Below are 55,236 nucleotides of genomic sequence, written 5' to 3'. Positions count from 1 at the left end.
GTGATACCTACACCACGACTGAAACCCGTTGCAGCACGGTAACCGATACCAGTGAGAAGTTGGTGGGTTACGACGTTAAGTACGAGTTGGATGGCAAAGTGAGTCAGGTGCGAATGGCCAGTGACCCGGGTCGTCAGATCCCGGTCAAAGATGGTCAGTTGGTGCTGGTTGATCAGTCCAACTGATCGAAGCATGTTTAGCAGGTACAAAAAAAAGCGCCCCGCGGGGCGCTTTTTTATTGCGGCTTAATCAGCGCTTCAAAGAAGCTGACAAGTGCGGCTGAATGGCTGTCAGGACAGCCTTGAAGCACTTGGTGTTGCCGGCAACGATCTGGCCTTTCTCCAAGAATTCGTGGCCGCCGCTGAAGTCGCTGATCAGACCGCCTGCTTCCTGAATCAGCAGTGCGCCGGCAGCCATATCCCACTCGGACAGGCCGAACTCCCAGAAGGCGTCGAAGCGACCAGCAGCCACGTAGGCCAGGTCCAGGCTGGCGGCACCCGCGCGGCGTACGCCAGCGGTTTGCCCAACCAAGCTGCGGAACATGCCGATGTAGTTTTCCAGGTTTTCCATCTGGCTGTCGCGGAACGGGAAACCGGTGCCGAGCAGGGCGCCTTCCAGGCTCTTGCGATTACCGACGCGCAGGCGGCGGCCGTTGAGGGCTGCGCCACGGCCACGGCTGGCGGTGAACTCCTCCTGGCGTACCGGGTCGATGATCACGGCGTGTTCAAGGCGACCGCGGTATTTACACGCAATGCTGACGGCGTAATGCGGAATGCCGCGGATAAAGTTGGTGGTGCCATCCAGCGGGTCGATGATCCACAGGTAATCGGCGCCGTCGCCGCTGCCTTCGCTTAGGCCGCTTTCCTCACCGAGGATGCCGTGGTTCGGGAAAGCCTTGCGCAATGCCTGAATGATCAGCTGCTCAGCGGAGCGATCAATTTCAGTGACATAGTCCTTGGCTTCTTTCTCGTCGACCGAGATGACGTCCAAGCGTTCGGTCGAGCGGAAGATCATTTCGCCGGCGCTACGGGCTGCGCGCAGCGCGATATTCAGCATGGGCTGCATGGATGTTCACCTGGGTCGTTAAAGAAAGCCGGCCATTCTAGCAGAAAAGCCCGGCGGTTGAAGTGCAACCTGCGTCTTGCGTGGCGTAAGGCAGGTGGGTTCTGTAAGATTTGCCCCTCAAAGCCTTGTCTGTGAGCGTTTGCGTTGCTGGAAAATATTCGCGTTGTGTTGGTCGGTACCAGTCACCCGGGCAATATCGGTGGGGCGGCACGGGCCATGAAAAACATGGGGTTGTCGCAGTTGGTACTGGTTGATCCGCGGGATTTTCCGAGCGAAGACGCGGTGGCCAGGGCCTCCGGCGCTACTGATATTCTCGATGCGGCGCAGGTTGTGGCCACGCTTGAGGAGGCGCTTGTCGGTTGTCGCCTAGTAATGGGTACCAGTGCGCGGGATCGGCATATTCCCTGGCCGATGCTGGAGCCGCGTGAGTGTGGTGGTGTTGCGTGCGAGCAGGCGCAGCAAGGTGCGCAAGTTGCCTTGGTGTTTGGGCGTGAGTATGCCGGCCTGACCAATGAGGAGCTGCAGCGCTGCCACTATCATGTGCACATTCCCTCCGATCCGGCGTTCAGTTCGTTGAATCTGGCGGCGGCGGTGCAGGTGCTGGCGTACGAAGTGCGTATGGCCTGGCTGACAACTGAGGGGCTGCCGGCCAAGCAGTCTGCAGTCGTCGATCCGGATGAAGAGCCGGTTGCTGCGGATGAGCTGGAATCGTTTTATCGTCACCTGGAGCAGGCGCTGGTTGAGATTAGGTTTCTTGATCCTGCCAAGCCGCGACATCTGATGAGTCGCCTGCGTCGCTTATACGGGCGTAGCGCAGTGAGCAGGCTGGAAATGAATATCTTGCGCGGTATCTTGACGGAAACCATCAAGGCGGCGCGTGGCGAGCACCCTAAGCAGGAGAAGGCAGATGTTTGAGCGCATGCAAGAGGATATCCAAAGCGTATTTCATCGCGACCCGGCGGCGCGTAATGCCTTTGAGGTTGTCACTTGCTATCCGGGATTGCATGCAGTCTGGTTGCATCGCGTAGCGCACGCGCTGTGGAGCAGTGGCTGGAAGTGGCTGGCGCGCGTGGTGTCGAACTTCGGTCGTTGGATGACTGGCATCGAAATTCATCCGGGCGCGAAGATCGGTCGGCGCTTCTTTATTGATCACGGCATGGGCATCGTCATCGGTGAGACCGCCGAAATCGGCAACGACGTCACCCTCTATCAGGGTGTGACCCTTGGCGGTACCAGCTGGAACAAAGGTAAGCGTCATCCGACGCTAGAAGATGGTGTGGTGGTTGGTGCTGGTGCCAAGGTGCTGGGGCCGTTCACGGTCGGCGCGGGCGCCAAAATTGGCTCCAATGCTGTGGTGACTAAAGAGGTGCCGGCGGGTGCCACTGCTGTCGGCATCCCTGGGCGAGTCATCGTCAAAACCGACGATGAGCAGGAGGCCAAGCGTCAGGCCATTGCCGAGAAGCTGGGTTTCGATGCCTATGGCGTGAGTCAGGACATGCCGGACCCGGTGGCGCGCGCCATTGGTCAGCTGCTTGACCACCTGCATGCGGTGGATGGGCGCCTGGAGGGTATGTGCGGCGCGCTCAAGTCCTTGGGCAGTGACTACTGCGCCAAGGATTTGCCGCAGCTGCGTGACGAGGACTTTGCTGGTGTGGTCAAGGACGCAGACAAGCCCGCGGCGTGATGGTGTGGTAGGGCGCATTTTGCTATGATGTGCGCCCTTCATTCCGGCTAATCCCGACTAAAGCGCTAGGTCTTATAGTTGACTTAAATGCTCGGGAATTGCATACTCGCTGCATATTGCGACTACGCGGTAATCCCTTATGCGACTCACCACCAAAGGCCGTTACGCTGTCACCGCCATGCTTGATCTGGCGTTGCACGCTCAGCGTGGGCCGGTGTCTTTGGCTGATATCTCCGAGCGGCAGGGTATTTCCCTTTCCTACCTGGAGCAGCTATTTGCCAAGCTGCGTCGTGGCAATCTGGTGTCCAGTGTGCGTGGGCCTGGCGGCGGTTACCAGTTGTCGCGCGATATGCAGGGTATTCAGGTGGCTGAGGTGATTGACGCAGTCAATGAGTCGGTTGATGCCACGCGCTGCCAAGGGCAGGGCGATTGCCACGCAGGTGATACCTGTCTGACCCACCATTTGTGGTGTGACCTCAGCCAGCAGATACACGAATTTCTGAGTGGCATCAGTCTGGCTGACTTGGTGACCCGCCGTGAAGTGCAGGAAGTTGCCCAGCGCCAGGATCAGCGCCGCTGCAATGGCAGGACGCCGTACCTGGATAAGATCGAAACGTCCGCCGTCGATTGAGCGCAAAGCGCTGGCTAGCTCGCCTGATACCTGATTAGGAGAAAGTTATGAAATTGCCGATTTACCTCGATTACTCCGCCACTACGCCGGTTGATCCGCGTGTCGCGCAAAAAATGAGCGATTGTCTGTTGGTCGACGGTAACTTCGGCAATCCGGCATCGCGCTCCCACGTATTTGGCTGGAAGGCTGAAGAGGCCGTAGAGCATGCTCGCCGCCAAGTGGCTGAGCTGGTCAATGCCGACCCGCGTGAGATTGTCTGGACCTCTGGTGCCACCGAGTCCAACAATCTGGCGATCAAGGGCATTGCCGATTTCTACAAGAGTAAAGGTAAGCACCTGATTACCTCGAAAATCGAGCATAAAGCCGTGCTGGACACTATGCGCCAGCTTGAGCGTGAAGGCTTCGAGGTGACCTACATCGAGCCAGGTGAAGATGGTCTGATTACCCCGGCCATGTTTGAGGCAGTGCTGCGTGAGGACACCATCCTGGTGTCGGTCATGCACGTGAATAACGAAATCGGCACCATCAACGACATCGCGGCGATTGGCGAGCTGACCCGTTCGCGCGGCGTGTTTCTGCATGTTGATGCGGCTCAGTCCACCGGCAAGGTGGCGATTGATCTGGAGTCGCTCAAGGTCGATCTGATGTCGTTCTCCGCGCACAAGACATATGGCCCGAAAGGCGTCGGTGCGCTGTTCGTGCGTCGCAAGCCACGTGTGCGTCTGGAAGCGCAGACCCATGGCGGCGGTCACGAGCGTGGTATGCGCTCCGGCACCCTGGCGACTCACCAGTGCGTCGGTATGGGTGAGGCGTTCCGTATTGCCAAAGAAGAAATGACCCAGGAAAACCAGCGCATCCAGGCCCTGCGTGATCGCTTCTTCAAACAGGTCGATGGTCTTGAAGAGCTGTACATCAATGGCAGCATGACCGCCCGCATACCGCACAATCTCAACCTCAGCTTCAACTATGTTGAGGGCGAGTCGCTGATCATGGCGCTCAAGGATCTGGCGGTGTCGTCCGGCTCGGCTTGCACCTCGGCTTCTCTGGAACCGTCCTACGTGTTGCGCGCCCTGGGCCGCAATGACGAGCTGGCGCACAGCTCCATTCGCTTTACCTTCGGCCGCTTCACCACTGATGAAGAAGTCGATTACGCCGCGCAGAAAGTATGCGAGGCGGTGACCAAGCTGCGCGAATTGTCGCCGCTGTGGGATATGTACAAAGACGGTGTCGACATCTCCAAGATCGAGTGGGCGGCGCACTAAGTAGTCGCCGAGCAAGAGCGACTCTCTGATGAGGAAGGAATACCAGCATGGCTTACAGTGAAAAGGTCATTGACCACTACGAGAACCCGCGCAACGTCGGCAAGATGGACGCGGAAGACCCAGACGTCGGCACTGGTATGGTCGGCGCGCCGGCTTGCGGTGACGTGATGCGTCTGCAAATCAAGGTCAACGAGCAGGGCGTAATTGAAGACGCCAAGTTCAAGACCTACGGTTGCGGTTCGGCAATTGCCTCCAGCTCCCTCGCTACTGAGTGGATGAAGGGCAAGACCCTAGACGAAGCTGAAACTATCAAGAACACCCAGCTGGCCGAGGAATTGGCTCTGCCACCGGTGAAAATCCACTGCTCGGTACTCGCCGAAGACGCCATCAAGGCTGCTGTTCGCGATTACAAGCAGAAGAAAGGCTTGCTCTAAGGAGGTTTGTCGATGGCTATCAGCATGACCGAAGCAGCCGCTCAGCACGTGCGTCGCTCTCTTGAGGGGCGCGGCAAGGGCGAAGGCATTCGCCTGGGTGTACGCACCACGGGCTGTTCCGGCTTGGCCTATGTGCTGGAGTTTGTCGATGAGGCCGCCAGCGAAGATCAGGTGTTCGAGAACCATGGCGTCAAGGTGATCATCGATCCCAAGAGCCTGGTTTACCTCGACGGTACTGAGCTTGATTTCGTCAAAGAGGGGTTGAACGAAGGTTTCAAGTTCAACAACCCAAACGTGCGCGGCGAATGTGGCTGCGGCGAAAGCTTCAATATCTGAGGCGCTTGTGGGCAGTCCTTGTCACTTTGCTTTATTCGACCTGCAGCCAGGTTTTCGGCTGGATCAGGAGCTGCTTGCCGCGCGTTACCGTGAGATGGCACGGCAGATTCATCCGGATCGCTTTGCTGACGCTTCCGAGCGTGAGCAGCGCTTAGCCCTCGAGCAATCTGCCAGTCTCAACGAGGCTTACAGCACGCTCAAGAGTGCGTCGCAGCGCGCTCGCTATTTGCTGGCACTGCGCGGGCCCGAGCTACCGCTGGAAGTGACGGTGCAGGATCCGGATTTCCTGCTGCAGCAAATGCAGCTGCGCGAAGAGCTGGAAGATCTGCACGACAGTGCCGACCTGGCCGGGGTGGCGCAGTTCAAGCGGCGTCTGAAAGTGGCTCAGGACGAGCTCAACGAAAGTTTTGCCGTTTGTTGGGATGATGCTTCGCGTCGCGAAGAGGCCGAGCGCCTGATGCGCCGCATGCAGTTTCTCGACAAGCTTTCTCACGAGGTCCGCCAGCTGGAAGAGCGCCTCGACGATTAACGCTGGCGCGCCTATTGCGGCGCGCCTGATATCTAAGCACTGATTAATCATGGCCTTACTGCAGATCGCTGAGCCCGGACAAAGCACCCAGCCACACCAGCGCCGTCTGGCCGTGGGGATTGATTTGGGTACCACCAATTCGCTGGTCGCCGCCGTGCGTAGCGGCCTTTCCGAGCCGCTGGCCGATGCCGCTGGGCAGGTCATTCTGCCGTCTGCAGTGCGTTATCACGCTGATCGGGTCGAGGTAGGCGAGGTCGCCAAGGCGGCCGCATCGGCTGATCCGCTGAATACTGTGCTGTCGGTCAAGCGCCTCATGGGGCGCGGTTTGGCTGACGTCAAGCAGCTCGGTGAGCAGCTGCCATACCGCTTTGTCGGTGGCGAATCGCATATGCCGTTTATCGAAACCGTGCAGGGGCCGAAAAGCCCGGTTGAAGTCTCGGCGGATATTCTCAAGGTGCTGCGTCAGCGCGCTGAAGCGACTCTGGGTGGTGAGCTGGTGGGCGCGGTCATCACCGTGCCAGCCTATTTTGATGACTCCCAGCGCCAGGCCACTAAGGATGCTGCGCGTCTGGCCGGGCTGAATGTGCTGCGTCTGCTCAACGAGCCGACCGCCGCCGCCGTGGCCTATGGCCTGGATCAGCATGCCGAGGGTGTGGTCGCCATCTATGATCTGGGCGGCGGCACCTTCGATATTTCCGTATTGCGCCTGACCGGTGGTGTGTTTGAAGTGCTCGCTACCGGCGGTGATAGTGCGCTGGGCGGCGATGACTTCGATCACGCGATTGCTGGCTGGATTGTGCAGCAGGCGGGTATTTCCTCTGATCTTGATCCCGCGCAGCAGCGCCTATTGCTGGAAGCTGCGTGTGCCGCTAAAGAAGCCCTGACCGACAGCGCTTCGGCAAGCCTCAGTTATGCCGGCTGGGCAGGGCAGTTGAGTCGTGAACAGTTCGATGCGCTGATCGAACCGATGCTCGCACGCAGCCTCAAGGCCTGCCGCCGCGCGGTGCGTGATGCCGGTATTGAGTTGGATGAGGTTGAAGCCGTGGTTATGGTTGGCGGCTCCACCCGAGTGCCGCGCGTACGTCAGGCTGTCGCCGAGTTGTTCGCCCGTGAGCCGCTGACCGACATCGATCCTGATCAGGTGGTGGCCATTGGTGCCGCTATCCAGGCTGATGCTCTGGCAGGCAACAAGCGCGGTGATGGCGAAGAGTTGCTGTTGCTGGATGTGATTCCGCTGTCGCTTGGCCTTGAAACCATGGGCGGGTTGATGGAAAAGGTGATTCCGCGCAATACCACCATTCCCGTGGCGCGCGCCCAAGACTTCACTACCTATAAAGATGGTCAGACGGCCATGATGGTGCATGTGCTGCAGGGTGAGCGTGAGCTGATCAGCGATTGTCGCTCCTTGGCACGCTTCGAATTGCGCGGTATTCCGCCGATGGTCGCCGGTGCGGCGAAGATTCGCGTGACCTTCCAGGTTGACGCCGATGGCCTGCTCAGCGTTGCTGCGCGTGAGCTGGCTTCGGGCGTTGAGGCGAGTATCCAGGTCAAGCCGTCTTATGGTCTGACCGATGGCGAAATTGCCCGCATGCTGCAGGATTCCTTCAAAAATGCCGGCGACGACAAAGTTGCCCGCGTACTGCGTGAGCAGCAGGTCGACGCCCAGCGTCTGCTGGAGGCGGTCGAGGCAGCTTTGCTGGCCGATGGTGAGCGTCTGCTGGATGCCGATGAGCGTATGGCCATCGATGCGCAGATCGAGCAATTGCGCGATTTGATGGCCGGCACGGATGGCTTGGCGATTGAGCAGCAAACCAAACGATTGACCCAGGTGACCGATGCTTTTGCTGCGCGTCGCCTGGATGCCACGGTCAAGGCTGCGCTGGCCGGCCGTAGTCTTGATGAGATTGAGGAATAAGCATGCCGCAGATCATTTTTCTGCCCCACGCGGTGCTGTGTCCGGAAGGTCTGGTGGTCGAGGTTGCGCCAGGTACGTCTGTGCTCGAAGTGGCGCATGAATACCATATCGAAATTGAAAGCGCTTGTGGCGGTGTCTGCGCCTGCACCACTTGCCACTGCATCATTCGTGAAGGTTTCGATTCGCTGGCAGAGGCCGATGAGCTGGAAGAGGACATGCTCGACAAGGCATGGGGGCTGGAGGCGCAGTCGCGGCTGTCCTGTCAGGCTATTGTGGGCGATGAAGATCTTACTGTGGAAATCCCCAAGTACTCGCTCAACCACGCTGCCGAAGCGCCGCACTGATTCAAGGAGTTGTTATGAGTCTGAAGTGGGTTGATGTTCTGGAAATCGCCATTCAGCTGGCGGAGTCCAAGCCTGAGGTAGACCCTCGCTACGTGAACTTTGTGGATCTGCATAAATGGATTCTGGCGTTGCCGGAGTTCAGTGACGACCCGCAGCGCGGCGGCGAGAAGGTGCTTGAAGCCGTTCAGGCAGCCTGGATCGACGAGGCGGATTAACTGGCCTGTTGGCCTGGCCTACGCATTTAACCGGAACCCGCGTATAATTCGCGGGTTTAATTTTTCGCTTTAATCATTGTTTCTGGAGTTTCACATGGCTGTTCAACGCACTTTCTCCATCATCAAGCCGGATGCCGTTGCTAAAAACGTTGTTGGCGAGATCACCACTCGTTTCGAAAAAGCCGGCCTGCGCGTCGTTGCTTCGAAAATGGTTCAACTGTCCGAACGCGAAGCTGCTGGCTTCTACGCTGAGCATAGCGAGCGTGGCTTCTTCAAGGACCTGGTTGCTTTCATGACCTCCGGTCCAGTTATCGTTCAGGTTCTGGAAGGCGAAAACGCTGTTCTGGCTAACCGCGAACTGATGGGTGCTACCAACCCTAAAGAAGCAGCTGCCGGCACCATTCGTGCTGATTTCGCTGTTTCCATCGACGAAAACGCTGTTCACGGTTCCGACTCTGAAGCCTCCGCTGCCCGCGAAATCGCTTACTTCTTCGCTGCCACCGAAGTTTGCGCACGTATTCGCTAAGCGAATCGGGTGAGGGTGAAGCCATGACTGAAGCTACCGGTAAAATCAATCTGCTGGGTCTGACCCAGGCAGAGATGGAACAATTCTTCGAAAGCATCGGGGAAAAGCGTTTCCGTGCCGGGCAGATGATGAAATGGATTCACCACTTTGGTATCGATGATTTCGATGCCATGAGTAACGTCAGCAAGGTCTTGCGCGAAAAGCTCAAGGCCTGCGCTGAAATCCGCGGCCCGGAAGTGGTCAGCGAAGATATTTCCACTGATGGCACGCGCAAGTGGGTTGTGCGGGTGGCGTCAGGTAGTTGCGTAGAAACCGTGTATATCCCCCAGGGCGCGCGTGGCACCTTGTGTGTGTCGTCGCAGGCCGGCTGTGCGCTGGATTGCAGTTTCTGCTCAACCGGTAAACAAGGTTTCAACAGCGATCTGAGTGCCGCCGAAGTTATCGGTCAGGTGTGGATCGCCAACAAGTCGTTCGGCAGCGTGCCGGCGAAGATCGACCGTGCCATCACCAACGTAGTGATGATGGGTATGGGCGAGCCGCTACTGAACTTCGACAACGTCGTCGCCGCCATGAAAATCATGATGGACGACCTCGGCTATGGCATTTCAAAGCGCAAGGTGACGCTGTCCACCTCGGGTGTGGTGCCGATGATCGACAAGTTGGGTGAAGTGATTGATGTCTCGCTTGCCCTCTCACTGCATGCGCCCAATGACGCGCTGCGCAACGTACTGGTACCGATCAACAAGAAGTACCCGCTGGAAATGCTGCTGGCGGCGTGCAAGCGTTATGTCTCGCGTCTCGGCGAGAAACGCGTGCTTACAATCGAATACACCCTGCTCAAGGATGTGAACGATAAGACCGAGCACGCTGAGGAAATGATCGCACTTCTCAAAGATGTGCCTTGCAAGATCAACCTGATTCCGTTTAATCCCTTCCCCCACTCCGGGTACGAGCGGCCTAGCAACAATGCTATTCGCCGTTTCCAGGACCTGCTGCATAAGGCCGGGCACAATGTCACTGTGCGCACCACGCGAGGCGAGGACATTGATGCGGCCTGTGGTCAGTTGGTCGGCCAGGTCATGGATCGTACCCGTCGTAGTGAGCGCTATATTGCTGTGCGTGAATTGAGTAGCGAGGCCGAAACGCCGAGTTCCGCCGCCAATCGAACCTGAGGGGAGGATACCCATGACCTTGCGTCCCGCGTCATTGCTGTTGGCCGCCAGTCTGTTAGTCGGTTGCGTTACAACTGGTAATGTCGATCCGATGAAAACGTCCAAAGGCCGTGATGAAGCCCGAGATGCTTACGTGCAGCTTGGTATCGGTTATCTACAGCAAGGCGAGACCGAACGCGCCAAGATTCCGTTGAAGAAAGCGTTAGAACTCGACTCATCGAATGCGGATGCACATGCTGCACTGGCGTTGGTGTTCCAGATTGAAATGGAGCCCAAGCTGGCTGACGATCACTACCGCAAGGCGCTCTCGCAAAACAGTGACGATGCTCGCTTGTTGAATAACTACGGCAGTTTTCTGTTTGAGCAGCAGCGTTACCAGGAGGCCTTCGAGCGCTATTCCCAAGCTGCTCAGGACACGCTTTATCCGGAGCGCTCACGGGTGTTTGAAAACCTTGGGCTGACCTCCTTGCAGCTCAAGCAGCGTGAGCAGGCCAAGGCCTATTTCGAGCGTTCGCTACGGTTGAATAGCCGCCGTCCCCGCGCCCTGATGGAAATGGCGCAGTTGTCCTTTGAGGACAAACAATATGTTCCCGCACGGAGCTATTACGATAGCTACATGGCGCTTGCTCAGCCAGATGCGCGCAGCCTGTTGCTGGGCGTACGGCTGGCGAAGATTTTCGAAGAGCGCGACAACGCGGCGAGCCTCGGTTTGCAGTTGAAGCGACTTTATCCGGGCACGCCGGAATATCAGCAATACCTGTTGGAGCAATGATGAAAGCGGCGCATCCAGAAGTGCTAACAGTTCCCCGTATCAACCCGGGTGAGACTTTGCGCAAGGCTCGTGAGGGGCGTGGTTGGACTATTGCCGAAGTTGCAGCGCAGCTTAATTTGACCCCTCAGCGTTTGAGTCAGGTCGAGCAAGGTGCCTTCGATAAGCTCCCTGGGCATACCTTTGCGCGTGGTTATGTCAGGGCCTACGCCAAGTTACTGGACATCGATCAGAATCGTCTGGTACTGGAGTTTGACCAATTCACTGGCAGCGATGCGGCGGGTAGCAGTGTTCACAGCTTGGGCCGTATCGAGGAGCCCGTGAGCTACTCGCAACGTATCTTGCGGATGGTCAGCTTTGTCCTCTTGCTGGCGCTAGCCGGTTTGAGCTTCTTTTGGTGGCAAGAGCAGGCTGAGCGTCGTGCCGCAGACTTGGCGTCAACCAGCCTTGAGCATGTTGAGGTGGACGGTGCTGATGGCACCACGCAGATCCATCCGTTGGATGAGCCGGAAGATCAAGCGGTAGAGGCTGCTCAGCTGGATGCAGGAGTGACGTTACCGCCACTTCCTGAGGGTGCTGCAGAGTTGCCCAGTGTAATCGGGGCCGAAGCTGCGGCCGTGGTCGCCCCTCAAGTTGAGCAGCCACAAAACCTTGCCGATACAGCAGGTACTCCTGCAGTGCCTGCTGCGTCTGCTGAGGTTCCGTCGGTAGTTGCTGACGCCCTGCCCGAGGTATCTTCTGCACCTGCACCTGCACCTGCACCTGAACCTGTATCTGTGCAGGCCGCTGCCGGTGAGGCGGTGGTTAGTCTGACCTTTATTGCTGATTGCTGGACGCAGCTGACAGATGCTAATGGCAAGGTGCTTTTCAGCGCCCTCAAGCGCAAAGGCGATAGCTTAGAGTTGGCCGGTAAGGCACCACTGGAGCTGCGTCTGGGCTTCGCTCGAGGCGCTCAGGTGAGCCTGAATGGCAGCCCAGTTGATGTGGCCCCGTTTATCTCCGGTGAAACCGCGCGTCTGAAGTTGGGTGGGCAGTAACATGCATTGCGAGTCACCGATCAAACGCCGTATTTCACGCAAAATCTGGGTTGGCTCTGTACCGGTGGGCGGTGACGCCCCCATCGCTGTGCAGAGCATGACCAACAGCGATACCAATGATGTAGCCGCTACCGTGGCGCAGATTCGTCGCCTGGAAGATGCCGGTGCCGATATCGTGCGAGTTTCCGTGCCGGATATGGACGCTGCTGAGGCGTTTGGCCGAATCAAGCAGCAGGTTCGCGTGCCGCTGGTGGCCGATATCCACTTCGACTACCAGATTGCCTTGCGCGTAGCCGAGCTTGGCGTCGATTGCCTGCGTATCAATCCGGGCAATATCGGTCGTGAAGACCGCGTGCGTGCAGTGGTTGAAGCGGCGCGGGACAAAGGCATACCAATCCGCATCGGCGTCAACGCTGGGTCGCTGGAAAAGGATCTACAGAAAAAATACGGCGAGCCGACGCCAGAGGCGCTGGTTGAATCTGCCTTGCGCCATGTCGAGCATTTGGATCGGCTGAATTTCCCGGACTTCAAAGTCAGCGTAAAAGCGTCTGACGTGTTTATGGCGGTCGAGGCTTATCGCTTACTGGCCAAGCAGATCGAGCAGCCACTGCATTTGGGTATCACCGAAGCTGGCGGTTTACGTTCTGGCACTGTGAAATCCGCTGTGGGGCTGGGCATGCTACTGGCCGAGGGGATTGGCGACACCATTCGCATTTCCCTCGCCGCTGACCCGGTGGAAGAGATCAAGGTCGGCTTCGACATCCTCAAGTCCTTGCGCCTGCGTTCCCGTGGCATCAACTTCATCGCCTGCCCAAGTTGCTCGCGGCAGAACTTCGATGTGGTGAAAACCATGAACGAGTTGGAGCAACGCGTCGAAGACTTGCTCGTCCCGTTGGATGTGGCGGTGATCGGTTGCGTGGTCAATGGTCCTGGTGAAGCCAAGGAAGCCCATATCGGCCTAACCGGTGGTTCACCCAACCTGATCTATATCGATGGCAAGCCGGCGTACAAGCTGGGTAATGACAACCTGGTTGATGAGCTGGAAAAGCTGATCCGCCAGAAAGCAGCCGACAAGGTTGCTGCTGACGCCGCGGTTATCGTGCGCAGCCAAGACAGCTAAGGAATTGAAGTGAGCAAGCCCCTGCAAGCCATTCGTGGCATGAACGATATCCTGCCCGAGCAGACCCCGCTTTGGCGTTATTTTGAAGGTACCGTCGCCAGCCTGCTGGATGGTTACGGCTATCGGCAGATTCGCATGCCGATCGTTGAGTTCACCGAGCTGTTCAAGCGCTCGATTGGTGAAGTGACCGATATCGTTGAAAAAGAGATGTACACCTTCGACGACCGTAATGGCGACTCGCTGACGCTGCGCCCGGAAGGCACTGCAGCCTGCGTGCGTGCCGTGCTTGAACATGGCTTGTCCGGTGGTGGGCAGACGCAGAAACTCTGGTACATCGGCCCGATGTTCCGTCACGAGCGTCCGCAGAAAGGCCGTTACCGCCAGTTCCATCAGATCGGTGTGGAAGTCTTCAACATCGACGGCCCGGATATCGACGCCGAGTTGATCGTGCTGACTTGGCGCCTGTGGGGCCTGCTGGGTATTCGCGATGCGGTGAAGCTTGAACTCAACAGCCTGGGCACCAGCGCCGCGCGTGCCGTTTACCGTGATGCATTGGTCGAGTTCCTGACGGCTCATGCCGATCAGCTGGACGAAGACAGCCGTCGCCGTATGAACACCAATCCGCTGCGCGTACTCGACAGCAAGGCCCCGGAAACGCAGGCGCTGTTGGTCAATGCGCCGAAGCTGGCGGATTACCTGGACGAAGAGTCGCGCGTGCATTTCGAGGGGCTTAAAGCCCGTCTGGATGCGGCCGGTGTGCCGTATGTGATCAACCCCAAGCTGGTGCGTGGCCTGGACTACTACAGCAAGACGGTGTTCGAGTGGGTGACTGATCAGCTCGGTTCCCAGGGCACAGTGTGCGCGGGTGGCCGTTACGATGGCCTGGTTGAGCAGATGGGTGGCAAACCGACGCCAGGCGTGGGTTTTGCCATGGGTATCGAACGTTTGGTGCTGTTGCTCGAAACTCTAGGTAAAGTACCGGCTGAAATCGCCCGTACGGTCGACGTTTACCTGTGTGCCTTTGGCGAGCCTGCTGAACTGGCGGCGCTGGCCTTGAGCGAGCGACTGCGTGACCAGCTGCCAAACCTGCGTCTGCAGGTGAATGCCGGGGCGGGTAGCTTCAAGAGTCAGTTCAAGAAAGCCGACAAGAGTGGCGCCTTGTACGCCTTGATCTTGGGTGAAGACGAATTGGCCCAGCAAGTGGTAGGTTGCAAACCGCTGCGCGGTCAGGGCGAGCAACAAAGTATTGCGTGGTCGGCATTGGCCGACCATTTGGCGACCAGCGCCGATCAGGCCTGAGCGCCTGTTGAGTGATTTAGCGAATAGGAGTGTTGGGGTGGTTTCGCGTACTGATGATGAAGAACTGGCGGTAATCAAGGACTGGTGGCAGCGCAATGGCATGCCATTACTGACCGGTGTTGCGCTGGCGTTGGTGGTGGTGTTCGGCTGGCAGGGCTGGCAGAAATATCAGACTAATCAGTCCCAGGGTGCCTCGCTGGTGTATCAGCAGTTGCTTGAAGCTGCGCTGGACCCGAGCGGCAAGCCCGATGCGAGCAAAGTTGCTGAGTTGGCGAACACGCTGAAAAAAGATTTTGCCGGTACCCATTACGCGCAGTACGGCAGACTATTTGTGGCCAAGGTTGCAGTTGAGGCCGGCAAACTGGACGACGCTGCTAGCGAGTTGCAGGCCATTGTCGACAAACCGGCCGATGACAGTCTGGCTGAGCTGGCCCGTCAGCGCCTGGCGCGCGTACTGGCTGCGCAGGACAAAGTTGAAGATGCCCTGAAACTGCTGGATGCCAAGGTTGCGCCGGCGTTTGTCGCCAGCCGTGAAGAACTCAAAGGTGACCTGCTGGTGCAACTCGGCCGTGCCGATGACGCGCATGCCGCCTACGAAAAAGCCAAGGCAGCGCTCTCTGAAGATGCCGCTGTCGGTGGTCTGCAAATGAAGCTGGATGATCTGGCAAAAGGGGATGCGTGACGTGATGCGCTGGAAGAATGCCGCACTGCTGGCCCTGGCCGTTCTGGCCGTAGGTTGCAGCAGCAATAGCAAGAAGGAACTGCCACCGGCCGATCTGCCCAAGTTTGAGGAAGAGGTTAGCCTGCAGAAAGAATGGAGTCGTTCGATTGGCGACGGCCAGGGCGAGTCCTTTAACATGCTGGTGCCGGCGATTGATGGTGAGCAGATTTATGCCGCCGATGTCGAAGGCTTGGTTGTAGCCATGGACCGCATGACCGGCAAGGTCATCTGGAAAGCCGACCTAGAGCTCCCGGTGTCCGGCGCAGTCGGTGCAGGCTATGGCCTGGTTGTGGTTGGTACGCTCAAAGGCGAGATCATCGCCCTCGATACTGCCAGCGGTGAAGAGAAATGGCGCGCTCGTGTAACCAGTGAAGTGTTGGCTCCGCCTGCGCTGAACGGCGACGTGGTGTTGGTACAGACCCAGGATGATCGCCTGATCGCCCTGGACATGAACACCGGTGAGCAGCGTTGGATCTTTGAAAACACCCCGGCAGTGCTGACCCTGCGTGGTACTGGCAGCCCAGTGCTGACCAACCGTCTGGCGATTGCTGGCCTGTCCACCGGTAAGGTGATTGCGCTGGATGCTCAGCGTGGTATTCCGGTTTGGGAACAGCGTGTGGCTGTGCCGCAGGGCCGTTCCGAACTGGATCGCGTAGTCGATATCGACGGTGGTCTGCTGCTCTCGGCTGGCACCCTTTACGCCGTCAGCTACCAGGGTCGTGTTGCGGCGCTGGATCTGGAAAGCGGTCGTATCCTCTGGCAGCGCGAAGCGTCCAGTTCGGTTGGTGTTGCTCAGGGTTACGGCAGTGTTTACGTAAGCCTGGCCAGCGGTACCGTTGAAGGTATCGACGAGCGTTCGGCTTCGGCACTCTGGAGCAACGATGCCCTGGCTCGTCGCCAGTTGTCGGCTCCAGAAGTGTTCTCCAGCTACATCGCGTTCGGTGACCTGGAAGGTTATCTGCACCTAGTCAGCCAGGTGGACGGTCGTTTTGTCGGCCGTACACGTATTGACAGCGACGGCCTGCGTGCCCGTCCGCTGGTCGTGGGTGATTGGCTATATGCCTACGGTAACGGCGGCAATCTGGTGGCTCTGACCATCAAGTGATCGCTCGCTGACGCGTTGGCTATGCTGCACAGCACCTAGGGTTGTGCAGCATAGCCAGCGTAATGAATTCCGGCCGCTGCCCCTGCAGCGGCTTTTGTATTTTCTGAAATAACGAAGTGGAGAGCCTAATGGTTCCCGTAATTGCCCTGGTGGGCCGTCCGAACGTCGGCAAGTCCACCCTGTTTAACCGCTTGACCAAGTCCCGTGACGCGATTGTCGGCGACCTGTCTGGTCTGACCCGTGATCGCCAGTACGGCGAGGCCAAGTGGCAGGGGCGAACCTATATCGTCATCGACACCGGTGGTATTTCCGGTGACGAGGAAGGCATTGACGCGAAGATGGCCGAGCAGTCGCTGCAAGCCATCGAAGAGGCGGATGCTGTGCTGTTTCTGGTGGATGCCCGTGCCGGGTTGTCCGCTTCCGATCAGATGATTGGTGAGCACCTGCGTCGCCGTAACAAGCGCAGCTTCCTGGTCATCAACAAGGTCGACAACATCGACGCCGACTTGGCCCGCGCTGAGTTCTCCAGCATGGGCATGGGCGAGTCCCTGGCGATTGCCGGTGCTCACGGTCGTGGCATCACCCAGATGCTTGAAGCCGTACTGGGCTCCTTCCCCAAGGATGCCACCGAGCCGGAAGAGGGCGAGGAAGAAGAGATCGTTCTCGAAGGTCAGGAAGCCAAGCGCATACCCGGCCCAAGCGAGAAGGACGGCATCAAGCTGGCGATCATCGGGCGGCCTAACGTTGGCAAGTCGACCCTGGTCAACCGCATGCTCGGTGAAGAGCGGGTTATCGTTTATGACCAGGCCGGTACCACCCGCGACAGCATCTACATCCCGTTCGAGCGCGATGACGAGAAGTACACCCTCATCGATACCGCTGGCGTGCGTCGCCGCGGCAAGATCTTCGAAGCGGTGGAAAAGTTCTCGGTAGTGAAAACCCTGCAGGCGATTCAGGACTCCAACGTCGTGGTTTTCGTTATGGATGCACGCGAAGGCGTGGTGGACCATGACCTCAACCTGCTTGGCTTCGTCCTGGAAAGCGGTCGTGCGCTGGTCATCGCCCTGAACAAATGGGACGGCATGGAGCCGAGTGAGCGCGATTATGTGAAGGTTGAGCTGCAACGCCGGTTGTTCTTCGTCGACTTTGCCGATATCCACTTTATCTCGGCGCTGCACGGCACTGGCGTAGGCAATCTGTACAAGTCGGTGCAGGCCTCGTTCAAGTCGGCGATCACCCGCTGGCCGACCAACCGTCTGACCACGATTCTTGAAGACGCCGTCAGCGATCACGCGCCGCCCATGGTCAACAATCGCCGCATCAAGTTGCGCTATGCCCACCTGGGTGGTGCCAACCCGCCGCTGATCGTGATCCACGGCAACCAGGTCGAGGCGGTACCCAAGTCCTATATCCGCTACCTGGAAAACACCTACCGCCGTGTGCTTAAGCTGGTCGGTACGCCGATCCGTATCGAGTTCAAGGGCGGCGATAACCCCTATGAGGGTAACAAGAACACCCTCACGGATCGTCAGGTGAACAAGAAGCGCCGCCTGATGAGCCACCACAAGAAGGCCGAGAAGAAGCGCAAAGACAAGCGCTAAGCTTGGATTTAAACGCTCTATAAAGGCACCTGCGGGTGCCTTTTGCGTCTCTGGGGGATCGGCTATCCTGCCGCATCACTCGCGCTCAAGCTCGGCGCTTGGCCCAGGAATATTGCTTCGATGATTATCAGCAAACTGCCGAACGTCGGCACCACCATCTTTACCCGCATGTCGCAGCTCGCCGTGGAAACCGGCGCGCTCAATCTGTCCCAGGGCTTCCCGGATTTCGATGGGCCGCAGGCCCTGCGTGATGCGGTCGGCCGACATATTGCTGCTGGGCATAACCAGTACGCGCCGATGACTGGCTTGCCAGCGCTGCGCGAGCAGGTGGCGGCGAAGATTGCCCGCAGTTATGGCCGTATGGTCAGCGCCGATACTGAAGTCACCATCGTTCCCGGCGCTACCCAAGGAATCTTCTGCGCTATCCAGGCGTTGATTCATCCGGGTGACGAAGTCATCGTCTTCGACCCCAGCTACGACAGCTATGAGCCCTCGGTCGAGCTTGCCGGCGGGCGCTGCGTGCATGTGCCGCTGGCCTTGCCGAATTTCGCCATCGACTGGCAGCGCCTGCAGGGCGCGCTGAGCGATAAGACGCGCCTGATCATCCTTAACAGCCCGCACAACCCCAGCGGGGCGCTGATTTCACGGGCTGAGCTGGACCAGTTGGCGGCCCTGATTCGCGCGCGCGATATCTACCTGATCAGCGACGAGGTCTATGAGCATCTGGTGTTTGATGGTGTTCAGCACGCCAGCGTTCTGGCCCATGAGGAGTTGTATCAGCGCGCCTTTGTGGTTAGCTCGTTCGGCAAAACCTATCACGTCACCGGCTGGAAAACCGGGTATGTGGTGGCGCCGCCAGCCTTGAGCGCCGAGCTGCGCAAGGTTCACCAATACGTCAGCTTCTGTGGCGTGACGCCGCTGCAGTGGGCCCTGGCCGACTATATGGCCGAGCAGCCTGAGCACGTCGAAGAGTTGCCAGCGTTCTATCAGGCCAAGCGCGATCTGTTTTGCGACCTGCTGGCCGGCTCGCGCTTTACCTTCACCCGCGCCGCCGGTACCTATTTCCAGTTGGCCGATTACTCGGCCATTCGCAGTGATCTGGATGATGTGACCATGGCCGAATGGCTGACCCGCGAACATGGCGTGGCGGCGATTCCGGTGTCGGTGTTCTATCAGAGCCCACCTGCGGGTTTGCGTCTGGTGCGTTTCTGCTTCGCTAAGCGTGAAGAAACCCTGCGCCAGGCGGCAGATAAATTATGCGCGATCTAAGCCTGTTGCCCGACCTCGAACTGGCGCTGATCCAGACTACCCTGGCCTGGCAGGACCCTGCGGCCAATCGCGCGCATTTTGCATCCCTGCTGGAGCAGGCACGCGGTGCCGATCTGGTCGTCCTGCCGGAGATGTTCAGCACCGGCTTTTCCATGGACTCCGCCGCCCTAGCCGAACCCGAGGATGGCCCGACCAGTCAGTGGCTGCGCGAGCAGGCTCAGGCGCTGCAGGCCGTGATCACCGGCAGTTTGATTATCCAGGCCGCTGATGGTTCCTACCGCAATCGCCTGCTCTGGGCGCGCCCGGATGGCTCTGTAGCGCACTACGACAAGCGTCATCTGTTTCGCATGGCCGGTGAGCACAAGCACTACAGCGCCGGCACTGAGCAGGTGCTGCTAAAGGTCAACGGCTGGCAGGTGCGCCCGCTGATCTGCTACGACCTGCGTTTCCCGGTGTGGAGCCGCGATCCACAGACCACCGACCTGCTGCTCTACACCGCTAACTGGCCAGCCGCACGGCGCAACCACTGGAATCGCCTATTGCCAGCGCGAGCGATCGAAAACTTCTGTTATGTGGCGGCGGTAAACCGCATTGGTGAGGACGGCAAGGGCCATGCCTACAGCGGCGACAGCCAGGTGCTGGATTTTCAGGGCGAGGCGCTGCTGGAGCCTGGGGCGGCGGATGGCGTATTCCGGGTAACCCTCAATGCTGCCGAGTTGGCCGCTTACCGTGAGCGTTTCCCGGCTTATCGCGATGCGGATGCTTTTACCCTGGCTGACTGATGGGCGGCTTCACTGCTTTAGGTAGTGGTCGTAGATCGCCTGGTAGCGCCCGCTGGCCTTGAGTTGGGCGAGGCCGGCGTTGAAGTCATCGCGGATCTGCGGGTCGCGAAATACCGGCCGGTAGTTCTGCGGGTCTTCCTCGACAAACTGGTGCATGGCGATGGTTTTGGCCTTGAACAGGGTGGTGCGTTCCAGCAACAGTTCGAAGTAGCGATAGATGCTGCGATCACTCAGTACCAGATCGTAACGGCCCTTGTTTAGGCCAAGCACCTGCAGCTCCTGATTGTTCTGCTCGAAGTACAGGCCATCTTTCTGGCTGGCGGCCAACCATTCGGGGTAGCGCTGGGCGGCGCCTTGAAAGGCCACGATGCTAAGGCCCTTGATGTCCTCGGGCTTCTGGATGTCGAAGCGCCGGCCTTTCAGGCTGACAAACACGTTGTAGTAGATCACCGCTGGGTTGCCGTAGTGGCCACCTACAGCGGCAAGGTCCTGACCCAGGTCAGTCATGGCCGCATCCACTTCACCTTTGCGAAACGCCAGTGGCACGCGGGCCAGAGGAAAGTAGCGGGGTTCGAGTGTGTGGCCGCGAAAGGCCAGGGCTTCGCCAATCACTTCCAGCTCGATACCGCTATCACTCTCTGGAAAGCAGAAGGGCGGAATCTTTTCACCGAAGGCCATGACTACAGTGGCCGCGAGGCCATTTGCGCTGCAGGCGAGCAGAAGTGGCAGGGTGAGGGTGCACATCCAGTGTGTCAGTGAACGCATGTTCAGGTGCTCCTCCGATCCATGACGTCAGTGTAGTGATCGCCTGTTCGCTCGCCGTGCACTTGGTCTGAATAGCCAGGTTGATTTAGCCAGCTGCAGTGGGCTTCTGTTCGGCGGCGCTGGCTTCCAGGCGCAGTTTTTCACTGCGCAGAAAATCGCGCAGCTGCTGCAGGTCGGTAAGTTTCTGCTCCACCTCAACCAGCTTACGGCTTACCAGCTCGGCGCCCTGGGCGCAGTCGAGCTGTTGCTCGCGCTGAGCTTTGAGGATTTCGCCGATCTCACCAAGGGAAAAGCCCATGCTCTGAGCCTGCTGGATAAAACCCAGGTCCTGTAGCGTCTGCAGGCTGTATTCGCGGTAGTTGTTATCGCGGCGCAAGGCGCTGATCAGCCCCAGGCTTTCGTAATAACGCAGGGTGTGGCGGCTGGCGCCGCTGCGTTTTTCCAGCTCGCCTATGCGCATGACAATCTCGCTTGACTGTAGAGTGTGCTCGACAGTTTAGCCTGCTTGGGTCATCAACGACTCAGGAGGATTGGCGATGAATCATCCATGTTTTGTCACCGGCGGCAGCGGTTTTATCGGTCAGCATCTGCTGGCGTTACTCACCCACAAGGGGCGCCCGGTCAGCGTGCTGATGCGTCGACCGCACAGCCTGCCAGCTTTGCGCGAGCAAATTGAGCAGTTGGGCGGGCGGGGCGATTTGCTCACGGCGGTTGGCGGTGATCTGGGCTTGCCGGGGCTGGGGTTGGATGCCGCTGCCCGTGAGCAGGTGCGTCAGGCTGCTGTGGTGTTTCACCTGGGCGCGCAGTTCGCCTGGGGGCTGGCTGCCGAGCAGGCGCGCCAGGTCAATGTCGAGGGCGCGTTGGCTGTGGCTGAGCTGGCGGCGCAGCAAGGCAGTCGCCTGTTGATGGTGGGCGGCTTTATGCTGGCCAATCATGGGCATCTACAGCGCATCGGCATTGAGCTGCAGCGGCCCGAGCGCACTGATTGGGACAAGGTCTATCAACGTACTGGCGCCTATGAGGGCAGTAAGCTTGAGGCGCATTTTCGCGTGCACGCGCGTATGGCTGAGCTGCAGGCGCCACTGACGGTGGTGCATCCGGCCACCGTGTGCGGCCATAGCCGCAGTGGGCATATTCTGCCGGCGCAGCCATTGGCTGGGCTGATCAGTAATCTGGCGGGCGGTTTGCTCGGGGCAATACCGGGTTCGACAGCGCATTGGCTGCCGTTGGTCAGTGTGGATTTTCTCGCCGGGCTAATAGTGGCCGCAGCCTTTGATGAGCAGCAGGCCGGGCAGGAGATTCTCGCCCTGGATGCCACGACGCCCAATCTGCAGGGCATGCTGCAGCAATTGGCCAACACACTAGGCGTCAGCGCGCCAAGTCGGCATGTGCCGATTCCCTTGCTGCGGGCGTTGCTAAAAATTCCGGTTGTGCCGCGGTTGCTGCGTACCGATGCCGAGTCGCTGGATTTTATCCAGACCACTCGTTTCGATACCGCTGCGACGGATGCGCTGGTTCAGCGCCACGGGCTGGTATGGCCCGATATAACTCAAGCCTTGCGGATGACCGCGCGTTACCTGGTGTCTACGCCATCAGCAGTTAGTGGCTGAGGGCTGCGCGATTTACCTGCCATCTAAACTGCTCAAGGGCCGAGCGCATCCAGGTGGCTGTCTGACACATGGCAACAAGCGCCGGGCAAGCACCGGCGTTTGTTGCGGCAGGGGAGTTAGCTCATGCTTGGGTAGTCGGTGTAACCCTCGGCCCCACCGCCATACAGGGTGTTGCCGTCCAGTGGGTTGAGTTCAGCCCCGGCTTTAAAGCGCGCCAGTAGGTCTGGGTTGGCGATATAGGGGCGGCCGTAGGCGACTAGGTCAGCCAGGTTGTTGGCGATAGCCTGCTCACCGCTTTCCGCTGTCTGCCCACCCGCAATAATCAGCGTGCCCTTATAAATGTTGCGAAGGGCGCGTAGCAGATCATCAAAGCCCTCGAAGGTGCCCCCCAGCCAATCCGGACGGTTGACGTGCAGGTAGGCCAGGTTGCGGCTATTGAGTTGGCTGACCAGGTAGCTGAAGGTCTCCAGTGGGTTGGCATCGTGCACATCGCCAAACGTACCCATAGGCGAAATACGGATGCCGACCTTGCGGCTGTCACCGACCGCAGTCACCGTAGCGTCCAGTACTTCAAGTACAAAGCGCGCGCGGTTTTCTACCGAGCCGCCATAGACATCGGTGCGCTGGTTGCTATTGGAACAGAGGAACTGATCCAGCAGGTAGCCGTTAGCGGCATGCACTTCAACACCATCGAAACCGGCCTTGATCGCGTTTTCACTGCCGTGGGCGTAAGCGCTTACAACACCTGGTAGCTCACTCACTTCCAGTGCGCGTGGCATGGCAGTGGCCGCCTTGTGGTGGCTACCGTCGGCTTCGACTACATAGCACTCGGCCTTAGCCTGGATAGCCGAAGGGGCTACCGGGTCGGCGCCGTTCGGTTGCAGCAGCGGATGTGAGATACGTCCCACATGCCACAGCTGCAGGAAAATGCGTCCGCCGGCTTGATGCACTGCCTGGGTGACTTGCTGCCAGCCGGCCACTTGCGCATCGCTGTGGATGCCCGGTGTCCATGCGTAGCCTTGGCCTTCAGGGCAGACCTGGCTAGCTTCACTGATGATCAGGCCGGCGTTGGCGCGCTGGGCGTAGTAGCTAGCATTCAGCTCGCCAGGGACGTTACCCGGCAGGCTGCGCTGGCGTGTCAAAGGCGCCATCACCAGGCGGTTGGGCAGCGTCAAAGCGCCAAGCTGCAGCGGTGCTTGCAGGTGTTCAATCGTCATAAAGCCTCCATCAAGGTCTTCGAAGTGGCTGTATAGGCCAAGGCAGCTATTATGCGCGTGGCAATCTTTTTAGGAAGTACGTACGATAAAGGCGGTAACTTACTTAAAGGTAACCATTAATGGCTGAGCAACAAGCCGGGACGGTTGAGAACAAGCGTCTGATGCAAGGCGATAAGGTCTATAGCACACCGATGGATGTCACCTTGGAGGTGATTGGTGGCAAGTGGAAGGCCCTGCTGGTGTATCGCCTGCTCAACGGGCCGCTGCGCTTTTCAGAGCTGAAACGGTTGGTGCCGGACATCACCGAGAAGATGCTGACTCAGCAGCTGCGTGAATTGGAGCGTGTCGGCGTGCTAACCCGAACTGTATTCGCTGAGGTACCGCCGCGAGTGGAATATTGCGTGACTGAGCATGGTGCCACGTTGCAGCCGGTGCTGGCTGCCATGTGTGAGTGGGGGCGTAGTCACTGGCAGCAGCAGAGCGAATGAGCAGTAGAGTATCGGGTCGCTAGCGGAGAGCGTCCGCCAGCGCCCGGTGCCTATCAGGCAGCTTGCTCGGCTGCCTGGCCGATGGCGCGATTCAGCGCGCTAAACAGCGCGCGGAAGCTCGCGGTAGTCAGGTTTTCGTCGATGCCGACGCCATGCAGCGCGCGGCCGCCGTTGACGCGCAGCTCGATATAAGCCGCCGCTTTGGCATTAGTGCCGGCGCCGATGGCGTGCTCGCTGTAGTCCATGATTTCCACGTCTACCGGCAGGCCGGCAACCAGGGCTTCCAGCGGGCCTTTGCCGATCCCGCGCCAGTGCTGGGTTTCTCCGGCATTGATGACTTCCACATCGACCGCGCTGGTGCCATTTTCTTCCTGCAGGCGGTGGCCTTTCAGGGCATAGGGCGCTGTGGCTTGCAGGTACTCGGTTTCGAGCAGCGTGTAGATTTGCACGGCGGTCATCTCCAGGCCGAGGCGGTCGGTTTCTTTTTGCACCACCTGGCTGAATTCGATCTGCATACGGCGCGGCAGGTTGATGCCGTATTCCTGCTCCAGCAGGAAAGTGATACCGCCCTTGCCGGACTGGCTGTTGACGCGGATCACCGCCTCGTAATCGCGGCCGATATCGGCCGGATCGATCGGCAGGTACGGCACTTCCCACAGCGCATCTGCCTGCTGCTGAGCGAAGCCCTTGCGAATCGCATCCTGGTGCGAGCCGGAGAACGCGGTATGCACCAGGTCGCCGACGTACGGATGACGCGGGTGCACCGGAATCTGGTTGCAGTCTTCGACCACCTTGCGCACGGCGTCGATGTCGGAGAAGTCCAATTGCGGATCGACGCCTTGGGTGTAGAGGTTCAGCGCCAGGGTCACCAGGCAGACGTTACCGGTGCGCTCGCCGTTGCCGAACAGGCAGCCTTCCACGCGGTCGGCACCGGCCATCACCGCCAGCTCCGAGGCAGCTACGCCGGTGCCACGGTCATTGTGGGTGTGCACGCTGATCAGCACGCTGTCGCGCTTGTCGACATGGCGACCGAACCACTCGATCTGGTCGGCGTAGTTATTCGGTGTGGCGCACTCGATGGTCGCTGGCAGGTTAAGGATCAGCTTGTTTGCCGGAGTCGGCTGGAACACGTTGATCACCGCGTTACACACCTCGACGGCGAAGTCGATCTCGGTGCTGCTGAACACTTCCGGCGAGTACTCGAAGCCCCACTGGGTTTCCGGCGCAGCATCGGCCAGGCGCTTGATGGTGCTGCCTGCGGCCACGGCGATGGCTTTGACACCGGCCTTGTCCTGGTTGAAGACGATTTTGCGGAAGCTCGGCGCACAGGCGTTGTAGTAGTGAACGATGGCCTTCTTGGCGCCTTTCAGCGACTCGAAGGTGCGCTCGATAAGGTCGTCACGGGCCTGGGTCAGCACCTGAATGGTCACGTCATCCGGGATGTGGCCGCCCTCGATCAGCTCGCGAACGAAGTCGAAGTCGGTCTGCGAGGCGGACGGGAAACCCACTTCGATTTCCTTCAGGCCCACTGCCAGCAGGCACTTGAAGAAGCGCATCTTCTTCTCGGCGTCCATCGGCTCGATCAGCGACTGGTTGCCATCACGCAGGTCAGTGGACAGCCAGATCGGCGCCTTGTCGATGATCTGGTCTGGCCATGTGCGGTCTGGAATCTGGATCTGGGTGAACGGGCGGTACTTACTGGACGGGTCTTTGAGCATGCTCATGGTGTTGATCCTTGTGGCGCGGCTGCAAGCGGTGAGCCGGGCAAAAACTGAGAAAACAGGGCAGGGCGTGGGCGTGAAAATTCAGCCACGCAGTCGCTGGCTCACCAGGCAGAGGTTGGCGTGTTGGCGCAGCAGAATAAGGGTGTGGTAGGTGTTCATAGCGCCAACCCTAATCTCTGAGGTCAAAGCTGGCAAGCAATGCTGTAAAATTGGTGTTTGAGTGCGATCCAGGCGTGTTTAGGCGATTAATTTTGCGTAAAAAGTCGTGGGTAAGCGTTTGGATTGCGGGCGGCTCAGGTGTTTCGGTCGCCGCTGTGGCTTCAAGGCTGGGTGCCAGGCAGCAGGTTGTGTTTCAGTTCACGCATGTCCGCCCCGCTCGGGTGCTGGAAGACCCGCAAACCGAACTCGGGAAGGATCGCCAACAGGTGGTCGAAGATATCCGACTGAATGGCCTCATAGCGTGCCCAGACGATGGTGTTGGTGAAGCAGTAGAGTTCCAGTGGCAGGCCGTCTGCGGTTGGGTTCATTTGCCTGACCAGTTGGGTCATCTCCTGGTGGATACCTGGGTGCTGACGCAGGTAGTGCTCGACGTAAGCGCGGAAGGTGCCGATGTTGGTGACCCGCCGGGTATTTGCCGGCTCCTGGCTGGCCTCAGCCAGTGCGCTGTTCCAGCTGAGCAGCTCGCTCTGCTTGCTGTTCAGGTATTGGCCGAGCAGCAGAAAACGCTGCAGGCGGGTGATCTGCTCTGGGCTGAGGAAGCTGATACTGGTTTGGTCAAGCAGCAGGCTACGTTTGATCCGCCGTCCACCGGATTCCTGCATGCCGCGCCAATTCTTGAACGGGTCACTGATAAAGCGTTTGGTCGGGATGGTGGTGATGGTTTTGTCCCAGTTCTGCACCTTGACCGTGTGCAGGGCGATATCGATGACATCGCCGTCGGCGTTCAACTGTGGCATCTCGATCCAGTCACCAACGCGCACAATGTCGCTGGAGGAAATCTGCACGCTGGCGACCAGGGACAGCAAGGTGTCCTGAAAAATCAGCATCAGTACGGCGGCCATTGCACCCAGGCCAGACAGCAGAATCAGCGGTGAGCGGTCGATCAGGCTTGCGACCATGAGTATTGCGGCAATCGCGAAGAGCAGAATCTTCACCACCTGCACATAGCCCTTTATCGGCTTCAGGTGGGCATTCGGGCGCTTCTGGTAGCCGTTGTTGAGCAGCGTCAGCACGCCGCTGATGGCCAGAGCGATGGTCAGTACGATAAAGGCGCTGCACACGTTGCCGGTTACCGCCACGGCAGCTTCCGGCAGGTTGGGCACCAGGGTGATGCCGATGGAAATGATCAGCGCAGGAACAATGTTTGCCAGTCGCGCGATCACCCGCGAGTCATGCAGGCTGCCGTCCTGGCCAATCGGCGTGGCCTTGAGTGCGCGGTACAGGCCGCGCAGAAGAATGCGCTTGACCACCCAGTTGGCCAACCAGGCTGCCAGTAGCAGCAGCGAGATGCCGGTCAGGCTATAGAGTGAGGGGTAATGCTCAAGCCACTGTTGGGTGTTGCTGTACAGGTCGTTCATGCCGCTCCTTGGGGTGATCGTTCAGCCTGTTAACTCGGCCACCTTAACAAATGAGCGGGAATCGGGCCGGCCGGGTTATTTGCTGAAAGTGTCTCGAGGCAGTGCTTATGGCTTGAACGCGCCGATAAAAATCGCCGGATCGACGCGGGCATCATTCAGGCTGACGTTCCAGTGCAGGTGCGGCCCGGTGGCGCGACCGGTGGCGCCGACTTTGCCGAGTACGCCTCCACGGGGAATTTCATCACCGACTTTTACGCCGATGGCCGAGAGGTGGCAGAACATGCTGATCAGGCCCTGGCCGTGGTCGATAAAAACGGTTTTACCGTTAAAGAAGTAGTCGCCAGTCAGGATCACCTTGCCTGCGGCCGGGGCCTTTATCGGCGTGCCGCTATTGGCCGCGAAGTCCAGCCCGGAGTGCGGGTTGCGCTCCTCACCGTTGAAAAAGCGGCGCAGGCCGAAGGGGCTGGATAGCGGCCCGTTGACCGGCTTGTCGAACAGCAGGTTGCTTGGCTGACGTGGACTGAACTGCTGGTAAGCGCGGGTTTGTTCGGCCAGTTCGCGTTCGATGCGCGCAAGGTTCTTGGCGTTTGGGTTGACCTGCTGCTGGTTCTTGATGGTGATGCGTTGCTCGACGTAATGCTTGCTGCCTACCTGAAAGCTCAGCGTTTGGCTGCCGTTGACGCTGATCTGTTGGCTGCCTGGCTTGATGCTGAGCGGGATGCCGACAATGGCGATCCAGCGTTGCTGATCCTCGTGAATCACCAGCACCGGCTTGTTCTGATAGAGCACGCTGGGTGCGCTGGCTGCTGGCCCTAGATCGACTACCGCCACGCCGCCGGGCACGGGTTTATTGAGCAGTCGGCTGATAAAGCCTTCGGCGTGGACGGGCAGGGCAAGGCAGAACAGGGTGAGCAGGGTGAATAGACGCATGGGGGACCTGTGTGGAAATCAATCGAGCAGCGAGAGGGTAACCGGCCGCACATGGTTGTCTTCGACCCGCACATCCAGCTCGCCGTTGCCCAGGCGCGCTTTCAGGCGCTGGCCGTGGCGGGTGTCGGCGGCGTTGCGGATGGCGCGGCCGCGCTCATCCAGCAGGATGCTATAGCCACGCCCGAGGGTCGCCAGCGGACTGACCGCATGCAGCGTTTGCACTTGGCTATGCAGCTGCAGGCGGCGTGCCTTGAGGCCCTCGCGCATGCTGCGTTGCAGACGTTCGGCCAGTGCCTGCAAGCGTTGATCCAGCAGCTTGAGATTACGTTCCGGATGCAGGCTTAGCAGGCGGGTTTGCAGATGATTCAGGCGTTCGCGACGGCTATTCAGCTGGCGTGCGAAAGCGCGTGTCAGCCGCATATCCAGATCATCTACACGCTGAGCATGCTGGCGCAGGCGCTCGCCGGGATGGCGCAAGCGACGCTGCAAACCGTCCAGGCGCATGCGTTCACGTTCCAGGCGGTGTTGCATGCGCAGGTTCAGGCGGCGTTTGAGATTGTGCAGGCGTTGCACCAACTCGCTACTGTCGGGGGCCAGTAGCTCGGCGGCGGCGGAAGGTGTTGGTGCGCGTACGTCGGCGACAAAATCGGCGATGGACACATCAGTCTCATGGCCCACGGCGCTGACGATAGGCGTGATGCAGGCGGCAATAGCGCGGGCCACCGGTTCTTCGTTAAAGCACCAGAGATCTTCCAGCGAGCCGCCGCCACGGGCGAGGATCAGCGCATCAAAGCCTTTTGCATCGGCAATGTCGAGGGCGCGAACAATCTGCGCGGTGGCTTCGCGGCCTTGCACGGCGGTAGGGATCAGGGTCAGTTCGACTTGCGGTGCGCGGCGGCGAAATACGCTGATGATGTCGCGGATCACCGCGCCGGTGGGCGAGCTGATAATACCAATACGTTTCGGGTGCGCTGGCAGGGCGACTTTGGCCTCGGCGGCGAACAGCCCCTCGGCGCTGAGTTTTTCCTTCAAGGCCTCGAAGGCCAGTCGCAGCGCGCCATCGCCTGCAGGCTCGACGGCATCGAGAATTAGTTGGTAGTCGCCGCGCCCTTCAAACAGCGAGACTTTGCCGCGCACCTTGACCGCCAGGCCATCACGCAGCGCTTGGCGCACCTTGGCGGCGTTCTGCCGGAACAGCGCGCAGCGCACCTGAGCCTGGCTATCTTTAAGGGTGAAATAGATGTGTCCGGACGCTGGCTTGGCCAGGTTGGAGATTTCCCCCTCGACCCAGATGCCGCCGAATACATCTTCCAGCAGCAGGCGTGCGCGGTTGTTCAGTTGACTGACGCTGAGCACCTCGCGGTCGAGGTTCAGGCGTTGGAAGGGATCTTTGATCATGGCCCGCATAGTAAATGCTTTGCCCAGCCTGCCATAGGGCATTGGTCTTGACCGCCGCTGTAAGCCCTTTAAGCTGCGCGCCTTTAGCGCAAACCGAGTCCCGTTATGAGTGAGCAGCAGGCGATCATCGTGCCGCAGATTTCCAGCTTTCCCGGCCATGAGGCGCGGGCGCGGTTGATCGTGCGTTGGCTGGTCAAGCAGAACATCATCAAAGAACAGCTCACCACCTGTGGCCGCACCTTCAAACATATGGGCTACGGCATTGCCGAGGGCGCGCGGCGGGTGGTCGAGCGTCCCGAGCTGTTGCCGTTCGGGCAGGCGGTGCATGGCCTGGAGATTATCTACAAACGCTGTATCTATACCCCGACAACGGACTTTCTCGAAGAGGCCGGCTGCCCCGAGTGTCGGCGCGAAGTGGGCGAAAGGTTATTCGACAGCCTGGAAGACTGGATGCCGGGGCATACCGATAACTTTCGCTGCCCGCTGTGCGGCCATGAAGACGATATCAACGGCTTTCTGTTTCTGCAGCCCTGCGGGTTTTCCAACCTGGGTTTTATCTTTAATAACTGGGCGGACGCCGGCTTTAAGCAGAGCTTTCTCGATGAGTTTGTTGCGCGCTTGGGCTATCCGGTGTCCGTGGTACGGGTCGATTTGTAGGTCTGCTGAGTCAGCTCCGGTAAACGGAGCGTTGTCCACCACTTCTTTGCATTGAGTGCAGGGGGGCGTCTGAGTATAATGGCTCGCTTCCAATTTTCCCGTCCGGGAGCCCCCGCCATGCTGCGTATCAGTCAAGAAGCTCTTACCTTCGACGACGTTCTACTTATTCCAGGTTATTCCGAAGTTCTGCCGAAGGATGTCAGCCTCAAAACGCGCCTGACCCGTGGTATTGAACTGAATATTCCGTTGCTCTCTGCTGCCATGGATACCGTCACTGAAGCCCGCCTGGCGATTGCCATGGCTCAGGAAGGCGGCATCGGTATCATCCACAAGAACATGACCGTCGAGCAGCAAGCTGCCGAAGTGCGCAAGGTCAAACGCTACGAGGCGGGCGTGGTCAAGGACCCGATCACCATCGAAGCCAACGCCACCGTGCGTGACCTGTTCGACCTGACCCGTATGCACAATATCTCCGGCGTACCAGTACTCAGCGATGGCGACCTGGTTGGCATCGTCACTTCCCGTGACGTGCGTTTCGAGAACCGCCTGGATGCCACCGTGCGTGAAGTGATGACGCCGAAAGAGCGTCTGGTCACCGTACCGGAAGGCGCCGACAAAGACGTTGTGCGCGAATTGCTGCACAAGCACCGCATCGAGAAAGTCCTGATCGTCGATGATGCCTTCCGCTTGAAGGGCATGATGACCGTCAAGGACATCGAAAAAGCCAAAGCTTACCCGCTGGCCAGCAAAGACGACCAAGGTCGCCTGCGTGTTGGTGCAGCTGTCGGCACCGGCGCCGATACCGCTGACCGCGTCGCCGCGCTGGCTAATGCCGGTGTTGACGTAATCATTGTCGACACCGCCCACGGTCACTCCAAAGGCGTGATCGACCGCGTGCGTTGGGTCAAGCAGAACTTCCCGGACGTACAAGTGATCGGCGGCAACATCGCCACCGGCGAAGCCGCCAAGGCCCTGGCCGAAGCTGGCGCTGATGCAGTCAAGGTCGGTATCGGCCCTGGCTCGATCTGCACCACGCGCATTGTTGCTGGTGTCGGCGTACCGCAAATCTCCGCCGTGGCCAACGTTGCCGCCGCACTGGCTGGCACCGGTGTACCGTTGATCGCCGATGGTGGTATCCGTTTCTCCGGTGACTTGTCCAAGGCCATCGTTGCTGGCGCGTCTTGCGTGATGATCGGTTCGATGCTCGCCGGTACTGAAGAAGCACCGGGCGAAGTCGAGCTGTTCCAGGGCCGCTCCTACAAGGCTTACCGCGGTATGGGCTCGCTGGGCGCCATGGCGCAGGCGCAGGGCTCTTCGGATCGTTACTTCCAAGACTCCTCGGCCGGTGCCGAAAAGCTGGTGCCGGAAGGCATCGAAGGCCGCGTGCCATACAAAGGCGCAATGGCTGCCATCGTTCACCAGCTGATGGGCGGCCTGCGTGCCTCCATGGGTTACACCGGTTGTGCAACGGTTGAAGAGATGCGCAGCAAGCCTGAGTTTGTGCGCATCACCGGTGCCGGCATGGCTGAGTCCCATGTACACGACGTACAGATCACCAAAGAAGCCCCCAACTACCGCGTGGGCTGACTGTTGATCAGTTGATATAAAGCCCGGGGCTGTCGCTGTTGTTTTACAGGGCAGCCCCGAGTCATTTGTGAATTTCGCTACGAGAGACGGTCATGGCTCATCAAGACATCCACGCTCACCGCATCCTGATTCTGGATTTCGGCTCCCAGTACACCCAGCTGATCGCCCGCCGCGTGCGTGAGATCGGTGTGTATTGCGAGCTGCACCCGTTCGACATGGATGAGGAAGCGATCCGCGAATTCGCTCCCAAAGGCGTCATCCTCGCCGGTGGCCCTGAGTCCGTGCACGAAGCCAACAGCCCGCGCTGCCCGCAAGCGGTGTTCGATCTCGGCGTGCCGGTGTTCGGCATCTGCTACGGCATGCAGACCATGGCTGAGCAGCTGGGCGGCAAGGTCGAGGGTTCTGATCTCCGTGAGTTTGGCTATGCCCGCGTGGATGTGGTTGGCAAGAGCCGCCTGCTCGATGGCATCGAAGACCATGTCGACGCCGACGGCTTGTTCGGCCTCGATGTATGGATGAGTCACGGTGACAAAGTCACCAAGATGCCGGCCGACTTCCACGTCCTGGCCAGCACCCCGAGCTGCCCGATTGCCGGCATGTTCAACGATGAGCGCCGTTACTACGGCGTGCAGTTCCACCCTGAAGTGACCCACACCAAGCAGGGCGGTCGCATCCTGTCGCGTTTCATTCTCGACATCTGCGAGTGTGAAGCCCTGTGGACGCCGTCGAAGATTGCTGAAGACGCCATCGCCCAGGTGCGCGCCCAGGTCGGTGATGCCAACGTGCTGCTCGGCCTGTCCGGCGGTGTGGACTCCTCGGTGGTTGCGGCGCTGCTGCACAAGGCCATTGGTGATCAGCTGACCTGCGTATTCGTCGATAACGGCCTGCTGCGCCTGCACGAAGGCGAGCAGGTGATGGCCATGTTCGCTGAGAACATGGGCGTCAAGGTGATCCGTGCCAACGCTGAAGCGCAGTTCCTCGACAACCTGGCCGGCGAAGCCGACCCGGAGAAGAAGCGCAAGATCATCGGTCGCACCTTTATCGACGTGTTCGATGCTCAGGCCAGCCAACTGGACAACATCCAGTTCCTCGCCCAGGGCACCATCTACCCGGACGTGATCGAGTCGGCGGGCGCTAAAAGCGGCAAGGCCCACGTGATCAAGTCGCACCACAACGTCGGCGGCCTACCGGAAGAAATGAACCTGAAACTGGTCGAGCCGCTGCGCGAACTGTTCAAGGACGAAGTGCGGCGCCTCGGCCTCGAACTCGGCCTGCCGTACGACATGGTCTACCGTCACCCATTCCCCGGCCCAGGCCTGGGCGTGCGCATCCTCGGCGAAGTGAAGAAGGAATACGCCGACCTGCTGCGTCGCGCTGACCATATCTTTATTGAAGAGCTGCGCAAGGCCGACTGGTACCACAAGGTCAGCCAGGCCTTCGTAGTGTTCCAGCCGGTGAAATCGGTGGGCGTGGTCGGTGATGGCCGCCGTTACGCTTGGGTTGTTGCCCTGCGCGCGGTGGAGACCATCGACTTTATGACTGCACGTTGGGCGCACCTGCCCTACGAGCTGTTGGAAACCGTCAGTGGCCGCATCATCAACGAAATCGAAGGCATCTCCCGCGTCACCTACGACGTGTCGAGCAAGCCGCCTGCCACCATCGAGTGGGAGTGACCAGAAGGGGCCTACGGGCCCCTTTTTGTTGGCCCTGATCGGTTGCGTATGAGGTAGGCACTACGCTGGGTATCGGACAGCCGCTGTTCTCTATTGGGTTAGGGCAGGGCTGTTTTTTACTCGATCAGCCCCAGGCTTGCGAGACGATCCGCAAACCCTGCAGGGCAGCGTATTCCCATGAGCACGGAGCCAGGCTGGCTGTGAGGTGCTTGTCGTGGTTATGCTCGGGCAGCGGATTGAACCAGAATCCGGGTGTTCGGCCATTTATGCAGGGAGATCACGATGACCGCACTATTTGCCTTGGCGAGCATGGCGCGGCGTTTTGCTGTAGGCGGGGGCAGGTCACTTGGCCATCTGCTGGGGCTGGCCCTGAGCGTTCTGTTGGTCGTCAGCTCCGCGTTGGCGCAGGACGAATCTGCTCCTGCTGCCCCCACTGCCACGACTGCTGCGGCAATTGCCTTAAACGATATTCTGCTGCGCGCGGATGATGACCAGCGTCTGGCGGACCGTGCCAAGCGCCGGGCAGCGAGTGCGGACCCGGCTGCCGCGCTTGGCGCTCTGCTTGATGACATTGCGCGGCCCGTCGATGAGAAATTGCGGGCCTTCAGCGTGGATGAACTGCGCCAGCTGCCTTTTGTGCGCCTGGAGAGTCTGGCGCGCCACTGGAGCTTCGATGCCCACCGTATTCAAGCCTGGCGTACGCAGATGCGCGCCGTCACCAAACCTTATGCCGATGACACAGCCGAGCTGTCGCTACGCCGTGCACGTTGGCAGGCCACGCGCGTGGCGACCCCGGCAGACAGCATGCCCGTGCCTCTGGCTCGGCAGATCGATTTGATGATCAGCGAGCTGCAGGCGGCCGAGCAGGCGCTTGCAGCGCCGTTGGAGCAGCTGATTGAGTTGGGGCAACGGGCCAATGCGATCAATTCAAGTATTCAGCTTGGGCGCGAAGAAGTGGACAGGGTCATCAGCGGTGTTGATGCACGCCTGTTTAGCCGTGATTCGCTGCCGTTGTGGCAGGCGCTGCATGTACCTGACGACCAGCAAGCCGATGCGGATTCAGCGGTGCCGGGGCTGGATATTGAAGCCCGCTTTGCCGATGCCTACAGCGCGGTGAACGCCATCAAAGTACACACGATGCAAGCACTGCTGGTGCTGCTGTTGCTTGTGTTGCTCTGGCTGGCGCGCCAGCAGCGCTTGGCGCCTCACGTGAGCCGTGATGACGATAGCCAGCGGGTAGCCGCGCGCCCGTTGTCCGCTTGGTTGCTGCTGGCCGTGATGGTCGTGCAGGTGTTCGAGTCGGATGCACCCATGATGGCGCTTGAGGTGCTGACGCTGCTGGCGGTGGTGCCTGCGTTGCGCATGCTTCCGCAGCGTGCCCATGACCTGCTTGGCAGCTGGCCGCTAATGGCGGCTGGCTTGTATCTGGCAGACCGGCTGGGTGCGCTGTTATGGGGCGGTGAAGACTTTTATCGCGTGTTTCAGCTCGGGCTGACGGTCGTCGCGCTGCTACTCACGCTCTGGCTACTGCGGCAGATGCTGCGGCGAGCCGAACGCAGTGTCGGCTGGGCACGAACGATGGTGCGTGGAGCTGTCTGGCTGGGCGGCGGGCTGCTGCTGGCTTCGCTGCTGGCCAATCTGGCCGGTGCCTTGCTGCTGACGCAGACGCTCACCAGCGGGGTGATTGACAGCGGTTATATCGGCCTGCTGCTGTACGCCAGTATGACTTTGGTCAATGCGCTGCTGCGGATGCTGACGGAGTTGCCGGCTGTGCAGCGGGTATGGCTGTTTCGTCGACACGGCCAGGAATTGTTGAGTTGGTTGCGTCGCGCATTGCTACTGGCAGCGGCAGTCAGTTGGCTGCTGTACAGCATGGATCGCTTTCGCGTGTTGTTGCCGGTGCAGGCGTTCGTCAGTCAGGTGTTGGGCTATGACGTCGAGGTCGGCGAGTTGTCCATCAGCCTGGGAGATGTACTGGTGTTTGCCCTGTCAGTGCTGATCACCATTGCCGCAGCGCGGGCGACCAAGTTGATACTGCGCGAGCAGTTGCAGGGGCATAGCCGCTTGCCACGCGGAGTGGGCAACAGCATCGCCTCGCTCACCTATTACGCGCTGCTGTTGCTGGGCTTTTTGCTGGCGTTGTCGGCGGCGGGTTTCAAGGTCAGTCAGTTGACGCTGTTGTTCGGCGCACTGGGTGTGGGTATTGGCTTTGGCTTGCAGGGGCTGGTGAGTAACTTCGTGTCGGGGCTGGTGTTGATGTTCGAACGGCCGATTCAGCCTGGCGACGTTATCGAGATCAACGGCGCCAGCGGCAGCGTCCGCGAAATTGGCCTACGCGCCACCAAGATCCGTACCTTCGATGGCGCCGACATCGTGGTGCCTAATGGCACTCTGGTTGCCAATAACCTGACCAACTGGACGCTGCAGGACCGCAATCGGCGCATTGAAGTGCCGATCGGCGTCGCATACGGCAGCGACCCTGCCCAAGTGATTGAACTACTGGCCAGCGTGGCACGCGCTGTCCCTGGAGTGGCCGCAGAGCCTGCGCCGGTCGTGTTGTTGCAGGAGTATGGTGATAGCTCGCTGAACTTCAGCGTGCGAGCCTGGGCGCAGGACTACGACCGTTGGACCACTACGCGCAGCGAGCTGATGGTGAGCATGCTGCAGGCGCTTGCGGCGGCCAATATCAGCATCCCGTACAACCAATACGACCTTAACCTACGCGGGGTACCTGACGAGTTGACCGAGGCGATGCGCCAGGTCGGCCAGGGCGGCGGTAAGTTGGACGCGTCCTGATCCCCTATGCCAGCGGTGCGGCAATCAGCCTCGATTTCAGGCTCGTCTTGAACGCTAGTTAGATGAGAAACTATTGCATCTATCGGGAGTGAGTTCTTCCTCCGATGCATCGCCATGGCATATAGCCAGGCAACCTGGAGTGGATATATTGTTTTCCCGCAGACAAATGCTGATCGGCCTGGCTGGGCTTGGCGTCGTCGGACTTGGTGCTGGTGGCGTGCGCTACTGGCTGGGCCGTCCGGAAAATGTGGCGACCCATGACTATGAGCTGATCGCCGCGCCGCTGGATATCGAGCTGGTGCCAGGGCAAACCACCTCGGCCTGGGCCTATGGTGGGCAAGCGCCTGGGGTCGAGCTGCGCTGCCGTCAGGGCGAGCGCTTGCGCGTGCGCTTCATTAATAAGTTGGACGTGCCGACCACTATTCACTGGCATGGCATCCGTCTGCCGTTGGCGATGGACGGCGTGCCTTATGTGTCGCAGGCGCCGGTGCTGCCGGGTGAATACTTCGACTACAACTTCATCACCCCCGATGCCGGCAGCTTTTGGTATCACCCGCATGTCGCCAGCGGCGAGCAGCTGGGGCGTGGGTTGGTCGGCGCGCTGATCGTCGAAGAGCGTGAGCCGACGGGTTTCATCCACGATCACACGCTGAACCTGAAAAGCTGGCATATCGACGAGCAGGGCGCTTTTACCGATTTCAGCGTACCGCGCGAGGCGGCTCGTGGCGGCACCCCTGGGCGACTGAGTACGGTCAATGGCAAGCACGCGCCAACCCTGGATCTACCTGCTGGGCAGGTAGTGCGTCTGCGCCTGATCAATTTGGATAACACCCTGACCTATCGCCTTAATCTGCCCGGCGCGGATGCGCGTATCTATGCGCTTGACGGCAATCCGGTCGAGCCAAGGCCGCTGGGCAAGGAGTACTGGCTGGGGCCGGGTATGCGTATCGAACTTGGGTTGAAGGTGCCTGCGGCCGGCAATGAGCTGTCGCTGCGTAACGGGCCATTGCGCTTGGCGATCTTGCGCGCGCAGCCCGGCGCTGAGGGTGCGGGTGAGTGGCCGCCTGCGTTGCCAGCTAACCCGGTGGCCGAGCCTGACCTGGCTAATGCGGAAACCGTCAAATTCAACTTCGAGTGGGCTGGTGCGGTGTCGGTCGGCCTGGCCCAGGGCACGGCGCACAGCTTCTGGCAGATCAATGGCCAGGCTTGGGATATCAATGACAAGACCTGCGCCGACCGGCCGATTGCTCGCCTGCAGCTGGGCAAGAGTTATATCTTCGAGCTGCGCAACCTCAGCCAGTATCAGCACCCGATCCATCTGCATGGCATGACCTTTAAGGTGCTGGCCTCGGACCGCAAGTCGATCATCCCGTATTTCACCGACACCTACCTGCTGGGCAAGAATGAGCGTGCCCGCGTCGCGCTGGTCGCTGATAATCCTGGGGTATGGATGTTCCACTGCCATGTTATCGACCATATGGAAACCGGTCTGATGGCATCAATCGAGGTCGTTTAAGCGTGCGCCAACCCCTGATCATTGATCGCAGCCAGGATCAGCACTTTATGCGCGAGGCCCTGGCCCTGGCCGCCGAAGGTGCGGCCCTAGGCGAGGTGCCGGTCGGCGCAGTGCTGGTGCAGGATGGCCAGATTGTCGGGCGCGGTTTTAACTGCCCGATCTCCACGCATGACCCCAGCGCTCACGCCGAGATGGTGGCGATTCGCGCCGCCGCCCAGGCCGTGGATAACTACCGTCTGCCGGGCAGCACCCTGTATGTCACCTTGGAACCGTGCAGCATGTGCGCCGGGCTGATCGTGCATGCGCGAGTGCAGCGCGTGGTGTATGGCGCAACCGAGCCTAAAGCTGGGGTGGCGTTGAGTCGCGGACAGTTCTTCAGTCAGGAATTTCTCAATCACCGAGTGTTGATTGAGGGTGGCGTATTGGCGGAGGAGTGCGGTGCGGCGCTGAGTGCGTTCTTCAAGGCCAGGCGCGAGCAGCGCTAGCGGCTTTTAAAGCGGCGGGGTCTGCTCATTGGGCTGAAGTTTGTCGATGCCCGGCACATGCTGATTGCTTTCGGCGATTTGCGAGCCTTCCAGCTGCGGCTGGGTTACCCAGGTGAGGATGTCGTAGTAGCGGCGGATGTTGCGCACAAAATGCACTGGCTCGCCGCCGCGGGCGTAGCCATAACGGGTTTTGCTGTACCACTGCTTCTGCGACAGGCGCGGCAGGATCTTCTGCACATCCAGCCATTTATTCGGATCCAGGCCTTCGGCCTCAGTGAGCTTGCGCGCATCTTCTAAGTGGCCGCCGCCGATGTTGTAGGACGCCAGAGCGAACCAGGTGCGATCAGGCTCCTGAATGCTTTCCGGCAGCTGGTTCTTCACATAGACAATGTATTTGGCGCCGCCTTCGATGCTCTGCTTGGGGTTCAAACGGTCTGACACGCCCATGGCCTGGGCGGTGCGCAGGGTCAGCATCATCAGTCCGCGCACCCCGGTTTTTGAGGTGGCGGTGGGCTGCCAGAGTGATTCCTGATAACCCATGGCGGCGAGTAAGCGCCAGTCGACCTGATTGGCTTGGGCCGCTTCGCGAAAGTGTTTCTCGTAGCGCGGCAGGCGTTGTTGCAGGTGCTTGGCGAAGGTGTAGGCACCGACATAACCGAGTACATCAACATGGCCGTAGTAGCGATCCTTCAGGCGCTGCAGGCTGCCGTTCTGGTGCGCTCGCTCAATAAAGGCATTCATCTCGTCGAGCAGGCTGCGGTCTTCACCGGGGGCAGAGGCCCATGCCAGGTTTTGTGCATCGCCCAGGTCAAAGGCCACGCGCACGTTGGAGAAGTACACCTGGTTCATCGCCAGCTCGTTGGAGTCGACCAGGGTCAGGTCGATTTGCCCTTCATCGACCATACGCAGCAGGTCGACCACTTCAACGGCAGCGGATTCTTCGTAGGTCAGTTCTGGCAATTGCAGCTTGAGTGCGGCCAACTGTTCAGCATGGCTGCTGCCTTTAAGCACCAGAATGCGTTTGCCGAGTAGATCATCCGGGCGGGTCGGGCGTTGCTGGCTGTTGCGGTAGATCACCTGGGGGGTGACTTCGAGGTAGGGCAGGGAGAAGCGTGCGTGTTGCTGCCGTCCGTCGCTTTCTACCAGGCCGGCGGCAGCCAGTACCGGACCGTTGGGTTTGTTCAGGCTGGCGAACAGCTCGTCGAGGTTGTCGGCGGTTTCGATTTTCAGCTCAAGACCCAGATCATCGGCAAAGCGCTTCACCAGCTCGTATTCGAAGCCGGTTTCGCCGTTACGGTCCTGGAAGTAGGTGGCCGGGCTGTTGCGGGTGATCACCCGCAGTACACCCTCCGCCTGAACGCGCTCGAGTGTGCTGGGTTCTTCAGCACAGCCGCCGAGCACCAGGAGGATTCCGATCACCGACAGCCAGCAGGCGCAGCGCACACGGAACGCAGATTGGGCAAACATTGGCGCAGTATACGCAAAGCATGGGGCGCGCCATATCTCGACAGCGGGTTGCTTCTCTGCTAGCGCAGTTGCTACGTTTGGCCCGCCTTCACGGGTGCCGTTGGCGGCGCTTTAGGCTAGAATGCACGGCCTCAAAGTACACCCCTTCCCAGAGGCTGTCCCCGATGTTGATCCTGCGCGGCGCTCCCGCCCTTTCTGCTTTCCGTCACGGCAAACTGCTTGAGCAACTGACCAGCAAGGTTCCTGCGGTCACCGGCCTGTATGCCGAGTTCGCGCATTTCGCTGAAGTCACCGGCGTGCTTAACGCCGACGAAGAGCAGGTATTGGCCCGTTTGCTGAAGTACGGCCCGAGTGTGCCGGTGCAGGAGCCAAGCGGCCGCCTGTTCCTGACCATCCCGCGCTTTGGCACCATCTCGCCGTGGTCGAGCAAGGCCAGCGACATCGCTCGCAACTGCGGCCTGGCGAAGATTCAGCGCATTGAGCGCGGCCTGGCGTACTACGTCAGCGGTGAGCTGAATGCCGCCGAGGCGCAGCAGGTTGCCGACGTGCTGCATGACCGCATGACCCAACTGGTGCTGGATAATCTGGAAGGCGCCGCTGCACTGTTCAGCCACGCCCAGCCCAAGCCGCTGACTGCCGTGGACATCCTCGGTGGTGGTCGCGCTGCGCTGGAGAAGGCCAACGTTGAACTGGGCCTGGCCCTAGCCGAAGACGAAATCGATTACCTAGTGACCAGCTTCAACGGTCTGGGGCGCAACCCCCACGACATTGAATTGATGATGTTCGCCCAGGCCAACTCCGAGCACTGCCGCCACAAGATCTTCAATGCCAGCTGGGATATCGATGGTGAGAGCCAAGAGAAATCCCTGTTCGGCATGATCAAGAACACCTACCAGATGCATAACGAAGGCGTGTTGTCCGCTTATAAGGACAACGCCTCGGTGATCGTCGGCAGTGTTGCCGGCCGTTTCTTTCCGGACCCTGAGACCCGTCAGTACGGCGCGACCCAGGAGCCCGTGCATATCCTGATGAAGGTGGAAACCCACAACCACCCGACGGCCATTTCGCCGTTCTCTGGTGCGTCCACTGGCTCCGGTGGCGAGATTCGCGACGAAGGCGCCACCGGCCGTGGTGCCAAGCCGAAGGCTGGGCTGACCGGTTTTACCGTATCCAACCTGAACATCCCTGGTTTCGAGCAGCCTTGGGAAGTGCCGTACGGCAAGCCTGAGCGCATCGTTACCGCGCTGGACATCATGATTGAAGGCCCGCTGGGCGGCGCGGCGTTCAACAACGAGTTCGGTCGTCCGGCCCTGACCGGCTACTTCCGTACCTTCGAGCAGGCGATCCAGACCCCGCGCGGTGAAGAAGTGCGCGGCTACCACAAGCCGATCATGCTCGCTGGCGGTATGGGTAACATCCGTGCAGATCACGTGCAGAAGGGCGAGATCACCGTGGGCGCCAAGCTGATCGTGCTCGGCGGCCCAGCCATGCTGATCGGTCTTGGCGGCGGCGCCGCTTCGTCGGTCGCCACAGGTTCCAGCTCGGCTGACCTGGATTTCGCCTCGGTGCAGCGCGAGAACCCTGAAATGGAGCGCCGTTGCCAGGAGGTTATCGACCGTTGCTGGCAGCTGGGTGACAACAACCCAATTGCCTTTATCCATGATGTTGGCGCGGGCGGTATTTCCAACGCCTTCCCTGAATTGGTCAATGACGGTGGTCGTGGTGGCCGCTTCGAACTGCGTAACGTGCCCAACGACGAACCGGGCATGGCGCCGCACGAGATCTGGAGCAACGAGTCGCAGGAGCGCTACGTACTGGCCGTCAGTGCCGTCGACTTCGAGCGGTTCAAGGCGATCTGTGAACGCGAGCGTTGCCCGTTTGCCGTGGTTGGTGAGGCTACTGAAGAGGCCCACCTGACCGTGACTGACAGCCATTTCGCCAACACCCCGGTGGACATGCCGCTGGAAGTGCTGCTGGGCAAGCCGCCGCGTATGCACCGTTCGGCCGCCCGCGAAGCTGAGCTGGGCGATGATTTCGATGCCAGCACCCTGGCCATCGACGAAGCTGTTACTCGCGTACTGCATCACCCGGCCGTGGCCAGCAAGAGCTTCCTGATCACCATCGGCGACCGCACTATTACCGGCCTGGTTGCCCGCGACCAGATGGTTGGCCCGTGGCAGGTGCCGGTGGCTGATTGCGCGGTCACCGCCACCAGCTTCGACGTCTACACCGGTGAAGCCATGGCCATGGGCGAGCGCACGCCGCTGGCGCTGCTGGATGCTGCGGCGTCCGGGCGTATGGCGATTGGCGAGACCCTGACCAACCTGGCCGCATCGCGCATCGAAAAGCTCTCCGACATCAAACTGTCCGCCAACTGGATGGCCGCTGCCGGCCACCCGGGCGAAGACGCGCGTCTGTATGACACCGTGAAAGCGGTCGGCATGCAGCTGTGCCCTGAGCTGGGCATCACCATCCCGGTGGGCAAGGACTCGATGTCGATGAAAACCCAGTGGCGCGACGAGGGCGCGGATAAGAGCGTGACCTCGCCGCTGTCGCTGGTAGTGACTGGCTTTGCTCCTGTCAGCGATATTCGCAAGACCCTGACCCCGCAACTGCGCATGGACAAGGGCGAAACCGACCTGATCCTGATCGATCTGGGCCGCGGCCAGAACCGCATGGGTGCCTCCATCCTTACCCAGGTGTACGGCAAGCTCGGCACCCAGGCACCGGATGTGGATGACGCTGAAGACCTCAAGGCCTTCTTCGCGGTGATACAGGGTCTGAATGCCGACGGTCATATCCTCGCCTACCACGACCGTTCCGACGGTGGCCTGCTGGTTACCGCGCTGGAAATGGCCTTTGCCGGTCACTGCGGTCTCAACCTGTTCCTCGATGCTTTGGCCGACGACAGCGCTGAGCTGGCCGCCGTGCTGTTCAACGAAGAGCTGGGTGCAGTGATTCAGGTGCATCAGGACGCCACCCCGGAAGTGCTGGCGCAGTTCAGTGCCGCCGGCCTGGGCGACTGCGTGGCGGTGATCGGTCAGCCGGTCAATAGCGACGACGTGGCCATCAGCTTCAACGGTCAGCCGGTATTCGGCGGCCAGCGCCGCTTGCTGCAGCGCCAGTGGGCGCAAACCAGCTATCAGATTCAGCGTCTGCGCGACAACGTGCAGTGCGCCGAGCAGGAGTTCGACACCATCCTCGACGAGGAAAACCCAGGGTTGTCGGCCAAGCTCAGCTTCGACGTCAATCAGGACATCAGCGCGCCGTATATCCGAAAGGGTGTACGTCCGCAGATCGCCGTGCTGCGTGAACAGGGCGTCAACGGCCAGGTGGAAATGGCCGCTGCCTTCGACCGCGCCGGTTTCAACGCGATCGACGTACATATGAGCGACATCCTCAGCGGTCGCGTCAGCCTGGACGAGTTCAAGGGCCTGGTAGCCTGCGGTGGCTTCTCCTACGGCGACGTGCTCGGTGCTGGCGAGGGCTGGGCCAAGTCAATCCTGTTCAACAGCCGCGCCCGTGATGGCTTCCAGGCGTTCTTCGAGCGCAAGGACAGCTTCAGTCTTGGCGTGTGTAACGGCTGCCAGATGATGAGCAACCTGCACGAGCTGATCCCCGGCACTGAGTTCTGGCCGCACTTCGTGCGCAACCGTTCCGAGCAGTTCGAGGCGCGCGTAGCCATGGTTCAGGTGCAGGAGTCGGCATCGATCTTCCTGCGCGGCATGGCCGGTTCGCGCATGCCGATCGCCATTGCTCACGGCGAAGGTCATGCCGAGTTCGAGAACGAGGAAGCTCTGCTCGAAGCCGATCTGTCCGGCTGCGTGGCCATGCGCTTTATCGACAACCACGGCAAGGTCACCGAAACCTACCCGGCCAACCCGAATGGTTCGCCGCGCGGGATCACCGGTCTGACCAGTCGCGACGGCCGCGTGACCATCATGATGCCGCACCCGGAGCGGGTATTCCGCGCTGTGCAGAACTCCTGGAAACCGGATGACTGGCAGGAAGATGCCGGCTGGATGCGTATGTTCCGCAACGCCCGCGTGTGGGTGGATTGATCCGGTTGGCGCGGGCTTATGTCGAGTAAGCCTGCGCCGATTCTGCCTGAGGTGCGCCAGGTCAAACCTGGCGATACTTTATTGCTGTGCCGCTGCGGGCGTTCGTCCCAGCTTCCCGATTGTGTTTCTGCCTGCCCTGATGCGCTTGAACTGCAGCCTGAACGTGAGCAGTTTCTGCTGCTTTGCCGTTGCGCTCGCTCGCAAAGTCTACCTTACTGTGATGGTAGCCATAACCAGCCGGTAAGCGGCTTCAAGGCCCGCTGGCGGCGATTCTGGCGTGGTTTGTAGCCTGGGCTTATTAAGCTAATACGTTGAACACACTGCACATTATCCGGTCATAGGGTGCAAGTGTGATGGGCTGCGCGAATACCCGATAAGGCAAAATGCCATTATTGTGTGGCATCATTATCGAACTGTTTTTATCAGTCTTGCCGGCGGAGACTTCGATGTACAAGCTGTGTTTTTATGTGCCTGAAACTCATCTGGATGCCTTGAAAAGCGCGGTGTTCAGCGCCGGCGGCGGACGTATTGGTCATTATGATCAGTGTTGTTGGCAGACCCTGGGGCAGGGCCAGTTCCGCGCTCTGGAAGGCAGTCAGCCATTTCTCGGTCAGCCTGGGCAGGTCGAGCAGGTAGCAGAGTGGAAAGTCGAGATGGTGGTGGCCGATGAGCTGATCCATGATGCCGTTAAGGCCATGAAGAAGCAGCATCCCTATGAGACGCCGGCTTTTGAGGTGTGGCGGCTGTCAGATATCCAGTTCTAATTCATAAAAAAGGCGCCATGAAGGCGCCTTTTTTATGTCTATTGATCAGGGTCTGATTTCGATCAGGGTGCCGTCCTTGACCACTGCCCAGACCTCGCGCATATCAATGTTGCGCATGGCGATGCAGCCTTCGGTCCAGTCCAGGGTGTGGAACATCCACTCCGGGTATTCCTCATCCAGCGGCGTGCCGTGAATCATGATCATGCCGCCGGCCGGTACACCCTTGGCGCGGGCTTGCGCCTGGTCGCGGGCGTTGGGGTAGGAGATGTGCATGGACAGGTTGTACTTGTCGCTGGTCTTGCGCCAGTCGATCCAATAGAAACCTTCCGGGGTGCGCAGGTCGCCTTCGCGCTGTTTGGCCCCTTTAGGCTTTTTGCCCAGAGAGATGCGATAGGATTTGAGGGTGTCGCCACGGCTGATCAGGTGCAATTTGCGTTCAGATTTGATCACCAACACCTTGTCGATGGTTTTGCCATTAAGGGTCGGTGTGGTGCTGGCGGGAGCAGCCAGGGTAACGGTCAGGCAGAGTAGGGCGAACAACCAGCGCATCGTATTTCCCGTGAATCAAAAGGCTTTCTTGTAATGTGCGCGCAAGGCTTCGAGCGGCTCGTTGCGGACCGGGTAGTGCTGCTCGCGGCGGTCCGCGAAGTAGCATTCTAAGGTACGCCCGATGGTCGGGAAAGCCAGCTCTGACCAGGGGATGTCCTGTTCGTGAAATAGCTGAACCTCCAGGCTTTCTTCACCGGGGGCAAAGTCCAGGTCGACCAGCTCGGCGCGAAACAGCATATACACCTGATTGATGTGCGGCAGATCGAACAGGGTATAGAGGCTCAGGCTGCGTACCCTCGCGCAGGCTTCTTCATGGGTTTCGCGGGCGGCGGCCTGTTCCAGGGTTTCGCCGTTCTCCATAAAACCGGCCGGCAGGGTCCAGTAACCGTGCCGTGGCTCGATGGCGCGGCGGCACAGCAGCACCTGTTCGCCCCACACCGGCAAGCAGCCAGCGATGATGCGCGGGTTCTGGTAATGCACGGTCTGGCACTGCGTGCAGACGTGGCGTAGGCGGTTGTCCCCCTGCGGGATGATGTGGCTGATCGCGCCGCCACAGTTGCTACAGAACTTCATGCCAGATCCTCGCTGCGTGTTGGCTATCTTGGCGCGCATATCAGCTGCTCGGCAAGCGGCCTGGCAGGGCAAATTATCCAGCGCCTGAATGATTGCCGCTGCTGGCGCAGGGCTTGGGCCGTGCGCTGCTTTCGTGCCATGATCGAACGCAGAATAAAAGACCGAGAATCCTCATGCTGGACGAGTTGCTCCATCGCATGCGTGGCTATAGCCCGCACATTCTGCAGACTGACAAGCGCTACCCTGAGGCCGCAGTGCTGGTGCCCATCACCCGCAGCGATGAGCCGGAAGTGGTACTGACCTTGCGCGCCAGCGGTTTGTCTACCCATGGTGGTGAAGTGGCGTTTCCCGGTGGTCGGCGTGATCCGGAAGATGCCGATCTGGTCGAGACCGCTTTGCGCGAGGCTGAAGAGGAAATCGGCTTGCCGCCGGGTTTGGTCGAGGTGGTGGGGCCGCTCAGTACCCTGGTGTCGCGCCACGGTATTAAGGTCACCCCTTATGTCGGCCTGGTGCCGGACTTTGTCGAGTACAAGCCCAACGACGGTGAGATTGCCGCCGTATTTGCCGTGCCGCTGGCGTTCTTTCGCGACGACCCGCGGGAAACCACCCACCGTATCGATTACCTCGGGCGCAGCTGGTATGTGCCGAGTTACCGCTATGGCGAATATAAAATCTGGGGGCTGACGGCGATCATGTTGGTCGAGTTGGTCAACCTGGTGTTCGACGATGTGCATATCGATATGCATCAGCCGCCCGAGCACTTTATCAAGCTCACCTGAGCTTATTGAGGAAGCATCCATGAAATACCGCCTGGGTTCGTCCCACGTCGAGGCCCATGCCGACAGCTGGGTTGCACCGAATGCCACGCTGGTCGGCAAGGTCAAACTGGAGCCGGGTGCCAGCGTGTGGTTTAACGCCGTGCTGCGCGGTGACAACGAGCTGATTCATATCGGCGAGAACAGCAATGTGCAGGACGGTACCGTGATGCACACCGACATGGGCTTTCCACTGAATATCGGCACTGGGGTGACCATTGGCCATAACGCCATGCTGCACGGTTGCACGGTGGGCGATTACAGCCTGATCGGCATCAATGCGGTGATCCTCAATGGCGCGAAAATCGGCAAGTACTGCATCATCGGCGCCAACAGCCTGATCGGTGAAGGCAAGGAAATTCCTGATGGCTCGTTGGTCATGGGCTCGCCCGGCAAGGTGGTGCGCGAACTGACCGAACCGCAAAAGAAGATGCTCGAAGCCAGCGCTGCCCATTACGTGCACAACGCCCAGCGCTATGCCCGTGATCTGCAGGAGCAGGACGACTGATGCAGCCGCAGGAACGTCCCGTTGCTTCGCCCTGCGTGCATGTCTGCGCGCTGGATGATGAAGATATCTGTATCGGTTGCCAGCGCTCGGTCGCTGAAATCACCCGCTGGAGTCTGATGGATAACGTTGAGCGCCGTGAGGTGCTAGTGCAGTGTCATGAGCGGGCCAAGGCTAAAGGCATTCTGTTGTAAGAACCGGATCACGATCTGCTGCGCGTCGGCCCTGCTGCGTTAAAAATAGGCTCGGAATGCTCATTTACAGCTCGTAAACTCCGCTTCCTCGCCTGTTTTTGCCTTGCAGTGCTCTAGCTCGCGAGATCGTGAGCAGGTTCTAACTTTCTTGATCAGTTTGAGGATTCACCATGCCCCGTATCGGAACCCCTTTGTCGCCGAGCGCGACCCGTGTGCTGTTGTGTGGCTCTGGCGAGCTGGGCAAGGAAGTGGTGATCGAATTGCAACGCCTTGGTGTCGAGGTGATTGCCGTTGACCGTTACGCGAACGCACCGGCCATGCAGGTGGCGCATCGCAGCCATGTGATCAATATGCTCGATGGCGCAGCCCTGCGCGCGGTGATCGAGCTTGAACAGCCGCACTATATCGTTCCGGAAATTGAAGCCATCGCCACCGCGACCCTGGTCGAGCTGGAAAATGAAGGCTTTACCGTCATCCCCAGCGCCCGCGCCGCGCAGCTGACTATGAACCGCGAAGGCATCCGCCGTCTGGCTGCCGAAGAGCTGGGTCTGCCGACCTCGCCTTATCGGTTTGCCGACTCCTTTGAGGAATGTCGCGCGGCTGTTGAGGCGATTGGTTTTCCCTGCCTGATCAAACCGATCATGAGCTCTTCCGGCAAGGGCCAGTCGGTGCTTAAAAGCCTGGATGATCTGCAAGCTGCCTGGGAGTACGCCCAGGCCGGTGGCCGTGCGGGTAAAGGGCGCGTCATCGTCGAAGGCTTTATCGATTTTGACTATGAAATCGCGCTGCTGACCGTGCGCCACAGCGGCGGCACTACCTTCTGTGCGCCTGTGGGTCACCGCCAGGTTAAGGGTGATTATCAGGAGTCCTGGCAGCCGCAGCCAATGAGCGTCAAGGCTCAGGCTGAAGCCGAGCGTATCGCCTTGGCGGTAACGGGCTCGCTGGGCGGTCGCGGGCTGTTTGGTGTGGAACTGTTCGTTAAAGGTGATCAGGTGTGGTTCTGCGAAATCTCGCCGCGCCCGCACGACACCGGCTTGGTCACTCTGATTTCCCAGGATCTGTCCGAGTTTGCCCTGCATGCGCGGGCGATTCTCGGGCTGCCGATTCCGGCGATTCGTCAGTTCGGGCCGTCGGCTTCTGCGGTGATATTGGTCGAGGGCGAGTCGCAGCAGGTCAGCTTCGGCAATCTGGCGGCAGCTCTAGCTGAACCGGATACCGCTTTGCGCCTGTTCGGCAAGCCGGAAGTCAGCGGCCAGCGCCGCATGGGCGTAGCGCTGGCGCGAGATGAGTCTTTGCAAGCTGCGCGGGCCAAAGCCACGCGTGCGGCGCAGGCGGTCAAGGTCGAGCTGTGAATGCGTTGCGGGCCTATGTCTGGTGGCTAGGCTTGGCACTGCTGGCGCCGATTGCCTTGCCGCTAGCTGTGCGCACGCGTCGTAGTGCGCTGCGTTTACCGCCAGCTACAGGGCCATTGAGTGGCGTGGCTGGCGCGGATCTGCCGGGCGAGCCACTGCGCCTGCTGGTGCTGGGTGAGTCGACCGTAGTTGGCGTCGGTGTGGATGAGCTGGGCGCCGCGTTGGTCGGGCAGTTGGCTACGGCGTTGGCTGCGCGATGCGGCCGTCCGGTTGCCTGGCGGGCGTGTGGCGAGAACGGCATTACGGCCGCGCAAGCCCGTGAGCGGTTACTGCCGCAGGTGCTGGATCAGCCCTTTGAACTGGCGCTGCTTGTCTTCGGCGTCAATGACACCACCCACCTGACCTCATTGCCGCGTTGGGACGCCGCACTCGGCGGTATGGCTGAAGCGTTGGCCGCGCGCGGCGCTCGGGTGGCATTTAGCAGTGTGCCGCCGCTGCAGCATTTCAGCGCCTTGCCCTGGCTGCTGCGGCGGTTACTTGGTATGCGCGCAGGCTTGCTGGATGCGCGCCTGCGCCAGCTAGCGGCAAGCCTGGGGGCAGGGCATCACGCGGTTGAGCTGGAGTTTTCCGCCGAGTACCTGGCGCGTGATGGTTATCACCCGTCAGGTCTGGGCTATCGCGTATGGGCGCAAGGGCTGGCCGTCAGTCTTGCGCCGGCGGCTCGGCGTGCGCCTTAGGCTTGGTTTGCCAGGCGCGCACGCTTTTTACCCGGTTATCTGACGACTGCAGAATCTCCAGGCGATAAGGGCCGATCTTCAGGCACACGGCGCTGTCGGGGATGCTTTCCAGCGCCTCGGTAACCAGGCCGTTGAGAGTTTTCGGGCCATCGCAGGGCAAGTGCCAGTCCAGCGCTTTATTGATTTCTCGGATATAGGCGGCGCCATCGATTACCTGGGTGCCATCGTCCTGAGGATGAATATCCGGGCTGCACAGGGTGTCCTTTTTGCTGAAGTCACCGACGATTTCTTCGAGGATGTCTTCCAGGGTAACGATGCCGATCACATCGCCATATTCATCAACTACGATGCCGATTCGGCGTTTCTGCTTCTGAAAATTGATCAGTTGGGTCGACAGCGGCGTGCCTTCGGGTACGAAGTAGGGCTCGTTGCAGGCCGCCAGTAGCGCCTCTTTACTCAGCTCGTTGTGCGTCAGCAGCCGGGCAATCTGGCGCATATGCACGATGCCTTCGATCTGATTGATATCGGTACGAAATACCGGCAGGCGCGTGTGAGTGGTGTTGGTCAGCAGGCTGATGATGCTTTCGAGGTCGTCATCGAGGTTGATGCCGGTGACTTCGTTGCGCGGAATCATGATGTCATCCACCGTCACCCTTTCAAGATCGAGGATGCCGAGCAGCATGTTCTGGCGATTTTTCGGCATGCCGGCGCCTGACTCGCGTACCACGCTGCGCAGTTCCTCGGTGGTCAGGCTGTCGTTGGTCTTGCTGGCAGGGTCGATTCCGAGCATCCGCAGCAGGCCGTTACTGATCCAGCCGAGCAGGATAACCAATGGATAGAACAGCTTGAGTAGTACCAATAGAGGCAGGCTGAACGGATAGGCCACCGCTTCCGGGCGTAGTGCGGCCAGGGTTTTTGGGGTAATTTCACCGAAAATCAGCAGCACCAGCGTCAGCCCGATAGTGGCAATGGCTATCCCGGCCTCGCCCCAGAGTTGCAGGGCCAGCACGGTGGCGATGGAGGATGCGAGAATGTTGACGAAGTTGTTACCGATCAGAATGGTGCCAAGCAGGCGGTCTGGGCGGCTGAGCAGAGTGCTGACCCGTTTCGCGCCACGGTGGCCTTCCTTGGCCAGGTGGCGCAAGCGATAGCGATTAAGGCTGAGGATGCCGGTTTCTGAGCTGGAGAAGAACGCTGAGCAAGCCAACAAAAAAACCAGTAAGCCGATGAGGAAACTGGGGTGTAGATCGTCCACTTGTGAGGGCCCTTGGGGCTAGATGTGCAGGATGAATTCGCGAACCAGTTTGCTGCCGAAGTAGGCCAGCATCAGCAGGCAGAAGCCCGCCAGGGTCCAACGAATGGCTTTGTGGCCGCGCCAGCCGAGTTGATGGCGGCCCCACAACAGCACGGCAAACACCACCCAGGCAAAGCACGACAGGATGGTTTTATGCGCCAGGTGCTGGGCAAACAGGTCGCTGATAAACAGCGCGCCAGACAGCAGAGAAAGTGACAGCAATCCCCAGCCGGCCCAGAGAAAGCCGAACAGCAGGCTTTCCATGGTCTGTAGGGGCGGGAAGTTCTTGATCAGCCCGGACGGGTGCTTGTGCTTGAGCTGATGGTCCTGCAATAGCAGCAGCAGCGACTGGAATACAGCAATAGTCAGCATGCCGTAGGCGGTGATCGACAGCAGGATGTGCGCCAGGATGCCGGGTGCTTCATCAATGGCCTGGGTGGTGCCGCTGGGCATAAATTGCGCGAGCAGCACCGTGACAAAGCCCAGGGGGAATAGCAGCAATAGCAGGTTTTCCACCGGGATTCGCATGCAGGCCAGCAGCGTCAGCAAAATAACGGCGGCGGCAATCAGGCTGGCGGCCTTGAAAAAGTCCAGCGACAGACCACTGGCATCGAACATCTGCAGAAACAGGCTGCTGCCGTGCAGCAGCAGCGCCAGTGTGCCGAGTGCAACCAGCAGGCGCTTATTGGATGTGCTGCGCTGTTGCAGGCGCAGGCCTTGATAGAGTGCGGCTCCGGCATAGAGGCAGGCAGCGGCGAGGCTGGGTAGCAGAGGGTGCATAAATCCTTGTCAGGCAAACCCGAAAGGCGGCCAGTGTGGCATACAACCCGTGCGCCACGAAAGCGTCTGGCGGTGTCGGTGCCTTGCAGTCTTCGCTATAATCCGCGACCTGTTGCAAGCCCACCCTCGGCTCGACTGAGCCTGAAAGGAACGCGCATGTTCGAAAATCTGACTGACCGCCTCTCGCAGACCCTGCGAAATGTCACCGGCAAAGCCAAGCTGAGCGAAGACAACATCAAGGACACCTTGCGTGAAGTGCGCATGGCGTTGCTCGAGGCTGACGTTGCCTTGCCGGTAGTCAAGGACTTCGTTAATAAGGTCAAAGATCGTGCGGTCGGCACCGAGGTGTCGAAGAGCCTGACGCCGGGCCAGGCGTTCGTGAAAATTGTCCGTGCCGAGCTGGAAGAGCTGATGGGCGCGGCCAACGAAGACTTGGCGTTGAATGCCGTACCGCCAGCCGTGGTGCTGATGGCAGGTCTGCAGGGTGCGGGTAAGACCACCACCGTCGGTAAGCTGGCGCGCTTCCTTAAAGAGCGCAAGAAAAAGACCGTGATGGTGGTGTCTGCCGACGTTTACCGTCCGGCGGCGATCAAGCAGCTGGAAACCCTGGCCACTGATATTGGTGTGACCTTCTTCCCCTCCGATCTCAGCCAGAAACCGGTGGATATCGCTGAAGCGGCGATCAAGGAGGCCAAGCTCAAGTTTATTGATGTAGTGATCGTCGATACCGCCGGTCGTTTGGCCATCGATGCCGAAATGATGGCGGAGATCCAGGCGCTGCATGCGGCGATCAAGCCGGTCGAGACACTGTTCGTGGTCGATGCCATGACCGGTCAGGACGCTGCCAACACCGCCAAGGCCTTTAATGATGCACTGCCACTGACCGGTGTGGTGCTGACCAAGGTCGACGGTGATGCGCGCGGCGGTGCGGCGTTGTCGGTGCGGGCGATTACCGGCAAGCCGATTAAGTTTATCGGTATGGGTGAGAAGACCGAGGCGCTGGAGCCCTTCCATCCGGATCGGATTGCTTCGCGCATTCTCGGTATGGGCGACGTACTCAGCCTGATCGAGCAGGCCGAGCAGACCCTGGATCGCGAGAAAGCGGAGAAGCTCACCAAGAAGCTGAAGAAGGGCAAGGGCTTCGACCTCGAAGACTTCCGCGATCAGCTGCAGCAAATGAAAAATATGGGCGGTCTCGGCGGCTTGATGGACAAGCTGCCACAGATGGGCGGCGTCAATCTGGCCCAGATGGGCAACGCCCAAGGCGCTGCCGAGAAGCAGTTCAAACAGATGGAGGCGATCATCAACTCGATGACCCCTCAGGAACGTCGCGATCCGGAAATCATCAGCGGTTCTCGCAAGCGCCGCATCGCCATGGGTTCTGGCACCCAGGTGCAGGATATTGGTCGTCTGATCAAACAGCACAAGCAGATGCAGAAGATGATGAAGAAATTCACTGCCAAGGGCGGTATGGCCAAGATGATGCGTGGTATGGGCGGGATGATGCCGGGCGGTCTGCCAAAAATGTAAGGAATCCGCGGCGGCAGCGATGTCGACGCAAACCCCGCTGAGTTGGCGGGTGTTTACAGTAAACCCGCCTTTCGCGGGAGCTGATTGGCCGGTTTGGATAGCGGCCCTCTGGCAAATCTTGCTTGCACGGCCTCATGCGCCTGAAAAAGCCATTTGCAAAAATCCGGATATTCCTTAGAATATGCGGCCTTTCGGGCACCTATGCCCGCTGTGCATTTAGATTTGCAGCACCGACTACAGGAACTATGTTCACATGCTAACGATTCGTCTTGCCCTTGGCGGCTCCAAAAAGCGCCCGTTCTACAAAATCAACGTGACCGACAGTCGTAACCCACGCGACGGTTCGCACAAAGAAGAAATCGGTTTCTTCAACCCGATCGCTCGCGGTCAGGAAGTTCGTCTGTCCGTGAAACAAGATCGCCTGGCTCATTGGCTGAGCGTCGGCGCACAGCCGTCTGATCGTGTTGCTCAGCTGTTGAAGGATGCTGCTAAGGCTGCGGCCTAAGCAATATGAACGCGACGCCTGCTTCTACCGATGACTTGATCGTTATCGGCAAGATCTACTCCGTACATGGCGTTCGCGGTGAAGTGAAGGTGTATTCCTTTACTGATCCTGTTGCAAACCTGTTGGAGTACAAGACCTGGACGCTTAAGCGCGATGGCAATGTCAAACAGGTAGAGCTGGTCAGTGGGCGCGGGAGTGATAAATTCCTGGTCGCGAAGCTTAAAGGTCTTGATGATCGTGATGAAGCACGTCTTCTCGCGGGCTATGAGATCTGTGTTCCGCGCAGCCTGTTCCCTGATTTGGCCGACGGTGATTACTACTGGTACCAGCTGGAAGGTCTTAAGGTTATTGATCAAGCAGGGCAATTGCTCGGCAAGATTGATCATCTGTTTGAGACGGGTGCCAATGATGTGATGGTGGTCAAACCCTGCACCGACAGCCTGGATGGTCGTGAGCGCCTGTTGCCCTACATTGAGCAATGTGTGCAGTCGATTGACCTAAGTGCTGGCGAAATGCGGGTCGACTGGGATGCGGACTTCTAAGCCTGATGTCAAATCTGCGCGTTGAAGTCATTACGCTGTTCCCGGAAATGTTTGCCGCAATCAGTGAATACGGCATTACCAGCCGAGCGGTGAAGCAGGGTTTGTTGCAATTGACCTGCTGGAATCCGCGTAGCTACACCACAGACCGTCACCACACCGTGGATGATCGGCCTTTTGGTGGTGGCCCAGGCATGGTGATGAAGATCAAGCCGCTTGAAGATGCTTTGCTTGAGGCGAAGCGCGCTGCAGGTGGTGCGGCCAAGGTGATTTACCTATCGCCGCAAGGTCGCCAGCTGACGCAGTCAGCAGTACGCGAACTGGCTAATGAGGATGCATTGATCCTGATTGCCGGCCGCTACGAAGGCATTGATGAGCGCTTTATTGAGGCGCATGTCGATGAAGAATGGTCGATTGGGGACTACGTCCTGTCTGGCGGTGAGCTGCCGGCCATGGTGCTGATCGATGCGGTGACGCGCCTTTTGCCTGGTGCATTGGGTCATGCAAATTCGGCCGAAGAAGACTCCTTTACGGATGGCTTACTCGACTGCCCGCACTACACCCGCCCGGAGGTGTATGCGGATAAACGTGTTCCTGACGTGTTGCTTAGTGGCAACCACGAACACATCCGGCGCTGGCGTTTGCAGCAGTCCCTTGGTCGGACCTACGAACGACGCGCCGATCTTCTGGAAAGCCGCTCGCTTTCTGGAGAAGAGAAAAAGCTGCTGGAGGAATACGTCCGCCAGCGGGACGATAGTTAATGTATCGATGACCGGCCGAGGCCTGTCTTAGGAGCGCAGCATGACCAACAAGATTATTCAGCAACTTGAAGCTGAGCAGATGGGCAAAGAGATCCCAACTTTCGCACCAGGTGACACCATTGTTGTCCAGGTTAAAGTGAAAGAAGGTGACCGTCAGCGTCTGCAGGCGTTTGAAGGCGTTGTTATTGCCAAGCGTAACCGTGGTCTGAACAGTGCATTCACTGTTCGTAAGATCTCCAACGGTGTTGGTGTTGAGCGTACTTTCCAGACTTACAGCCCGCTGGTTGATAGCCTGGCTGTTAAGCGTCGCGGTGACGTGCGTAAAGCCAAGCTTTACTACCTGCGTGACCTGTCGGGTAAAGCAGCACGCATCAAGGAAAAACTGGGCTAAGTCTCAGCTTCCTTGTAAAAAAGCAGCCTTCGGGCTGCTTTTTTCGTTTCTGGGTGCGGATTCCACGGTCATCTGGCCACCCATTCCATGAGCATCTGACCACCGATTCCACGCTGATCCGGCCACCCATTCCACGCGCATCCGGCCACTGATTCCACGGCCATCCGGCCACTCAACCGG

56 protein-coding genes (1 of these 56 only partly in view) are annotated in these 55,236 nt (G+C 59.6%); 43 read left to right on the top strand and 13 right to left on the bottom strand.

The annotated features are described in order from the left end of the window. Window positions 1-185, top strand: the 3' end of a protein-coding gene (locus HBN63_RS02655) for a glycine zipper 2TM domain-containing protein (RefSeq protein WP_090248648.1). Its footprint begins 352 nt before the window's first position; 185 of the gene's 537 nt are visible here — the last part of the coding sequence; its start codon lies off the left edge, out of view; its stop codon occupies window positions 183-185. Window positions 186-249: 64 nt separating this feature from the next. On the opposite strand, the gene suhB is transcribed toward HBN63_RS02655, so the two are convergent. After that, on the bottom strand, window positions 250-1,065 hold the full coding sequence (gene suhB, locus HBN63_RS02650; RefSeq protein WP_090248646.1) for an inositol-phosphate phosphatase: 816 nt from the start codon (window positions 1,063-1,065) through the stop codon (window positions 250-252). A gap of 144 nt (window positions 1,066-1,209) precedes the next feature. Here suhB and trmJ point away from each other — a divergent pair, with 144 nt between their 5' ends. The 21 genes from trmJ to HBN63_RS02545 all read left to right on the top strand — a co-directional run bounded on the left by trmJ (window position 1,210) and on the right by HBN63_RS02545 (window position 19,816). Beyond that, complete coding sequence (gene trmJ, locus HBN63_RS02645) at window positions 1,210-1,980, top strand: tRNA (cytosine(32)/uridine(32)-2'-O)-methyltransferase TrmJ (RefSeq protein ID WP_170048288.1); 771 nt, start codon at window positions 1,210-1,212, stop codon at window positions 1,978-1,980. Beyond that, window positions 1,973-2,749, top strand: a complete 777-nt coding sequence (gene cysE / locus HBN63_RS02640) for a serine O-acetyltransferase (protein ID WP_170048287.1) — start codon at window positions 1,973-1,975, stop codon at window positions 2,747-2,749. Before trmJ ends, cysE begins: the two co-directional genes overlap by 8 nt. 139 nt (window positions 2,750-2,888) lie before the next feature. Next, window positions 2,889-3,380 carry a Fe-S cluster assembly transcriptional regulator IscR gene (gene iscR / locus HBN63_RS02635; protein ID WP_090248642.1) on the top strand — a complete coding sequence of 164 codons (492 nt, stop codon included), beginning with the start codon at window positions 2,889-2,891 and terminating at the stop codon, window positions 3,378-3,380. 47 nt (window positions 3,381-3,427) lie between these two features. Further along, the gene (locus HBN63_RS02630; RefSeq protein WP_170048286.1) at window positions 3,428-4,642 is read left to right on the top strand and encodes an IscS subfamily cysteine desulfurase; all 1,215 of its coding nucleotides are present in this window, start codon (window positions 3,428-3,430) and stop codon (window positions 4,640-4,642) included. A 47-nt stretch (window positions 4,643-4,689) separates the two neighbouring features. Beyond that, complete coding sequence (iscU, locus tag HBN63_RS02625; protein WP_040261926.1) at window positions 4,690-5,076, top strand: Fe-S cluster assembly scaffold IscU; 387 nt, start codon at window positions 4,690-4,692, stop codon at window positions 5,074-5,076. A gap of 12 nt (window positions 5,077-5,088) precedes the next feature. Next, complete coding sequence (iscA, locus tag HBN63_RS02620; protein WP_090248639.1) at window positions 5,089-5,412, top strand: iron-sulfur cluster assembly protein IscA; 324 nt, start codon at window positions 5,089-5,091, stop codon at window positions 5,410-5,412. A gap of 7 nt (window positions 5,413-5,419) precedes the next feature. Further along, window positions 5,420-5,941: a co-chaperone HscB gene (gene hscB, locus HBN63_RS02615; RefSeq protein WP_090248637.1), complete on the top strand. Its 522-nt coding sequence runs from the start codon at window positions 5,420-5,422 to the stop codon at window positions 5,939-5,941. Window positions 5,942-5,990: 49 nt separating this feature from the next. Continuing rightward, window positions 5,991-7,856, top strand: a complete 1,866-nt coding sequence (gene hscA, locus HBN63_RS02610; protein WP_170048285.1) for a Fe-S protein assembly chaperone HscA — start codon at window positions 5,991-5,993, stop codon at window positions 7,854-7,856. A gap of 2 nt (window positions 7,857-7,858) precedes the next feature. Then, window positions 7,859-8,200 carry an ISC system 2Fe-2S type ferredoxin gene (gene fdx / locus HBN63_RS02605; RefSeq protein WP_170048284.1) on the top strand — a complete coding sequence of 114 codons (342 nt, stop codon included), beginning with the start codon at window positions 7,859-7,861 and terminating at the stop codon, window positions 8,198-8,200. Between the two features lie 14 nt (window positions 8,201-8,214). Next, window positions 8,215-8,415, top strand: coding sequence for a Fe-S cluster assembly protein IscX (iscX, locus tag HBN63_RS02600; protein WP_090248633.1), 201 nt, complete (start codon window positions 8,215-8,217; stop codon window positions 8,413-8,415). 94 nt (window positions 8,416-8,509) lie between these two features. Beyond that, the gene (gene ndk / locus HBN63_RS02595) at window positions 8,510-8,941 is read left to right on the top strand and encodes a nucleoside-diphosphate kinase (protein ID WP_090248631.1); all 432 of its coding nucleotides are present in this window, start codon (window positions 8,510-8,512) and stop codon (window positions 8,939-8,941) included. A 23-nt stretch (window positions 8,942-8,964) separates the two neighbouring features. Continuing rightward, on the top strand, window positions 8,965-10,113 hold the full coding sequence (gene rlmN / locus HBN63_RS02590) for a 23S rRNA (adenine(2503)-C(2))-methyltransferase RlmN (protein WP_170048283.1): 1,149 nt from the start codon (window positions 8,965-8,967) through the stop codon (window positions 10,111-10,113). A gap of 13 nt (window positions 10,114-10,126) precedes the next feature. Then, a complete protein-coding gene (pilW, locus tag HBN63_RS02585) occupies window positions 10,127-10,885 on the top strand; it encodes a type IV pilus biogenesis/stability protein PilW (protein ID WP_170048282.1) in 759 nt (252 codons plus the stop codon). Beyond that, complete coding sequence (locus HBN63_RS02580) at window positions 10,885-11,919, top strand: RodZ family helix-turn-helix domain-containing protein (protein WP_170048281.1); 1,035 nt, start codon at window positions 10,885-10,887, stop codon at window positions 11,917-11,919. Before pilW ends, HBN63_RS02580 begins: the two co-directional genes overlap by 1 nt. A 1-nt stretch (window position 11,920) precedes the next feature. Further along, window positions 11,921-13,039: a flavodoxin-dependent (E)-4-hydroxy-3-methylbut-2-enyl-diphosphate synthase gene (ispG, locus tag HBN63_RS02575; protein ID WP_170048280.1), complete on the top strand. Its 1,119-nt coding sequence runs from the start codon at window positions 11,921-11,923 to the stop codon at window positions 13,037-13,039. 9 nt (window positions 13,040-13,048) lie between these two features. Further along, the gene (gene hisS / locus HBN63_RS02570) at window positions 13,049-14,338 is read left to right on the top strand and encodes a histidine--tRNA ligase (RefSeq protein ID WP_170048279.1); all 1,290 of its coding nucleotides are present in this window, start codon (window positions 13,049-13,051) and stop codon (window positions 14,336-14,338) included. A 100-nt stretch (window positions 14,339-14,438) separates the two neighbouring features. Then, the gene (locus tag HBN63_RS02565; protein ID WP_262498873.1) at window positions 14,439-15,020 is read left to right on the top strand and encodes a tetratricopeptide repeat protein; all 582 of its coding nucleotides are present in this window, start codon (window positions 14,439-14,441) and stop codon (window positions 15,018-15,020) included. Next, window positions 15,013-16,164, top strand: a complete 1,152-nt coding sequence (gene bamB, locus HBN63_RS02560; protein WP_160016427.1) for an outer membrane protein assembly factor BamB — start codon at window positions 15,013-15,015, stop codon at window positions 16,162-16,164. Before HBN63_RS02565 ends, bamB begins: the two co-directional genes overlap by 8 nt. Window positions 16,165-16,292: 128 nt before the next feature. Beyond that, window positions 16,293-17,765: a ribosome biogenesis GTPase Der gene (gene der / locus HBN63_RS02555; RefSeq protein ID WP_160085283.1), complete on the top strand. Its 1,473-nt coding sequence runs from the start codon at window positions 16,293-16,295 to the stop codon at window positions 17,763-17,765. 120 nt (window positions 17,766-17,885) lie between these two features. Next, complete coding sequence (locus tag HBN63_RS02550) at window positions 17,886-19,034, top strand: pyridoxal phosphate-dependent aminotransferase (protein WP_170048277.1); 1,149 nt, start codon at window positions 17,886-17,888, stop codon at window positions 19,032-19,034. Continuing rightward, window positions 19,022-19,816 carry an amidohydrolase gene (locus HBN63_RS02545; protein WP_170048276.1) on the top strand — a complete coding sequence of 265 codons (795 nt, stop codon included), beginning with the start codon at window positions 19,022-19,024 and terminating at the stop codon, window positions 19,814-19,816. Before HBN63_RS02550 ends, HBN63_RS02545 begins: the two co-directional genes overlap by 13 nt. Before the next feature lie 9 nt (window positions 19,817-19,825). Here the strand turns inward: HBN63_RS02545 and HBN63_RS02540 are convergent, their stop codons facing one another. Continuing rightward, window positions 19,826-20,581, bottom strand: coding sequence for an ABC transporter substrate-binding protein (locus HBN63_RS02540; RefSeq protein WP_223181863.1), 756 nt, complete (start codon window positions 20,579-20,581; stop codon window positions 19,826-19,828). Window positions 20,582-20,666: 85 nt separating this feature from the next. Next, window positions 20,667-21,041, bottom strand: a complete 375-nt coding sequence (locus HBN63_RS02535) for a MerR family transcriptional regulator (protein WP_170048275.1) — start codon at window positions 21,039-21,041, stop codon at window positions 20,667-20,669. 76 nt (window positions 21,042-21,117) lie between these two features. On the opposite strand from HBN63_RS02535, the gene HBN63_RS02530 reads away from it, so the two are divergent. After that, the gene (locus HBN63_RS02530; protein WP_170048274.1) at window positions 21,118-22,191 is read left to right on the top strand and encodes an SDR family oxidoreductase; all 1,074 of its coding nucleotides are present in this window, start codon (window positions 21,118-21,120) and stop codon (window positions 22,189-22,191) included. Between the two features lie 116 nt (window positions 22,192-22,307). Here the strand turns inward: HBN63_RS02530 and HBN63_RS02525 are convergent, their stop codons facing one another. After that, window positions 22,308-23,408: an alkene reductase gene (locus HBN63_RS02525; RefSeq protein WP_167142048.1), complete on the bottom strand. Its 1,101-nt coding sequence runs from the start codon at window positions 23,406-23,408 to the stop codon at window positions 22,308-22,310. A 119-nt stretch (window positions 23,409-23,527) separates the two neighbouring features. Between HBN63_RS02525 and HBN63_RS02520 the strand changes: the two genes are divergently transcribed. Continuing rightward, complete coding sequence (locus HBN63_RS02520) at window positions 23,528-23,896, top strand: helix-turn-helix domain-containing protein (RefSeq protein WP_275113183.1); 369 nt, start codon at window positions 23,528-23,530, stop codon at window positions 23,894-23,896. A gap of 53 nt (window positions 23,897-23,949) precedes the next feature. Here the strand turns inward: HBN63_RS02520 and leuA are convergent, their stop codons facing one another. From leuA to xseA, 4 genes are all read right to left on the bottom strand, one after another. Continuing rightward, on the bottom strand, window positions 23,950-25,620 hold the full coding sequence (gene leuA / locus HBN63_RS02515; protein WP_170048273.1) for a 2-isopropylmalate synthase: 1,671 nt from the start codon (window positions 25,618-25,620) through the stop codon (window positions 23,950-23,952). A gap of 320 nt (window positions 25,621-25,940) precedes the next feature. Next, on the bottom strand, window positions 25,941-27,197 hold the full coding sequence (locus tag HBN63_RS02510) for a mechanosensitive ion channel domain-containing protein (RefSeq protein ID WP_170048272.1): 1,257 nt from the start codon (window positions 27,195-27,197) through the stop codon (window positions 25,941-25,943). Window positions 27,198-27,302: 105 nt separating this feature from the next. Then, window positions 27,303-28,127, bottom strand: a complete 825-nt coding sequence (locus tag HBN63_RS02505; RefSeq protein ID WP_170048271.1) for a peptidoglycan DD-metalloendopeptidase family protein — start codon at window positions 28,125-28,127, stop codon at window positions 27,303-27,305. A gap of 18 nt (window positions 28,128-28,145) precedes the next feature. Continuing rightward, window positions 28,146-29,525: an exodeoxyribonuclease VII large subunit gene (gene xseA, locus HBN63_RS02500; protein WP_170048270.1), complete on the bottom strand. Its 1,380-nt coding sequence runs from the start codon at window positions 29,523-29,525 to the stop codon at window positions 28,146-28,148. 105 nt (window positions 29,526-29,630) lie between these two features. Here xseA and HBN63_RS02495 point away from each other — a divergent pair, with 105 nt between their 5' ends. From HBN63_RS02495 to tadA, 6 genes are all read left to right on the top strand, one after another. Continuing rightward, window positions 29,631-30,182 carry a sugar ABC transporter ATPase gene (locus tag HBN63_RS02495; RefSeq protein ID WP_170048269.1) on the top strand — a complete coding sequence of 184 codons (552 nt, stop codon included), beginning with the start codon at window positions 29,631-29,633 and terminating at the stop codon, window positions 30,180-30,182. Window positions 30,183-30,299: 117 nt separating this feature from the next. Beyond that, window positions 30,300-31,769, top strand: a complete 1,470-nt coding sequence (gene guaB / locus HBN63_RS02490) for an IMP dehydrogenase (RefSeq protein ID WP_090248601.1) — start codon at window positions 30,300-30,302, stop codon at window positions 31,767-31,769. A gap of 92 nt (window positions 31,770-31,861) precedes the next feature. Continuing rightward, the gene (guaA, locus tag HBN63_RS02485; protein ID WP_170048268.1) at window positions 31,862-33,442 is read left to right on the top strand and encodes a glutamine-hydrolyzing GMP synthase; all 1,581 of its coding nucleotides are present in this window, start codon (window positions 31,862-31,864) and stop codon (window positions 33,440-33,442) included. Between the two features lie 282 nt (window positions 33,443-33,724). Then, on the top strand, window positions 33,725-36,238 hold the full coding sequence (locus HBN63_RS02480; RefSeq protein ID WP_223181862.1) for a mechanosensitive ion channel domain-containing protein: 2,514 nt from the start codon (window positions 33,725-33,727) through the stop codon (window positions 36,236-36,238). Between the two features lie 145 nt (window positions 36,239-36,383). Next, the gene (locus HBN63_RS02475) at window positions 36,384-37,754 is read left to right on the top strand and encodes a multicopper oxidase family protein (RefSeq protein ID WP_170048484.1); all 1,371 of its coding nucleotides are present in this window, start codon (window positions 36,384-36,386) and stop codon (window positions 37,752-37,754) included. Between the two features lie 2 nt (window positions 37,755-37,756). Then, window positions 37,757-38,239 carry a tRNA adenosine(34) deaminase TadA gene (gene tadA, locus HBN63_RS02470; RefSeq protein ID WP_345940465.1) on the top strand — a complete coding sequence of 161 codons (483 nt, stop codon included), beginning with the start codon at window positions 37,757-37,759 and terminating at the stop codon, window positions 38,237-38,239. A 6-nt stretch (window positions 38,240-38,245) separates the two neighbouring features. Here the strand turns inward: tadA and mltF are convergent, their stop codons facing one another. Further along, window positions 38,246-39,706, bottom strand: a complete 1,461-nt coding sequence (mltF, locus tag HBN63_RS02465) for a membrane-bound lytic murein transglycosylase MltF (protein WP_170048266.1) — start codon at window positions 39,704-39,706, stop codon at window positions 38,246-38,248. 164 nt (window positions 39,707-39,870) lie between these two features. Here mltF and purL point away from each other — a divergent pair, with 164 nt between their 5' ends. The 3 genes from purL to HBN63_RS02450 all read left to right on the top strand — a co-directional run bounded on the left by purL (window position 39,871) and on the right by HBN63_RS02450 (window position 44,531). Beyond that, the gene (gene purL, locus HBN63_RS02460) at window positions 39,871-43,767 is read left to right on the top strand and encodes a phosphoribosylformylglycinamidine synthase (RefSeq protein WP_170048265.1); all 3,897 of its coding nucleotides are present in this window, start codon (window positions 39,871-39,873) and stop codon (window positions 43,765-43,767) included. Window positions 43,768-43,785: 18 nt separating this feature from the next. Then, window positions 43,786-44,055: a CDGSH iron-sulfur domain-containing protein gene (locus HBN63_RS02455; RefSeq protein ID WP_170048264.1), complete on the top strand. Its 270-nt coding sequence runs from the start codon at window positions 43,786-43,788 to the stop codon at window positions 44,053-44,055. Window positions 44,056-44,213: 158 nt separating this feature from the next. Continuing rightward, a complete protein-coding gene (locus HBN63_RS02450) occupies window positions 44,214-44,531 on the top strand; it encodes a YqfO family protein (RefSeq protein WP_170048263.1) in 318 nt (105 codons plus the stop codon). Between the two features lie 45 nt (window positions 44,532-44,576). Here the strand turns inward: HBN63_RS02450 and HBN63_RS02445 are convergent, their stop codons facing one another. Both HBN63_RS02445 and HBN63_RS02440 read right to left on the bottom strand, forming a co-directional pair. Continuing rightward, complete coding sequence (locus HBN63_RS02445; protein ID WP_090248586.1) at window positions 44,577-45,080, bottom strand: L,D-transpeptidase family protein; 504 nt, start codon at window positions 45,078-45,080, stop codon at window positions 44,577-44,579. Between the two features lie 15 nt (window positions 45,081-45,095). Beyond that, entirely contained in the window at window positions 45,096-45,653 is a 558-nt protein-coding gene (locus HBN63_RS02440; RefSeq protein ID WP_167142005.1) for an NUDIX hydrolase, read from the bottom strand. Window positions 45,654-45,826: 173 nt separating this feature from the next. On the opposite strand from HBN63_RS02440, the gene HBN63_RS02435 reads away from it, so the two are divergent. The 5 genes from HBN63_RS02435 (at window position 45,827) to HBN63_RS02415 (ending at window position 49,256) form a co-directional block, all read left to right on the top strand. Further along, window positions 45,827-46,432, top strand: coding sequence for a CoA pyrophosphatase (locus tag HBN63_RS02435; protein ID WP_090248583.1), 606 nt, complete (start codon window positions 45,827-45,829; stop codon window positions 46,430-46,432). A 19-nt stretch (window positions 46,433-46,451) separates the two neighbouring features. Beyond that, the gene (locus HBN63_RS02430) at window positions 46,452-46,976 is read left to right on the top strand and encodes a gamma carbonic anhydrase family protein (protein WP_170048262.1); all 525 of its coding nucleotides are present in this window, start codon (window positions 46,452-46,454) and stop codon (window positions 46,974-46,976) included. Continuing rightward, window positions 46,976-47,167 (top strand): DUF1289 domain-containing protein, encoded by a 192-nt coding sequence (locus HBN63_RS02425; protein ID WP_170048261.1) that lies wholly within the window; start codon window positions 46,976-46,978, stop codon window positions 47,165-47,167. Before HBN63_RS02430 ends, HBN63_RS02425 begins: the two co-directional genes overlap by 1 nt. A 170-nt stretch (window positions 47,168-47,337) precedes the next feature. After that, window positions 47,338-48,519: a formate-dependent phosphoribosylglycinamide formyltransferase gene (purT, locus tag HBN63_RS02420; RefSeq protein WP_170048260.1), complete on the top strand. Its 1,182-nt coding sequence runs from the start codon at window positions 47,338-47,340 to the stop codon at window positions 48,517-48,519. Next, window positions 48,516-49,256, top strand: a complete 741-nt coding sequence (locus tag HBN63_RS02415; protein ID WP_345940464.1) for an SGNH/GDSL hydrolase family protein — start codon at window positions 48,516-48,518, stop codon at window positions 49,254-49,256. Before purT ends, HBN63_RS02415 begins: the two co-directional genes overlap by 4 nt. Here HBN63_RS02415 and HBN63_RS02410 read toward each other — a convergent pair. Continuing rightward, a complete protein-coding gene (locus HBN63_RS02410) occupies window positions 49,222-50,511 on the bottom strand; it encodes an HlyC/CorC family transporter (protein ID WP_170048259.1) in 1,290 nt (429 codons plus the stop codon). The genes HBN63_RS02415 and HBN63_RS02410 overlap by 35 nt on opposite strands. An 18-nt stretch (window positions 50,512-50,529) precedes the next feature. Further along, window positions 50,530-51,330, bottom strand: a complete 801-nt coding sequence (ccsA, locus tag HBN63_RS02405; protein WP_090248574.1) for a cytochrome c biogenesis protein CcsA — start codon at window positions 51,328-51,330, stop codon at window positions 50,530-50,532. 156 nt (window positions 51,331-51,486) lie between these two features. Between ccsA and ffh the strand changes: the two genes are divergently transcribed. The 5 genes from ffh to rplS all read left to right on the top strand — a co-directional run bounded on the left by ffh (window position 51,487) and on the right by rplS (window position 55,056). Further along, a complete protein-coding gene (gene ffh / locus HBN63_RS02400; RefSeq protein ID WP_090248572.1) occupies window positions 51,487-52,860 on the top strand; it encodes a signal recognition particle protein in 1,374 nt (457 codons plus the stop codon). Between the two features lie 253 nt (window positions 52,861-53,113). Beyond that, the gene (gene rpsP, locus HBN63_RS02395) at window positions 53,114-53,365 is read left to right on the top strand and encodes a 30S ribosomal protein S16 (protein WP_090239277.1); all 252 of its coding nucleotides are present in this window, start codon (window positions 53,114-53,116) and stop codon (window positions 53,363-53,365) included. A gap of 5 nt (window positions 53,366-53,370) precedes the next feature. Next, window positions 53,371-53,907, top strand: a complete 537-nt coding sequence (rimM, locus tag HBN63_RS02390; protein ID WP_170048258.1) for a ribosome maturation factor RimM — start codon at window positions 53,371-53,373, stop codon at window positions 53,905-53,907. Window positions 53,908-53,912: 5 nt separating this feature from the next. Continuing rightward, entirely contained in the window at window positions 53,913-54,665 is a 753-nt protein-coding gene (trmD, locus tag HBN63_RS02385; protein WP_170048257.1) for a tRNA (guanosine(37)-N1)-methyltransferase TrmD, read from the top strand. A 40-nt stretch (window positions 54,666-54,705) separates the two neighbouring features. Continuing rightward, window positions 54,706-55,056: a 50S ribosomal protein L19 gene (rplS, locus tag HBN63_RS02380; RefSeq protein WP_090248568.1), complete on the top strand. Its 351-nt coding sequence runs from the start codon at window positions 54,706-54,708 to the stop codon at window positions 55,054-55,056. Window positions 55,057-55,236 lie beyond the last annotated feature (180 nt).

The sequence above is a fragment of the Pseudomonas sp. WS 5011 genome (assembly GCF_012985775.1).
Taxonomy (GTDB): Bacteria; Pseudomonadota; Gammaproteobacteria; order Pseudomonadales; family Pseudomonadaceae; genus Aquipseudomonas; species Aquipseudomonas peli.
Note: the sequence above shows the minus strand (reverse complement) of the source record. Positions and strands in the feature narration are given on the sequence as shown.

What these genes read in the sequence shown, in the direction of transcription:
- HBN63_RS02520 (WP_275113183.1), top strand. Translation starts at nt 23,528, where the DNA reads ATGGCTGAGCAACAAGCCGGGACGGTTGAGAACAAGCGTCTGATGCAA.
- HBN63_RS02545 (WP_170048276.1), top strand. Translation starts at nt 19,022, where the DNA reads ATGCGCGATCTAAGCCTGTTGCCCGACCTCGAACTGGCGCTGATCCAG.
- bamB (WP_160016427.1), top strand. Translation starts at nt 15,013, where the DNA reads ATGCGTGACGTGATGCGCTGGAAGAATGCCGCACTGCTGGCCCTGGCC.
- purT (WP_170048260.1), top strand. Translation starts at nt 47,338, where the DNA reads ATGCCCCGTATCGGAACCCCTTTGTCGCCGAGCGCGACCCGTGTGCTG.
- HBN63_RS02425 (WP_170048261.1), top strand. Translation starts at nt 46,976, where the DNA reads ATGCAGCCGCAGGAACGTCCCGTTGCTTCGCCCTGCGTGCATGTCTGC.
- HBN63_RS02440 (WP_167142005.1), bottom strand. Translation starts at nt 45,653, where the DNA reads ATGAAGTTCTGTAGCAACTGTGGCGGCGCGATCAGCCACATCATCCCG.
- HBN63_RS02550 (WP_170048277.1), top strand. Translation starts at nt 17,886, where the DNA reads ATGATTATCAGCAAACTGCCGAACGTCGGCACCACCATCTTTACCCGC.
- HBN63_RS02455 (WP_170048264.1), top strand. Translation starts at nt 43,786, where the DNA reads ATGTCGAGTAAGCCTGCGCCGATTCTGCCTGAGGTGCGCCAGGTCAAA.
- suhB (WP_090248646.1), bottom strand. Translation starts at nt 1,065, where the DNA reads ATGCAGCCCATGCTGAATATCGCGCTGCGCGCAGCCCGTAGCGCCGGC.
- mltF (WP_170048266.1), bottom strand. Translation starts at nt 39,706, where the DNA reads ATGTTTGCCCAATCTGCGTTCCGTGTGCGCTGCGCCTGCTGGCTGTCG.
- iscU (WP_040261926.1), top strand. Translation starts at nt 4,690, where the DNA reads ATGGCTTACAGTGAAAAGGTCATTGACCACTACGAGAACCCGCGCAAC.
- rlmN (WP_170048283.1), top strand. Translation starts at nt 8,965, where the DNA reads ATGACTGAAGCTACCGGTAAAATCAATCTGCTGGGTCTGACCCAGGCA.
- pilW (WP_170048282.1), top strand. Translation starts at nt 10,127, where the DNA reads ATGACCTTGCGTCCCGCGTCATTGCTGTTGGCCGCCAGTCTGTTAGTC.
- HBN63_RS02495 (WP_170048269.1), top strand. Translation starts at nt 29,631, where the DNA reads ATGAGTGAGCAGCAGGCGATCATCGTGCCGCAGATTTCCAGCTTTCCC.
- ccsA (WP_090248574.1), bottom strand. Translation starts at nt 51,330, where the DNA reads ATGCACCCTCTGCTACCCAGCCTCGCCGCTGCCTGCCTCTATGCCGGA.
- iscX (WP_090248633.1), top strand. Translation starts at nt 8,215, where the DNA reads ATGAGTCTGAAGTGGGTTGATGTTCTGGAAATCGCCATTCAGCTGGCG.
- cysE (WP_170048287.1), top strand. Translation starts at nt 1,973, where the DNA reads ATGTTTGAGCGCATGCAAGAGGATATCCAAAGCGTATTTCATCGCGAC.
- HBN63_RS02510 (WP_170048272.1), bottom strand. Translation starts at nt 27,197, where the DNA reads ATGAACGACCTGTACAGCAACACCCAACAGTGGCTTGAGCATTACCCC.
- xseA (WP_170048270.1), bottom strand. Translation starts at nt 29,525, where the DNA reads ATGATCAAAGATCCCTTCCAACGCCTGAACCTCGACCGCGAGGTGCTC.
- HBN63_RS02630 (WP_170048286.1), top strand. Translation starts at nt 3,428, where the DNA reads ATGAAATTGCCGATTTACCTCGATTACTCCGCCACTACGCCGGTTGAT.
- iscR (WP_090248642.1), top strand. Translation starts at nt 2,889, where the DNA reads ATGCGACTCACCACCAAAGGCCGTTACGCTGTCACCGCCATGCTTGAT.
- HBN63_RS02450 (WP_170048263.1), top strand. Translation starts at nt 44,214, where the DNA reads ATGTACAAGCTGTGTTTTTATGTGCCTGAAACTCATCTGGATGCCTTG.
- rpsP (WP_090239277.1), top strand. Translation starts at nt 53,114, where the DNA reads ATGCTAACGATTCGTCTTGCCCTTGGCGGCTCCAAAAAGCGCCCGTTC.
- purL (WP_170048265.1), top strand. Translation starts at nt 39,871, where the DNA reads ATGTTGATCCTGCGCGGCGCTCCCGCCCTTTCTGCTTTCCGTCACGGC.
- rplS (WP_090248568.1), top strand. Translation starts at nt 54,706, where the DNA reads ATGACCAACAAGATTATTCAGCAACTTGAAGCTGAGCAGATGGGCAAA.
- HBN63_RS02505 (WP_170048271.1), bottom strand. Translation starts at nt 28,127, where the DNA reads ATGCGTCTATTCACCCTGCTCACCCTGTTCTGCCTTGCCCTGCCCGTC.
- ffh (WP_090248572.1), top strand. Translation starts at nt 51,487, where the DNA reads ATGTTCGAAAATCTGACTGACCGCCTCTCGCAGACCCTGCGAAATGTC.
- guaB (WP_090248601.1), top strand. Translation starts at nt 30,300, where the DNA reads ATGCTGCGTATCAGTCAAGAAGCTCTTACCTTCGACGACGTTCTACTT.
- HBN63_RS02480 (WP_223181862.1), top strand. Translation starts at nt 33,725, where the DNA reads ATGACCGCACTATTTGCCTTGGCGAGCATGGCGCGGCGTTTTGCTGTA.
- guaA (WP_170048268.1), top strand. Translation starts at nt 31,862, where the DNA reads ATGGCTCATCAAGACATCCACGCTCACCGCATCCTGATTCTGGATTTC.
- HBN63_RS02430 (WP_170048262.1), top strand. Translation starts at nt 46,452, where the DNA reads ATGAAATACCGCCTGGGTTCGTCCCACGTCGAGGCCCATGCCGACAGC.
- ispG (WP_170048280.1), top strand. Translation starts at nt 11,921, where the DNA reads ATGCATTGCGAGTCACCGATCAAACGCCGTATTTCACGCAAAATCTGG.
- HBN63_RS02435 (WP_090248583.1), top strand. Translation starts at nt 45,827, where the DNA reads ATGCTGGACGAGTTGCTCCATCGCATGCGTGGCTATAGCCCGCACATT.
- HBN63_RS02535 (WP_170048275.1), bottom strand. Translation starts at nt 21,041, where the DNA reads ATGCGCATAGGCGAGCTGGAAAAACGCAGCGGCGCCAGCCGCCACACC.
- der (WP_160085283.1), top strand. Translation starts at nt 16,293, where the DNA reads ATGGTTCCCGTAATTGCCCTGGTGGGCCGTCCGAACGTCGGCAAGTCC.
- hscA (WP_170048285.1), top strand. Translation starts at nt 5,991, where the DNA reads ATGGCCTTACTGCAGATCGCTGAGCCCGGACAAAGCACCCAGCCACAC.
- rimM (WP_170048258.1), top strand. Translation starts at nt 53,371, where the DNA reads ATGAACGCGACGCCTGCTTCTACCGATGACTTGATCGTTATCGGCAAG.
- leuA (WP_170048273.1), bottom strand. Translation starts at nt 25,620, where the DNA reads ATGAGCATGCTCAAAGACCCGTCCAGTAAGTACCGCCCGTTCACCCAG.
- ndk (WP_090248631.1), top strand. Translation starts at nt 8,510, where the DNA reads ATGGCTGTTCAACGCACTTTCTCCATCATCAAGCCGGATGCCGTTGCT.
- trmD (WP_170048257.1), top strand. Translation starts at nt 53,913, where the DNA reads ATGTCAAATCTGCGCGTTGAAGTCATTACGCTGTTCCCGGAAATGTTT.
- iscA (WP_090248639.1), top strand. Translation starts at nt 5,089, where the DNA reads ATGGCTATCAGCATGACCGAAGCAGCCGCTCAGCACGTGCGTCGCTCT.
- fdx (WP_170048284.1), top strand. Translation starts at nt 7,859, where the DNA reads ATGCCGCAGATCATTTTTCTGCCCCACGCGGTGCTGTGTCCGGAAGGT.
- HBN63_RS02580 (WP_170048281.1), top strand. Translation starts at nt 10,885, where the DNA reads ATGAAAGCGGCGCATCCAGAAGTGCTAACAGTTCCCCGTATCAACCCG.
- HBN63_RS02540 (WP_223181863.1), bottom strand. Translation starts at nt 20,581, where the DNA reads ATGCGTTCACTGACACACTGGATGTGCACCCTCACCCTGCCACTTCTG.
- HBN63_RS02565 (WP_262498873.1), top strand. Translation starts at nt 14,439, where the DNA reads ATGCCATTACTGACCGGTGTTGCGCTGGCGTTGGTGGTGGTGTTCGGC.
- HBN63_RS02445 (WP_090248586.1), bottom strand. Translation starts at nt 45,080, where the DNA reads ATGCGCTGGTTGTTCGCCCTACTCTGCCTGACCGTTACCCTGGCTGCT.
- HBN63_RS02525 (WP_167142048.1), bottom strand. Translation starts at nt 23,408, where the DNA reads ATGACGATTGAACACCTGCAAGCACCGCTGCAGCTTGGCGCTTTGACG.
- HBN63_RS02530 (WP_170048274.1), top strand. Translation starts at nt 21,118, where the DNA reads ATGAATCATCCATGTTTTGTCACCGGCGGCAGCGGTTTTATCGGTCAG.